A 46,999-nucleotide genomic window follows, 5' to 3' on the forward strand; every position below is an offset into this window, starting at 1 on the left:
CCCGACGCGACAGTCGGGCCCCACGGCTGACCCGCCACCGAAAGCCAAGAGTCGGTTGGGTCGCTCCGCGACCCAACCGACCTCACGAAAAATCGAGGTTAACGCGGCCAGGATCACGTCTTGGCTGGTTGTCGGCATGGCCTCATGGTGGCTTGCCTTTCCCGTGGCTTTCGCAATGGGTCTTGCTCTCGTTGGCCGCCCCTCTGCGAACGTCTTCGAAACCTCGACCGGTGTGGCACTGCTATGGGTCGGGATCGGTGGTGCCGGGCTTGCGCCGATCATCGGCTTTGCAACGGCACTGCTGGGACGACGACGCAGGGCGAGCGCCTACTTCGCCGGGATGGGCGCGCTGACCCTCTGCTGCATCGCGTTCCTTCTCTACGCCCTTCACCAAGCATGACCGAATCGCCGCGAAGGCCGTCAACGGGGTCGAGGGCAGGCGGGGCCGGGTCGATGTCGTACTGGGCATCGTCCGCTTCGGTTCGCTGTCCGAGAACAGAGCGGGTGCCCCGGCCGGAAGGGCCGGGCACCCGCGTGTGCGTTGTACCGCGTCTGGCGGGTCAGGCTGTGAGCTGTTCGCGCAGGGTTTCGGCGTCGTGGACGGCCGACATGTGCAGGAACTTCCCGTCGCGGATCCGGTAGATGGCGTACTCGACGATCTCGATCGGCTTGCCGGTGGGAGTGACCCCGAGCCACTCCTTGGTGGGGGGCGCCGGTGTTGATCGCACGGACGGCCACGCCTGCCCAGCGCCCACCTCCTACACCGGGTCGCCGTCACTGCGGGCATGGTCTCGGCGGAACGGTGCGCCACCTTCCAGCCCCGCCGTTGCAAGGCACGCGCGAGCCGGTTCGGCAGCCGCCGCGCGGTCAACGGCCGAGGCAGCGCGACGAGTGCATCCGGGGGGATAAGTACCCGCCGCGCAGCCTCAGCCTCCTCCAGGGCTGCCCCACCCGGCGCAGGAGCGGCCCCAGCCGGTGACGGCGGGGGAGCCCACGCCACCATCACCGGGCCCTTTTCGTTTCTGGACGCCCCGCGCGCTGCTGCTCCTGCACCAGCGCGTCACGCATCGCCACAGAGAGCCGTAGCGGCTCCGTGAACCCGAGCCGTGATCTGCCGTGTCTGGGCGTGAAGTTCATCGAGTTCGGCAGTGATCTCGGCGAGTTCCGCGAGATGGAACTGGCGTTCTTCCTCGCTCAGCCCGCCGACCCGCCCTGTGCCATTGCTGTGCAGACGGCCGGAACCGACACAGCCCTGAACTCGTCCTGCACCCGCCCTATGAGCAGCCCATACCTACTGACACACTGACTGACACACTGAGCCCCATGGCTGAACTCAACGGCGTACCTGTCAGCCCGGATGAGCTCAAAGCGCTAGCTCTGGTGAACTACGGTCATTTCACCTCGATGCGCATGGAAGACCAGCGCATCAGAGGCTTTTCGCACCATCTGGAGCGACTCGTCCGAGATTGCCGCGTACTCTTCGGCCAGGAGTTGGACCGCCAGCAGGTCCGGGAGTACGTCAGACAGGCCACCGCTGGACGAGACGGCGCGTTCGTCGTCCGTGTGACGATCTACGACCCCGACCTAGAGCTAGGCCACCCCGGAGCCCAGGCCGAACCGAAGGTTCTCGTCACAACCCGCCCGTCCGGGGCATGGCCGATGTCCCCGATGCGTGTGCAATCCGTCCCCTACGTGCGAGAGTTGCCCGAACAGAAGCACGTCGGCCTGCTCGGCGCCCTATGGCATCGCCGCAACGCCCAACTCGACGGATTCGACGACTGTGTTTTCACCGACCCGGACCGGTACGTCTCCGAGGGGGCGACATGGAACATCGGCTTCTTCGACGGACAGAAAGTCGTCTGGCCTAACGCCGAAGTTCTCCACGGCGTGACCATGCGCCTACTGCACCAAGTGCACGACGCGACATCCCTTGGTCCTGTCAACCTCTCCGACCTACCGCGCATGGAAGCCGCGTTCGCGACCAACACGGCCATTGGCGTAAGAGCGATTACGGCCATTAATGAAGTGGAATTCCCGGACGCGCACCCGATTTTGGAGACTCTTCGCAAGGAATACGAAGAGATCCCCGCCGAAGCCGTCTGAGCACCGCCCCGCTACAAACGCCGACTACGCCTAGTTCGTCGCAGCGACCGACTACAAGCCCCCGCAGCACTGGGAGAACGACGACGTCCCGAAGGACTCGACACCCACCCGGTCGTGGTCGTCACGTGGCACGGCGCCCACGCGTACGCCCAGCCTCCCCAGCGCCCAGCAATGCGAGAGGGCAGCCCGAGGGGCACGAGTCGAGATCTACCCATGGGGTAACCAGCGGACCCCCGCGAAGGTCAACTCCCGAGAGGGCGGAAAGCGCAACACGACCCCCGTTTGCTGCTATGCCAGTGGCGTCAGCCCGTACGGCGTCTACGACATGTGCGGCAGCATGTGGGACTGGTGCTCGACCGAGACCGAGCCCGGCCGCCACGAGCTGAAGGGGAGCGCGTCCACGAGCCCCTTCCTCCGATGCGCGCCATCCACGTTCAACGACGCCTCAGCAGACATGCTCGACGACGACATAGGTTTCGCTGCGCAACCCCAGTCGAAACCATGCGAGCCCTGCTCAACGTGAGGTCCGCTCAGTAGGGGAGCCCCATGGCAGAAGTCAGAGTCACCTACGACCACCAGGCCGACGCCGCTTACGTCTACTTCGTCGATCCCGCCCAGGTCGACGTCAAGTCGGCGCGCACCTACACCTGCGACGAGGACAGCGTGAACGGAATGATCAACCTCGACTTCGACGGAGACGGGCGCGTCATCGGCGTCGAAATCCTCGACGCCCGCTCCAAGCTGCCGCGATACCTGCTCGACACAGCCGAGCGCCTAGACGTCTGAACGGCCGGCGACAGCGGGGGAAACCCAGGCAGGCGGACAACCGAAGCGCAGACCAGCCCGTATGTCGGTTCTCAGGGGATGTCCGGAGTAACGGTGGTGCTAACAGCAGGATCGGATGACCTTGGACGAGTGTGGACCATCCGGAGGTCGCCGCGCTGGTCAGGAGTCACGTGGGGACATGCCTGGACGGTTCTGAATTTGCATGTAATTGGATGGGTTGGCTTGATGGCACCGAGAAAATTGAGCGTCCCGATCTGGTCACCGTGCCAGACTGACGCCGTGTCCGGTCCCGAGATGAGCGAATCCGAGTATCTGCGAGAAATCGAAGCTCGTAGTCGCGCCGTGGTTAACGCGGCCATCGGCGAGGGGTGGCTTGCCTACGACGACGAGCCCGAGGAGGCGGACTCACTTCGCGGGGCCGTGAACGAGTTGGCCCGAACGCTCCGGCACTACCACTACCAGGGCGACGGCTGTCTCGATGAGAAGGCCGATCGGCCGAGGATGCGCTTGCTAGGGGTCGTCCTGCTGAGGTCGGCGGCCATGCCGTTCGGAATGGACGACGATTACGAGACGGCATGTCAGCGGCTCAACGTGGACCCGCGACCCGAGGGGTGGGCGGTCTGGAACACCTGGGGTGAGGAGGGACAACCGGTGTCGCTCGTGATGACCGACCTCGACGGGACGGAAGGGCTGCTCATCAATTGGGCACAGGGGATCTCCACCTACCCGGTTGCACCCGTTCCGAGTCAGATCGCTCAAGTGCACCAGGGTTGGCTGGCTCCGATGACGGTCTCGCCCAGGGTGCGAAGTCATCTGGGCGTAGATGGTCTGCCCCTGGGGGTGAGTCGGTGCGAGACCTTCGAGCGCTGGCCGGTGACAACCCACGCGAGTTGGATGACTGACTGGAGCTGTACAGCAGCGGATACCGGAACAGAGGCTCACATGGGCTTATGCATGCACACGTCGGCGCACAGTGTGGTTCGCGTGGGCGGTGGTGGTCTGGGTGTGCCGGTGGTTCGCATCGAGGCGGCATCTAAACTGGACGGCATCGACTGGTCGAGGGACCCAGCCCCTCAGTCCCCGCTCGGAGGACACGGGCAAACTGCCCTGTCGTGACGTCTCGCTGTACGTGCGGGAGTACCGTACGGGACGGGCGTAAGTGCTAACGCGCTTGCTAACAACGGGATCGGATGACGTTGGACGGGCGGGGAGCTTGCCGCGCTGGTCAGGGGACCTGTGGGGAGTGCCTGGACAGTCTTGATCTGGTCGGAAATCCCCACCGTGACGTGGGCAGGTGGCGGTGCCCGGCGGGTGGTGTGGCCGGGTCGCGGCGATATGGGCTGTGTGCGGGTGGTCAGGCGGTGGTGGGGACGAGGGTGACTTTCATGCCGGAGTTGAGGCGTTCGAGGTCGCGGATTTTGGTGCGGGTCTGGCGTTGGGGGTTGAGGCGGGTGTAGTAGTCGGCGCCGAGGTCGTGGAAGCGCAGGCTGGGGTCGGCGATCAGTAGGTAGGCGATTTCCAGGATGTTGCGGGCGATGGCGACCATGGCCTTGTTCCTGCCGCGGCGGCGTCGGATCCGCCGGTACCGTTCGCCCAGGAAGGTGTCTTTGGTTTTGGCGCAGGTCATCGCGGCCGTTCCGAGTGCGCCGCGTAGCCACCGGTTGCCGTTGCCGGTCCGGCCGGGTTTGGTGGTGGCGCCGGACTGGTCGGCCAGCGGTACCAGGCGGGCCCAGGCGGCGGCGTGTCCGGCGGTGGGGAACTGGGTGGTGACTGCGGTGCCCAGTTCGGCGATGATGACGTGCGCGCAGGGCAGCCCGACGCCGGTGATCTCATCGAGTCGCTGAGCCAGCGACAGGATCGGCAGGGCCAGGTCCGGGCAGGTCGGGGCGTGCGCTGTCCCGGTGACTCCGCAGCTGGTGCAGACGCCGTGGGCGTCGGGCAGCTCGGTGATCAGTGCGGTGATCTGGGTGTCGAGCTGTTCGACCTTGGCGTGCAGGGTGTCGATCAGTTCCAGCAGCATTTTGATCTCGGTGGCGTGCACGTCGCGGAACCGGCCGGTGAGCGCGGCGGCCAGTTCGGCTCGGCTCGCCCGCACTCGTGGGTGGGCCAGCTCTGCCAGTACCTTCGGCGATCGTTGTCCGGCGACCAGCGCGTTCAGGATCTGGCGGCCGCTGAGCCCGAGCATGTCCGACAGCACTGAGGAGATCTTCAGCAGTGCGTCTTCCAGCACCTTTTCGATCCGGTTGCGGTGCCGGGAGGACTCGGCGACCAGCACTGCCCGCAACCGGGTCAGCTGCCGCAGGTCCCGGATGGCGGCCGGCGGCACGAACGACCGGCGCAGCATGCCCCGCTCGTTCAGCTTGCACAGCCACACCGAATCCAGCTTGTCGGTCTTGGGGCGTCCGGGGACGTTCTTGACGTCGCGGGCATTGACCAGCCACACCTGCAGGCCGGCGGCTTCCAGCAGATAGAACCAGATCCGCCAGTAGTCCGAGGTGCTCTCCACCACGACCCGCTCGATCCCCTGGCAGCGTAGATGGTCGGCGAGCGCGACGACATCGGCGTATCGGGCCGGCGCCGTCCACACCTTCTGCACCTTGCGGCCGGACCGGCTCTCGTGCGGCACCCGGGTGCACACCACCCCGGAATCCTTGGCCACATCGACCGCCGCGACCCGAGCCAGCAACTCGGTCGGCTCCTCCACCTGCTCGGCCTCGCTCACCGCAGCAGACCTCACCTTGGCCACCGGCCCGCACACCCCTTCAGGAACGTTCAGCGACAGGGCGGGGCCAGGCCGGGGAACAGGCAGGGACCGACGAATCTGGTCGGCGTGCTCGCAGCAACAGGATGCAACCCTCGTACCGCTCCCGGCTCCAGACTTGCTAACGCGCTGTGAACGCAAGATCAGACGGGCTCACAACCCGGCCCCGGCCGAAGATCATTTCACGCCGTCGCGGCGTCCCTCAGGTTCCGGGTGACTTGCTACGGATCAGCAGGTCACCGGCGGGAGGGGTTGCCGTAGAGGGAGACTCTGTCGTCGCGTTCGAAAGTGTGTCGTTGTCCGAGGAACATGGTGCTCTGAGGCGCTTCGTGGGCGATGCTGACTGTCCAGTCGCAGTACGTCCAGGACATTGAATAGCCAGAGAATCGGAAGTTGGCCCGGTACCGTGCGCTTTGGCCAGGTGCCAGGGTTCCCAGGTGGACCACCCGTCTGGTCACAGGGTAGGAGGCCCAGACCGGGCGGCGCTCAATGCGGATTGCGCCGCTCGGTTCGCGCTTCAGGCCTAGCCAGGCCACCCCAGAGAGGTTGCTGTGGGTACGGAGTTCTTCGGACGGGACATACCCATCGGCCTCCCGCATCCAGACCTCGTGCACGAGTACTTCCCCGCTGCCGTCACTGTCCGGGAGCGGGAATGCCTTGGGGAGCCGGCCGCGCACGGTCGCCTCAGCCGCGCCTCTGCCACGTCCGGTCCAGACGATGCGAACCCGTTGGATGACCAACACGACACCGATCATGCCCCAGTTGACGCCAAGCGCGCCCCGGCGAGAGTACAGGTCGGCGGGTGGGGCAGCGTGCAAATGGACATGGTGATCAAGGGGCGGTCACGGTCACTCCCGGGTGGACGTCGACGGAACCGGTCGTGACAGTCCGGCGCGTCAGGTGGCTCTGGCTCAGGGGGGCGCGGTGCGGGTGTTCTCGTGGTCCTGGAGTACGCGGCGCAGGACCTTGCCGGAGTGGTTGAACGGCAGGTCGTCTACGAACTCCCAGGTGCGTGGGACCTTGAACCCGGCGAGCGACGCTCGGCACCAGGCCTCCAGCTCGTCTGCGTCCGCCTGAGTGCCCTCGCGCAGCAGCACGTACGCCTTGGGCACCTCACCCCAGGTCGGGTGCGTGATCCGGACGATGCACGCGGCCTGGATCCCTGGGTGCTGGCCGAGTACACGCTCGATCTCGGCCATCGAGACGTTCTCGCCGCCGGACTTGATCACTTCCTTGGCCCGGCCGTGGTAGCCGAGGTACCCGTCGGAGTCGAGCGAACCGAGGTCGCCCGTGTCGAACCATCGTGCCGGGTCCGGTCGCACGGGCTCCAGCGTGCCCCAGTATCCGGGACTGAGTTTGGGACCGCGTGCCTGGACGAAGCCGGTCGTGCCGGCGGGTACCGGTTGCCCCTGCTCATCGACGATTCTGAGCTCGACGTTTCGCACGGCCCGGCCGGTGCGGCCGGCCTTCTCGACCATGTGCGCCTCGTCCAGCAAGGTCAGCGGGCCGGTGGCCTCGGTCATCGCGAAGACTTCGATCAGGCGTTTGCCCGGGAGCATTTCGGTGAACCTGCGCATCAGGGCGGGAGTGACGGCACCGGTGATGATCCAGCGCAATGCTCGCAGGTCCCGGTCGGGTGAGGCGGATAGAACCTCGTCGTAGAGCGGGGGAAGCAGGACGGTCAAGGTGATGCGCTCGCGCTCCAGAACGTCCAGCACCGTACCGGCGTCCCCTCCGTCAAGGAGGACGCAGGTGACGCCGGCGGAGAGAGCGGCGAACACTCCTGGCGCCTCCAGGCCGGACACGTGGAACATGGGGTAGGAGACGAGTAGCCGGTCGCCGGGGCGCAGGTCCGCGTCGGCCGCCATCGCGCGATGGTTCCATGCGCTGCAGCCGTGGGTGTGCAGCGCGCCTTTAGGGCGGCTGGTGGTGCCCGACGTGTAGAGGATGCGGTGGGGATCGTCGAGTTCGACATCGGCGTAGGGGAGCGGGGCTGCGGTGATGGCGGCGGCGCGCGCCGCCAGTGAGTCCCGGCCGGGCGGGGCGTGCAGGTCGAGCGCCGCCGGGGCGCCGGCCGCCCGGGCCGCGCCGGTGCCGGCGAGTTCCGAGTGCTCGGCGTCGATCAGCAGCAGGGCCGGGGTGACGTCGTCGAGTGCGTAGGCGATCTCGTCGGCGGCCCAGCGGACGTTCAGCGGGACGGCGATCGCGCCGAGCTTGGCGAGGGCGAACATGGCGATCACGTAGTGGTCGGAAGTGCCGGCCAGCAGGGCGGCGCGGTCACCGCGGCGGATCCCGGCCTGGCTCAGCGCATGCGCGGTGCGGTCCACGCAGCGTTCCAACTCGGCGAACGTGTACCGGCGGTCCTCGAATACCAGAGCCTCCTGGTCGGGACGAGGACCGAGGTGGTCGTGCAGCATGCGGGCGACGTTGGCGTAGTTCACATTGCGGACATTACAAACCAACTGGTCGGAATACAATGGCTGGCTGCTGTGTCTGAACCGTTGAAGGTGCAGGTCCAGAGGCTTTCGCGCCGATAAGGTTGGCTGCTTGTAGTCGAGGGTCGCCAAGGTGATAGATTCCTACTAGTCGGTATGAAAGGATGGCGGTAATGGATCATGGGAGAGCCGCCGGTGTGGACGCCGAACCGCCGTTCACCGATCTCAACCACGTCCTGACCACCACCCGTGCGGTCAGGCTCCGTCTCGACTACGACAGGCCCGTGCCCATCGAGGTGATCGGCGAGTGCCTCCAACTCGCTCTCCAGGCACCCACGGGAGGGGATGCGGAGGACTGGCGCTGGGTCGTGGTCAGCGACGCCGAACGCAAGGCGCGGCTCGCGGAGCACTACCTGGCGGCCTACGAGGAGTACATTCTCAAGCCGCTCCACAGCGCTGAAGGGACAGGGAGCCGCGAGGTCAAAGGCCGACTCGGCGGAGTCGGCGCGGACGGGCAGGTCGGCGACCGCATCAGGCGCGTCCTCCGCGGGGCCGACCACCTCGCCCGCACGATCGGCCGCGCGCCTCACCTCGTCATACCGTGCGCTACACGCCCGGATCCCGCCAAGGGCGGTCCAGGCACCACCTCGGCGCTCTACGGCTCGATATATCCGGCCGTCTGGCAGTTCAACCTGGCGCTGCGCGCCCGCGGACTCGGAACGGTGATCACCACACCGCACCTGTACCGCGCACGGCAGACGGCCGAGATCCTCGGGATCCCCGACGATGCCCTCCAGATCACCATGCTTCCGGTCGCCTACACGAAGGGCGCAGCTTTCAAGGTCGCGGAGCGCAAGCCCGTGAACCAGGTCGCCTATCTCGACCGGTGGGGACAACCGTTCCCTTATGAAGACAAGCCGTTCGGCCAGGCGGGCCCTGCGTGAGCGTCCGATGAGTTCCGTCGTCATCGAGCGCCGCGGGCCGGCGCTCTGGGCCCGTATCAATCGTCCCGAAGCCGGTAACGCCTGCGGCTCAGAGGTCGTGGCGATGCTCGAAGAGTGGCTCGACCGGGCCGCCGAGCCCGGGATCCGCGTCCTCGGCCTCACCGGCACGGGCAGGAGCTTCTGCGCCGGCGCCGATCTGGCCGAAGGCAGGAGCCTTCTCGGGGATCCGTCCGGGCTGCGGGCGTTCCTCAGCCGTGGGCGCGCTCTCGTCCAGCGGCTTCGAGCGGCGGAGTTGCCCACCATCGCCGCCGTCAACGGAGCTGCGTACGGGGGTGGGCTCGAACTCCTCCTTGCCTGCGACATCGCCATCGCCGCGCAGGCCGCGCGCATCGGCGACCGCCACGTGGCGGTAGGCCAGGTTCCCGGATGGGGGTCCAGCGTCATGCTGCCCTTGGCCGTGGGCCCGGTCCTGGCTCGCAGACTTCTGATCACCGGTGAGACCTGGTCCGCCGGCGAAGCCGCACGCCGTGGCCTCATCAGCGAGGTGGTGCCCGGTTCGCGGCTCGATGACCGCGCCGCCGAGATCGCGGGGGACATCGCGGCTCTCGACGCGTCCGCGGTCGCCCGGATACTGAAGGTCGCCCGGCCCCGCGGCGACGAAACGGCCTGGGCGCGCGAGGACGCCGTGCTCCAGGAACACATCGGCGAGCAGATCGCCGGTCACGACGCTCAGTGAATGCGCTGAAGCGCCGCAGCTCATAGAGTTACATTGCGACCAGTCGGAATGGAGTACCTACCATGCGGACACCCCGGCGAACCAGCGTTCGCGAGCCTCGCGAGCTGCTCGATCTGGTCGGCGAGGAGCTCGGGGCCAGCGAGGCACGGGTGGTGACGCAGGAAGAGGTCGACAGGTTCGCCGACGTCACCAAGGACCACCAGTGGATCCACGTCGATGTCGAGCGGGCCAAGACCGGCCCGTTCGGCGGTACGATCGTCCACGGCTTCTTGACTCTCGCGCTGGTTCCCCGGCTCCTGGAGGACGTGCTCGCGGTCGAAGACTTCTCGATGGGGATCAACTACGGACTCGACCGGGTGCGCTTTGTCAAGCCGCTACCGCCGGGTACCGAGATTCAGGGCGTGGCCACGCTCGCCTCGGCCGAGCGGATCCCCGCGGAGAACGGGCTCGAAGGAGTGCAGGCGAAGGCGTCCGTGGTCGTGGAGTTCGCGCACGACGGCACCACCTGCTGCGTGGCAGAGATCCTTTTCCGCTACTACCCGTGACCAGCACCACAGGGAGCGCGATGGCAGAGCAAGCCGCGGAACCGGCGCTGGAAGAGGGGCCGGACGCGGGCGAGAAGGGGGCGGCCTCCAGGGCTGACGAGGCCGGCTGGCGCTGGTCCGACGGCTATGATCCGCAGCGGACCCGCCGGGAGATCGTCGACAGCGCGCTCGACCTGTTCGAGCGGGAGGGCTTCGACCGCACCACGCTCAAGCAGATCGTCGTAGGCGCCAACCTCACCAAGGGCGCGTTCTACCACCATTTCCAGAGCAAGGAGGACCTGCTCTGGCACATCCAGAGCGAGTACCTCGACACCCAGATCGAGTCGGCTCGCGAGATCCTCGACGAGGACTCCGATCCCGTCGAGCAGCTGCGCGCTCTCATCGGGCTCAGCCTCTCCGGCGTCGCCACCTACCGGGCCCACGTCGCGATCTTCAACCAGGAGCGGCGACACCTCACCGGCGACCGGCTCCGGTCGGTCACCGAGAAGCGGGACCTGCTGGAGACCATGTTCCGCCAGGCCGTCCAGCGCGGCATCGACGCGGGCGCGTTCCGCAGGGAGATGAGCGGCCGCATCATCACCTTCGGCATCGTCGGCATGTGCGCCTCGGCCTTCCAGTGGTTCAATCCCAACGGCAGCCTCGGGATCGACGAGGTCGCGAACCAGTTCTGCGATCTGATCCTCATGGGGCTCCTCACCGAGTGAGGCGGGCACGGTGCCCCTGCGCACGGCACCGCCGACCGCTTCCCCCGTCTGGGCGTCACTCCGCCGTGGTGGCCGGTGTGGTGAAGCGCCCCTGGTAGAACGACAGTGCAGGGGTGTCGGACGGCTTCAGGTGCACGTGGTCCACCGCCACCAGGATGATCGCGTGGTCGCCGCTCGTGATGATCTCCCCGGGATGTCCGGCGAGGACGGCCGGGGTCTCGGGCAGCAGCGGGACGCCGTCGGGACCGGGCGTCCAGCCGACGCCCTCCAGCCTCCTCTCACCTGTCAGGCCCGACGTCGCGAACCGCCGGGCGACATCCTCCTGGTCACGGCTCAGAATGTGGATCGCGATGCGCTCTGCGTCCATCAAGGTCGGAAAGCTCGATGACGAGTTCGCGAGGCAGAACAGCACCTTCGCGGGGTCGAGCGAGACAGAGGTGAAGGAGTTCACCGTGAGCGCCGCCAGCCTCCCGCCGGGGGCCACCGCGGTCACCGCCGTCACGCCGGTGGGGAAATGGCCGCACACACGGCGGAACTGGTCGGAGTCGAACAACGGTTCGGTCATCATCGGTTCACCGCCGAGGGAGACGAGACATGGTCGGGTCGCAGCCCGTCTTGGAGCTGGATGAGGCAGACCGTGTGCCCACCGGGGTCCTTCACCAGGTGCAGGGGACCGTTCGGACTGTCGATCGGCCCGATGGTCGGGGTCCCGCCGAGTTCGGCTGTCCGGGCGACCGCCGCGTCCAGGGCGGTGACGCCGAAGTACGTGATCCATTTCGACGGGACGAGGTTCGGCCAGGCGTTGTCCATTTCCAGCACGCCCGCCACGGGAACGTCGTCGAGGGTCAGGACGCTGTAGGGGCGTCCGGTCGGTGAATCGCTGCGCGACTCGGTGCCGTAGCCGAACAGCGATCGGTAGTACGACACGGACTTGTGGGGCTCTCCCGTGTCCAGCTCGTTCCAGCAGAGTGCTCCGGGGAGGTTGGTCAGCTGAACGCCGGCGCGGGCTTCTCCCTGGTAGAGGCCGAAGGCGGCGCCGAACGGGTCTATCGCCGTCGCGCCGGTCCCCGCCGCCGGAAGGTGCCGCGGCGCCGTCACCAGTTCACCGCCCAGGGCGACGGCCTCGCGCGCCACCCCGTCGATGTCGTCGACGGCGAAGTAGGTGAGCCAGCCGCGCGGTCGTCCGCCGTGCAGTGCGTCGTCGGAGATCCCGGCGACGTCGCGCCCGTCGATGCTGCACATCCGGTATGTGGAGTCGCCGATTCGCTCGTGCCGCACCGACCAGCCGAGCAGCGCGCCGTAGAACTCCTCCGCCGCCTCGGGGGCGGGGGTGCACAGTTCCACCCAGACCGCTTCTCCCGGTCGGAACACGTGATCGTTCACGATCCGCCTCCCTTTCGTCCGGCTCTGACGATGGTTCGCGCGGACGTCTCGTACGCGCGGTCGGGGAGGCCGGTGTCCAGGCTCGACTCGACGACCTGGACGATCGAGCGGAGCGTGTCGCCCGGCACCGCCAGAAGTTCGCCGATCACCTCGTCGACGGCCGCGTCGAGATCCGCGGTGTCTTCGACGACCCGGGATACCAGCCCCCACGAGTGCAGTTCCCGGCCGCTTGCCGTCGTGAGCCCGGCCAGCAGCGCGTAGGCATGCGCGCGCGGCAGGGCCTGGGTCACGATGTGGCCGACGCCGGCCGGTGCGAATCCGAACCTGGCCTCGGGCAGGGACAGCCGGGTCTCCGCGGCGGCCACGGGAAGGTGCACGGCGCTCAGCAGGCCGGCGCCGAACCCGATCACCCGGCCGCGGACGCCCGCCACCACCGGTACGGGCAGTCTCCTGATCCGGTCGACCAGTGCGTCGCCGTCACGGAGGCGGTCGGCCACGGCCTCTTCGGGCTCGTCCGACAGGTCCGCGAACGATGCGGTGTCCCAGCCGCCGCAGAAGTGCCTCCCGGCCATCTCCAAGCGGATCACGGCGTGGGACGTGTCCTCCGCCGCGGCCTCCAGTGCCTCGGTCAGCTCCTGCAGCAGTGGGGTGTCGAAGCAGTTCCCACGCGCGGAGTTGTCGAACCTCACCCTGGCGACGCGCCCCTCGTGCTCGTTCGTCACTGTGATCGGCATGGACAAATCATACATGCCGGTCGGTATGAAATGCTGCTCTTCCAGAGCGCTTTGGGTGCTTGCTGGCCCGGAGCCACCTGGACGGACTCATTGACTTGATACCGGCTGGTCGGTACTTTGTGGCGAGTGTCACGGGTCACTGGCCGGTTGACACCTACTGTCACTTCGACGCTGCGGGCAGTCCGAGCGGTGGAGGATCCAAATGATCAGAAGAGGCTTGACCGTCTGGCGTCTGGCGGCCGTCGCCGTCGGGGCCGCGGTGGCGATCACCGCCGCCGGTTGCGGAGGGGACCCGGGCACCGGTGCGTCAGGCACCAAGATCCGAACGCTGCTCAATGCCCAGCCGGCCACGCTCGACCCGATCGCCGGCCCCCGCTCGGCGCAGGTCGTCTGGGGCACCATGGTCGAGCCGCTCGTCAACACCGACGCGAAGCTCGACCCCGACCGCACCGGCATCATCACCGACTGGAAGCGGTCGTCCCCCACCGAGTGGACCTTCACGATGCGCTCGGGCCTGAAGTTCAGCAACGGTGAGGCGGCGGACGCCTCCGCGGTCGTCAACACGATCGAGCTCACGCGGGACTCGGATACCTCGATCCTCAAGACGTACTTCGCGAACGTCGAGTCCGCTGAGGCCCCGGACGCCACCACGGTCGTGGTGAAGACCAAGCGTCCGCAGTACAACCTGCCGAACCTGCTCACCACCGTGTACCTCGTCCCGCCGAAGTACTACAAGGAGAAGGGCCCCGAGGGCTTCTCCGCCGCGCCCGTCGGCACCGGGCCGTACCTGTTCGAGGGCGCCAAGCCCGGCCGCGAGATCTCGGTCAAGGCGAACCCGGACTACTGGGGCGAGAAGCCGAGCAACACCGGTGTGACCTTCACCTGGGCGACCGAGGCCTCCCAGCGTCTCGCGCTGCTGCAGAGTGAGAGCGTCGACGTCGCGCTGGACCTGCCGCCCTCTCAGGCCGATCAGGCGAAGAAGGCCGGGCATGAGGTCGTCAGCACCGAGTCCGCCCTGAAGATCACCGCGTTCCTCGATTCGACGAGGCCGCCCTTCGACAAGCCCGAGCTGCGTGAGGCCGCCGCGCTCGCGATCAACCGCGACGAGATCGTCCAGGGCATCTTCGACGGCAAGGCCGTCGCCGACGGCGGTCTGCTCAACGTGAAGCCGGGAACCCAGCCCGTGGCCAAGGTCAGCGCCGACCCGGCCAAGGCCAAGCAGCTCGTGGGGTCGTCCGCCCCGCCCGTCAACGTCACCTACCCGGCCGCTCAGTACACCAACATGGAGGAGGTCGCCCAGGCCATCGGCGCGAGCCTCCAGAAGGCCGGATTCAAGGTGAAGTTCCGGCCGACCGACTACGGAACGCTGACCAAGGAGGTCGCCGGCCGCCAGGTCGACGGCCTGTACATGTTCGGCGCGGTCCCGAACGCGGCCGTGCCCGACTTCTACGCGAGCGGATTCATGAAGAAGGAGTCGATCACCGCCAACTGCCCGGACCCGAAGATCGAGGAACTGGTCGGCGAGGCGCTGGAGCAGGACGACACCGATGGGGCGCAGAAGATCTACGACGAGCTCAACACTCTCGGAGTCGTCGAGAAGCACTGCTACGTCCCCCTGTACAAGCAGATCTACAACTACGGTCTCGGCGACGGCGTGGAGGGTGTCCAGTACGGGGCGCTGAACAACTTCGACTTCACGAACGCGACTCGCTGACGATGTCCGAGACGCTGGAAGAGGTCCCGGCCGACGAAGGCCGGGGCCTCCCCGACCCAGAGAACGCGCCGGTCCTGGTCGTCGACGGGCTCGTGGTCGAGCACCACAACCGCACCACGGGTGAGGTCTTCCGGGCCGTCGACGGGGTCTCCCTGCGCATCGGCGCGGGTGAGAGCGCCGCCGTCGTCGGCGAGTCCGGATCCGGCAAGACCACGCTCGCGATGGCCGCGACGGGGCTCGGGCCCCGCAGCGGCGGCGACATCGAGCTCCTGGGGCATTCGCTGGCATCGCTCAGCCGGCGCCGGCTCCGGGAGCTGCGCCCCGAGGTCCAGATCGTGTTCCAGGATCCGCACGGGTCGCTGGACTCGCGCCAGTCCGTGCGCTCGGGGCTCCGGGAGCTTCGCGGGCTCCAGCGGAAGCGCACCTCGTGGATCGACGACGCCGGGCTCCTCGAAAGCGTCCGGCTCTCCCCGGACCTGCTCGACCGCTATCCGCACCAGCTCAGCGGCGGTCAGGCACAGCGGGTCTGTATCGCGCGCGCCCTGCTCATGCGTCCCCGGCTCATCGTCGCCGACGAACCCACGTCCGGGCTGGACGTCTCCGTCCAGGCCGACGTGCTCGGACTCCTCCGGGAGGTACGGGAGACGACCGGAGCCGCCCTGCTCATGATCAGCCATGACCTCGCGGTCGTCCGGTCCGTCTGCGAGACCGTGCACGTCATGCGGCACGGACGGGTCGTGGAGGGCGGTCCCTGCGAGACCGTCTTCACCCGCCCCGCCGACGACTACACGCGCGAGCTCCTCGCCGCGATGCCCGGAGCACGATGGAGGGCCCGCCGATGAAGACCGCTCGTCTCCGGCGTGTCGCCGTCCGCGTCGCGACCCTCTTCGCGTCACTGTTCATCGCCCTGACGATGGCGTTCGCGCTCGGCCGTCTCTCCGGAGACCCGACGGCGAACATCCTCGGGCCCACGGCCCCGCCCGAGCAGCGCGAAGCGCTCCGGCAGCAGCTCGGCCTCGACCGGCCGCTGATCACGCAGTACCTCGACTACATCACGGGCATCGTCACCGGGGATCTGGGCGAGTCGCTGCAGTTCTACCAGGCCAACACCACACTGATCTTCGACCGGCTGCCCTTCACGCTCCAGCTGGTCGGGGCCGGCATGGCGATCGCGGTCCTGATCGGCGTCCCGCTGGGCGTCCTCGCGGCGACCCGCGAGGGCACCTGGTGGGACCGGGCGGCGTCCACCGTCGCGCTTCTCGGCCAGTCCGTCCCGGTCTTCTGGCTCGGCATGATGCTCGTCGTGCTGTTCGCCGTGAAGCTGGGATGGCTTCCCGCCGGCCAGTCCGGGACGCCGCGTCACCTCATCCTGCCGAGCTTGACGATGTCGCTCTATCCGATGGCGCATATCGCGCGGCTGACACGGGCGTCCATGAGCGAGGCGCTCGCCGAGCCGTTCATCGACTCCGCCCGCGCACGCGGGCTCAGCCGCCCGCGCGTCGTGTGGCGGCACGCGTTCAAGAACGCGCTGATGCCGGTGCTGACCATCGTCGTTCTGCAGACCGGCATCCTGCTGTCCGGTGCCGTCGCGATCGAGTACGTCTTCTCGTGGCCGGGTCTCGGGCAGCTCGCCCTCCAGGCGGTCCAGTTCCGTGACTTCCCGCTGGTCCAGGCCATCGTCGTCTTCGGTGCCGTCGCGTTCGTCCTGTTGAACCTGCTTGTCGACGTGATCCACTCCGTCGTCGACCCGAGGGTGAGGTGAGACCGCGATGAGCCGGCTCGAAGTCGACGCACCCGCGTCCAAGGGAGAGGTGCCGGCGGGCCGCGGGGCATGGCGTTCCCGCAGCTCGGTGTTCTGGTTGTCCGTGCCGCTGGTGGCCGTCGCCGCCCTCGTCTTCGTCCTGCCGGTGACCGGCCTGCTGCCCGAGGGCGGGCAGGACCTCACGAAGACGCGGCTGCCCCCGGCGTTCCTGGACGGCGGCACCTGGGGGCATCCCCTCGGCACCGACAAGCGGGGCCAGGACATGCTCACGCAGCTGATGACCAGCGGCCGGCTGACGATCATGATCGGGCTGGTCGGGGCACTGGTCGCGATCGGGCCCGGTGTCCTGATCGGCCTGCTCGGCGGCTACTTCCGCGGCTGGGCCGACAAGGTGATCTCCATCCTCATCGACGCCCAGCTCGCGCTGCCGTTCATCCTCATCGCGCTGGCGATCATCTCCAACCGGGGGAGTTCGCTGCCGGTTCTGTTCCTGGTCCTGGCGCTCACCGGATGGGCGGCCTGCGCGCGCGTGACCCGCGCGACGACCCTGACCATCCGCGAACAGCAGTTCGTGCTCGGCCTGCGCGCCGTCGGCGCCTCGGAGGCCCGGATCATCTTCCGGCACGTGCTGCCGAACCTCGCCGGCACGATCGTCGCACTCGGAACGCTCCAGGTCGGTACCGCGATCCTCGTCGAGAGCGCGCTCAGCTTCCTCGGCCTCGGGGTAGTGCCGCCCAAGTCCAGCTGGGGCTCCATGCTCGCGTCGGGACAGGACGAACTGAGCCAGGCGTGGTGGATCGCGTTCTTCCCGGGGCTCGCCATCACCGTTCTCGTTCTGCTGGTGAACCTCCTCGGCGACGCGCTGCTCACCCACCATGACCCACGAAAGCGGCGCCGATGACCGAGCTCCTTAACGTCGAGGGCCTGTCCATCACGGCCCGTCTCTCCGGTGGTGACCTCCGGCTGCTGGACGACGTCGACCTTGCGATCGGGCGTGGTGAGATCGTCGGGGTCGTCGGTGAGTCCGGCAGCGGCAAGACCACCCTGGCCCGCGCCGTCGTCGGGCTCCTGGACAAGAACGTCCGGGTGGACGGCGGCTCGATCTCCCTCTCGGGCGAACGCATCGTCGCGCCGGACGCCGACCGTACGCACCGGGTCCGCGGCAGCGCCGTCGGAATGGTCTTCCAGGACGCGTCCCGGTCGCTCAACCCGCTCATGAAGGTACGGGCGCACCTCGCGGAGGTCCTTCGCAGGCACGTACGGGACATCGGCAAGGAGGACGTCGAACGGCGCTCCGCAGAGGTGCTGGAGCAGATGCGGATCACCGACGCCCAGCGCGTTCTCGACAGCTACCCGCACCAGCTGTCCGGTGGCCTTCGCCAGCGGGTCGCCATCGGCTTGGCGGTGGTCACGCGGCCGTCGATGGTCATCGCCGACGAATGCACCACGGCGCTCGACGTGACCACCCAGACCAAGGTCGTCGAACTGTTCAGGTCCCTCGTCGGCGAGCTCGGCATCGGACTGCTGTTCGTCACCCACGACCTGATGCTGGCCAGCGACCTGTGCGACCGCATCGCGGTCATGAACGGCGGCCGCGTGGTCGAGCAGGGCCCTGCGATGCAGGTCCTTGACCGGCCTGAGCAGGACTACACCCGGCGCCTGCTCGCGGCCATCCCGAACTGGACCTGAGGAGGCACGACCCTTTCATGCCCGAGCAGAACGGGATCGGCGCGTACGCGGCATACCTGCCCGCGTACGCGCTGACCAGCAACAGCCTTGAGGGCGCCGAGCCGCGTTCCGGCGGGCGGGCACGCAGTGTCGCCGCGTTCGACGAGGACACCGTGACGATGGCGGTCGAGGCGCTACGGGAGATCACAACCGGTTCGCCCGGGGGCGGCCAGCTGCTCCTCGCCACGACCAACGCGCCCTACGACGGCAAGACCTCGGCGGGAATCGTGCACGAGGCCCTGGGCCTGGACCCCGGCGTGGCAGCGGCCGACATGCGCGGCCACCGGTCGGGCGCGACGGTGCTCGACCTGGTCCTTCGGTCGGGCGCGACCGCCGCGCTCAGCGACGTCCGCACGACCCGGCCCCACGCGCCCGACGAGCTGGCACAGGGCGACGCCGCAGTTGCGTTCACCGCCGGTGACGCCGCGGCCGTCCTGCTGTCCCGCGCTGGACGGACCGCCGAGGTGCTGGACCGGTGGCGGCTCCCCGGCGAGCGCCACGATCACGTCTGGGATGAGCGGTTCACCGCCGAGATCCTGGTCGCGAGCGCCAAGGAGGCCGCACACCGCGCCCTGGCCGGCGCCGGACTGGACGCCGTCGACCACGTCGCCGTCGCGTCCTCCAACGCCCGCGCCGCCGCGATGCTCCGCCGCGCCCTCGGCGCCTCCGGTGCGGACGCCGAGATCGAGCGGCTCACCGGCTACACCGGTGCGGCCCACCCGGGCCTTCTCCTCGCCGCGGCCCTGGACACGGCCCAGCCGGGACAGACCATCCTGCTGCTCTCGGCGGCCGAAGGTGCCGACGCCTTCGTCTTCCGTGTCGGAGACAGGGTCCAATCCGTGCGCGGCGGACGTTCGGTACGAGAGCAGCTCGCCGACCGGGAGGCCATCGCCTATGGCCGGTACCTGCGCTGGCGTGGCCTGCTCGATGTCCAGGGTCCGGCACGTCCGGCCGCGCCGGCCCCGGCCGCTCCGCCGATGCATCGCCGGGCCGGCTGGAAGCACCGGCTCGAAGGCGGGCTCTGTGACGCCTGCGGCGGCATCACCACGCCGCCGAGCCGGGTCTGCGCGTCCTGCGGCATCGCCGGGGGCACCGGCGATCCGGGCAAGATCTCGCTGCGCGACCGGGTGGCCACCGTCGTCTCGGTCACCCGGGACCATCTCACGACCATGCCCGAGGACGAAGTCGCGATCGTCATTGCGGACTTCGACGTCGAGGGCACCCGCGGCGGCCGGCTGAACGCCTACGCGGCCGACGTCGCGCCCGAGGCCGTGGCCGTGGGCATGGAGATGCGCCCTACGTTCCGCCGCCTGTGGACCACCGACGCGATCCACAACTACTTCTGGAAGCTCCGTCCGTGGAAGGCCACGACCAGTGACGACTGAACCGAAGACGACCAGGCGCATGGCCCACGACGTCGCCATCGTGGCGATGGGGTGCACGCCTTTCCGTGACCACTGGAACTCCTCGGCCGACGACCTGATCGTCGACGCCGTTGGCGACTGCATGGAATCCCTGCCCGGGGTGTCGCTGAGCGACATCGACGCGTTCTGGGTCGGCACCCAGGGGACGGGCCTTTCCGGCCAGGTCCTGGCCCGCCCGCTGCGCCTGGCCGGAAAGCCCGTGACCCGTGTTGAGAACTACTGCGCGACCGGGTCGGAGTCCTTCCGCAACGCCGTGTTCGGCGTCGCGTCCGGCGCCTACGACATCGTCATGGCCACCGGTGTCGAGAAGCTCAAGGACAGTTCGCAGTCCGGCCTGTCCGCGGTCTTCCCCCCTGCGGACGGGACCGACGTCGACTGGACGGCTCCGGCCGGGTTCTCGCTGCTGGCCCCCGCCTACCAGGCGGCACATGGCGTCGGTGAGGGCGACATGCGCAGCGCGCTGACCCATGTCGCGGTGAAGAACCACGCCAACGGTGCCCTCAACAAGCGCGCCCAGTTCCAGAAGGCCGTCACGGCCGAGGTCGTCGAGAGGTCCCCGCGTGTGGCGGGCCAGCTCGGCGTGATGGACTGTTCCGGTGTGTCCGATGGAGCGGCGGCGGCCGTCATCGTCCGTGCCGAGGACGCCCACAAGTACACGGACAAGCCGGTGTACCTGAGGGGCATGAGCTTCGTCGCCGGATCCGGTGCCGGGCTCGCCGCCACCGGGTACGACTTCACGACGTTCCCCGAGGTCGTCACCGCCGCGGAGCAGGCCTACGAACAGGCGGGCGTGACCGACCCGGCGACGGAGATCTCGCTCGCCGAGGTGCACGACTGCTTCACCCCCACCGAGGTCGTCCTCATGGAGGACCTCGGCTTCTCCGAGCGCGGCAAGGCCTGGCGGGACATCCTCGACGGCAGGTACGACCTCGGCGGCGCCCTACCGGTCAACACCGACGGCGGCCTGAAGTCCTTCGGCCATCCGATCGGCGCCACCGGACTGCGCATGATGTTCGAGTGCTTCACCCAGCTTCGCGGTGAGGCCGGCGAGCGGCAGGTCCCGGACGCCAGGCTCGCCCTCGCGCAGAACCTGGGCGGCCAGCCCGGTTCCTCGGTCGCGTTCGTCGCCGTCTTCGGGAGCGAACTGTGACCGGGGCGGTCGGCTTCGACGGCCGGGTCGTGATCGTCACCGGCGCGGGCAACGGCATCGGACGCGCCCACGCCTTCATGCTGGCCGAGCACGGGGCACAGGTGGTCGTCAACGACCTCGGCGGAGCGGTGGACGGTTCGGGTTCCTCGGGCGCCGCCGAGCAGGTCGCCGCGGAGATCCGCGGGCTGGGCGGCGTCGCCGCCGCGTCCGCGGATTCGGTGGCGACCGTCGAGGGCGGCGCCGCCCTGGTGCGGCGGGCGATGGACGAGTTCGGCCGCGTGGACGCCGTCATCCACAACGCCGGCATCCTGCGGGACCGATCCTTCGGGAAGATGGCCGACGACGACGTCACCGACGTCCTCGACGTCCACCTCGGGGGCGCGTTCAACGTTCTGCGCCCGGCGTGGAAGCACATGGTCGAGCAGCGCTACGGGCGCATCGTGCTGACCACCTCGTCGTCCGGGCTGCTGGGCACCTTCGGCCAGGCCAACTACGCCGCCGCGAAGGCGGGTCTCATCGGCCTGATGAACGTGTTGTCGCTGGAGGGCACCCGCCGCGGAATCCTCGTCAACGCGGTGTCGCCGACCGCGGCCACGCGCATGACCGAGGGGCTCCTGGGTGATCTCGCCGACCGGTTCGACCCGCGGCATGTCGCGGCGGTCGCGACGTATCTGGCGTCCGAACAGTGCGAGCTCAACCGGCAGATCTTCACCGTCGGCGGCGGCCGCGTCGGGCGGATCTTCCTCGGCGTGACGCCCGGCTGGTATTCGGGGCCTGGACCGGCGTCGCCCGGTGACATCCACGAGGCGATCGAGGAGATCGGCTCGCTCGACGACTACATCGTCCCCCGGAGCGGAGAGGACGAGATCGCGCTCATCCAGAAGGTTCTCGGCGCGTAGCCCTTCGCCCCAAGCCCATCCAGGAGAGATCCATGCCCGTCAGCGAAGTCCATCACGTAGCCATGACCGTCTCGGACCTCGACCGTGCCGCGGACTTCTACGAGAAGGCCCTCGGCTACAAGAAGACGTTGCGTACCGACGTCGGCGGGCCGGGGATCGAAGAGTCCCTGGGGCTCCCGGAGGGGACCACCGGCAAGGTGCAGTACCTTCAGGGCCCGAGCCAGATCGGTCAGCTCGAGCTCATCGAGTGGAACGGTACAAAGAAGCGCACCGCGACCGCCGGGCATCTCGAGCTCGGCGTCTTCCTGCTGAGCTTCCAGGTCCCGCGCGACGAGATCGACGAGGTCTACGAGCGGATCTCGGGGCTCGGCGCCGAATGCGTCCGCCCGCCGCACCGGGTGCTCCTGGAGAACTACGGCTACATCACGGCGTTCGCCGCCCGTGACCTCGACGGCAACCTCCTGGAGTTCGTCAGCCTGCCGAGCCGGGAGGAGATCCGGGCATTCCGCGGAGGGGAAGCGACGAACTGATGGCCACGAGCAACTTCAGCGAGACGCTTCGCGTCCAGGCGCTCCGCCGTGCCGGACGCGAGGCGCTCGTCGGCGACGACAGGCGCTGGACGTACGCCGAGCTGGACGCCGACGTCGACCGGCACGCCGCCGCCCTGCTCGCCGCGGGCATCACGGCGGCGGACATGGTCGGCGTCCTCGGGCGCAACACCGCCACCTACGTCATCGAACTGCTGGCGGTCAGCCGCATCGGCGCCGTCGTCGTGCCGCTGAACTGGCGCCTGCACGCCGCCGAGCAGTCGTACGTCGTCGGCCAGGCCGGAATCACCTGCCTGCTGTACGACGACGACTTCCGGGACGACGCCGCCCACCTGAAGGCGAACACGGGGCTGCGGGTCGTCATCGCGAACGGGCAGGACGCCATTCCGGACGCCGCGCGCCTTGGAACGCTCCTCGACGCGCAGCCGCCGGGCGTCCGCGTCGACGACGCCGAGAAGGGCCCGGACGACATCCATCGGCTCCTTTACACGTCAGGCACCACCGCCCGGCCCAAGGGCGTCGTCCACACGTGCGGCAACCTGGTCGCCAACCACCGGGCTCAGATTCTGGAACTGGAGCTCACGCAGGACGACCGGATCCTCATCTCGGCCCCGCTGTTCCACGTCAGCGGCCTGGAGGCACCCGGGCTCGCGATCTTCGTCGCCGGGGCCACGATGGTCCTCACGCCGACGTTCCAGGCCGAGGACATCGCCCGCATCGCCGTCGAAGAGCGCATCACCGGGATGGTTCTGGCCGCCCAGATCCTCTTCGGCATCCTGGACCTCGACCCGCGTCCCGACCTCGGTGCCCTGCGCTACCTGCTCTTCGCCGGCGTGGCGCCGAGCGTGCGCCGCAGGGTGAAGAGCGTCCTCCCGCACGTGCGCACCGTCGACACGTTCGGCATGACCGAGCTCTGCAACGGCGTCTGCTACATGGACGCGGCCCACGAGGAGTCCAAGCTCGGTGCGCTCGGGGCCCCGTTCCCAGGGGTTCACATCCGCATCGTCGACGAGGGCTTCAAGGAGGTGCCGCCCGGCGTCGAAGGCGAGATCATCGTGCGCGGTGACAAGATCTCGCCCGGATACTGGAACGACGACGAGGCCAACGAGCGCTCCCGGCGCGACGGCTGGTTCCTCACCGGAGACGTCGGCCGGATGGACGAGGACGGCTACCTCTGGTTCGTCGACCGCCACGCCGATCTCATCAAGTCCGGCGGGGAGAACATCGCCGGGGCCGAGGTCGAGCGGGTCATCGCCCAGCACCCGCAGGTCGCGGAGGTCGCTGTCATCGGCGTCCCGGACGAGAAGTGGGACGAGGTCCCCAAGGCCTTCGTCATCCTGCACGAGTCCGCGGCGGTGACACCCGAGGACATCCAGCGGCACTGCCTGGACAATCTCGCCAAGTACAAGGTGCCCAAGTACGTCAGCGTCGTCGGCTCCCTTCCCCGCAACGACTCGGGGAAGGTCCTGAAGACGAAGCTGCGTGCACAGGAGGGCGCGTCATGAGCACGGCGAACCTCGCGCGGATACTCGGCGTCAACGCCGTCCGCTTCGCCGACCGGGACGCGCTCGTCTTCGAGGACCGGCGCTGGACGTACCGCGAACTCGACGCCGACGTGAACGCGCTCGCCGCCGGCATCGCGGCGGACGGTGTCGCCCAGGGCGGCCGTGTCGCGGTCGTCGCGAACAACGTCCCGGAATTCCTGATGCTGTCCCTGGCGCTGGCCAAGCTCGGCGCCGTGTGCGTGCCCCTGAACTATCGGCTCGCACCGGGCGAACTGGAGCACTTGATGGAGCGCGCCGAGGTCGAGGCGGTCGCGACCGTCCCCGAGTTCGCGGAGCTGACCGCGCGGGCGGTCGCCCGGCTCCCACTGGTGCGCCGGCTCGCGCTCGAACCCATCGACGGCACCTGGACGGACCTGCGTGCGCTCACCGCGGCCCACCGGGGCGAGAGGGTCCGGGACGTCGAACTGGACGACGCGGCACTCCAGCGCATCGTGTACACGTCCGGGACGACGAGCCTGCCGAAGGGCGTGATGCTCACCCACGGGAACGTGAACGCCAACATGCACGCCCAGATAGTCGAACTGGGTCTTCGACCGACCGACCGGATCCTGAACTTCGCGCCGCTGTACCACGTCGGCGGAACCGACCTTCCCGGATACGCGATCTGGCATGCCGGCGGCTGCATGGTCGTCCAGCGGCGGTTCGAGCCGGCCGGCATCCTGACCGCGATCGAGGCCGAGGGCATCACCGGCATGGTGGTCGCCGCGACCATGCTCGACATGATCCGCCGAGCGGCGGACACGACCGGCGCGGACCTGTCGTCGGTGCGCTGGCTGATCTTCTCCCAGGTCACGTCCGCACTGTTCAAGGTCGCCCGCGGGCTCTTCCCCAACGCGCGCCTGATCGAGGGCTACGGCCTCACCGAGACATGCAGCGGGCTCACGTACCTGGACGAAGCCCACATGGAGAGCAAGCAGGGCTCGGTGGGCCTGCCCGTTCCCTGGGTGGACGTCAGGGTCGTCGACGCCGAAGGGAACGACGCCGGAGTGGGGGAGGACGGCGAAGTGATCGCTCGCGGCCCCAAGGTGAGTCCGGGCTACCTCGACGACCCGGCGGCCACCGCCGAGGCGTTCCGCGGCGGCTGGTTCCACACGGGGGATGTCGGCTGCTTCGACGACGACGGCTACCTCTACATCCGGGACCGCCTGAAGGACATGATCCGCAGCGGCGGCGAGAACATGTCCAGCGCCGAGATCGAGAACGTCCTCGCCGATCACCCGCTGGTCCTGGCGGCCTCGGTGGTGGGGGCTCCGCATCCCCGGTGGGTCGAGGTGCCGGTCGCCTTCGTCGTCGGCAAGCCGGGACTGGTGGCCGACGACCTCATCGAGCATGTGCGCCGGCGGCTCGGGAAGTTCAAGGTGCCCAAAGAGGTCTACGTCGTCGAGGAACTCCCCACCAACCCCTCGGGCAAGGTCCTCAAGCGGGCCCTGCGGGAGCTCCGCCCGGCCATGACTCCGGATTGGGCCTATCCGGAGCAGTCCCGGCGCTGGTCACCGGGTGACGCCGAGGATGAGTGACAGCGTATGAATCAGGGCGAAGCGCTTGGTCCCGGTGCCGAGTTCCTCCCACGGCTTGGTCCGCTTGAGGTGCGGCACGATCTCCCACGCGGAGTCGTGAGTCCGCAGGAGCCTCTCCACGGTGTCGAGTTCGGCTTGGTGGAAGGCTTTCAGTTCGTCGGCGCGCGCGGCGATGTCCCGGTACGGGAACTGGTGCGCCGGGCAGGCGATCTCGACCTCGAGGTCCCGTATGCGATCCAGGGACCTGAGCAGGTCGCCGGCGGGATCGTCCCCGGGCAGGCTGGGGATGGCGAGCTGGGTCGGTCCTTCGGCCATCATCGTGTCGCCGGTGAACACGACGCCGCGCGAGGTGTCGACATAGACGGTGTGCCCGTAGGTGTGCCCGGGTGTGTGGAGCCCGAGGATCGTGACGTCGCCGAGAACGTGCTCGCTGTCGCGCTCGGGGGCCAGATCGAGGTCCAGGCTCTCCGAATGCCTGGCGACCCCGATCGCGTCGCCGTACATGCCGTCGATCACTTCACGCGGCGCTCCGGTCTGCTCCAGGGCCCTGCCCAGCTGGACCAGGAACCCACCGCCGCGCACACGGTTCTGATGGGAGAAGTCGTCGTCGCGCCCCATGACGACCCTCGCGCCGGACGCCGCCCGGACCCGGTCGGCGAAGCCCACGTGGTCGGGGTGGTTGTGGGTGAGCAGCACCAGCTGCACGGCCGCGAGGTCGTGCCCGATCTCGGCGACGGACCTGGTGAACGACTCCCAGCAGGAGGGGTGTTCGTAGCCGGCGTCGATGAGGACGAGCCCTTCCGGCGTCTCGATGAGGAAGACGGTGATGAAGCCGAGGGGGCTGCCGCGGAGTGGCACCGGAACGGCCCAGACACCATCCGTGACCTGCAGCGGGGCAGGAACGTCACGGGCCCGGTAAGCCGAGGCATGTCGTGCGTTGACAGGTATGGACATGGTGGTTGATCCCATCTACTCTGACGAAAAAGATACCGAATGGTCGGAATGTAGTTCAAGGAGCGAGATGAGCGAGCAGACGCGGGAACAGGTCGGCTTCCGCCTATGGGCCGTGTCCGACCCGGACCTGTGCGCGATCATCACCGCCGACGACGAGCGCATCGCCTACGGCGAGCTGTTCGCCGAGGTGAACCGGATCTGTCACGGACTGCGCGCCCGCGGGGTGAACGAGGGCGACACGGTCGCCGTGGTCATGAGCAACAGCGCCGCCATGGCGGCGGCGTACCTGGCGGCGATGCAGTCCGGCGTCTACCTCGTCACGATCAACTACCACCTGACCACTCCGGAGATCGCCTACATCCTTGCGGACAGCGACACCAAGGTCGTCCTGTGCTCGGAGCGCGTCGAGGACACGGTGCTCGCGGCGGTTCGTCCCGGTGTCGAGGTCTTCGTCGATGGCAGGGCATCGCGCGCCCGTCCGATGTCGGAACTGACCGGCGGCATGCCGGCGACCGACCCGGAGCAGACCCCGAACGGGTCCCTGATGATGTACACGTCGGGCACCACCGGCCGTCCGAAGGGCGTCAAGCGTCCCCTCAGCGGTGTCAGCGCCGACCAGGGCGCCCTCACGTACGTGTGGCTCTTCAACGAGTTCGGCATGCATCGCGAGGCGTTCGCCTCCTGGCTCGTCTCGGCGCCGATGTACCACTCGGCCAACATCACGCCGGCGATCGGCGCGCTGAACTGGGGCGGCACCCTGGTCCTGATGGACGGCTGGACGCCTGAGGGCTTCCTCCGGCGCGTCCAGGAGCACGGGGTCACCGGCACGAGCATGGTCCCCACGCACTTCCACCGGCTGCTGCGGCTTCCGGGGGAGGTCCGTGACGGCTTCGACGTCTCGTCCCTGCGGTACGTGCTGCACGGCGCGGCGCCGTGCCCGATGGAGGTCAAGCAGCGGATCATGGACTGGTTCGGCCCGGTGGTCTACGAGTACTACGGCTCGACCGAGGTCGGTACCACGGTCGCGCGGCCGCAGGAGTGGCTCGACCACCCCGGCACCGTCGGCAGGCCCGCGTCGATCTCGACCCTGAAGATCCTCGATCGCGAGGGGAACGAGGTCGCGGCCGGCGAGACCGGCATCGTCTACATGCGCCAAGGCGAGGACAAGGTCGAATACCACAACGACCCCGGCAAGACCGACGGCTCGCGGCGCGGCGGCCTGATGACCGTCTGGGACGTCGGGCACGTGGACGAGGACGGCTTCCTCTACATCACCGGCCGTGCCGCCGAACTCATCCTGGTGGGGGGCGTGAACGTGTACCCGGCCGAGATCGAGAGTGCCCTCATCGGGCACGAGTGGGTCGCGGACGCGGGTGTCGTCGGCGTCCCGGATCCCGACTACGGCGAGGTCCCGGCCGCGCACATCGTCCTGAGCGATGCCGCACCGGCTGCCTCGGCCGCCGTGGCGGCCATCCGCGAGCACCTCACCGGCCGGCTGGCCAAGCCCAAGCTCCCCAAGGAGTACTTCGTGCACGCAACGCTGCCGCGCGACCCGAACGGGAAGCTCTACAAGGCCCGGCTGGCCGATGCCGAGGAGGTATCCGCGTGACGGTGCCGGACGGGGTGCGGGCCCAAGAAGACAGCGAGCGGACGGGGGACCATGGACTTCGATGACAACGCCGGCGAGCGGGCGTTCCGCCGGGAGGTCGGCGCCTGGCTCGACGAGGCGCTCAAGGGCGTCCCGGACCAGGAGAGCCTTTCCGAGGAGGAGCGGACCCACTGGTCCCGGGTGTGGCAGGACCGCATCTGCGAGGCGAACTGGGCCGGGCTCTCATGGCCGGTCGAGCACGGCGGCCGTGGCATGGACGCGATCTCGCAGGCCATCTTCAACGAGGAGGCCGAGCTGCGCGGCGCGCCGTACGCCCTCAACGGCGTCGGCATGTACCTCGCCGGGCCGACCATCATCACGCACGGCACCGCCGAGCAGCAGGCCCGCCACCTTCCGGGCATCCTGAACGGCACCGACTACTGGTGCCAGGGGTTCAGCGAGCCCGGTTCCGGCTCGGACCTGGCGAGCCTGCAGACCGCGGCGGTCAAGGTCGACGGCGGCTGGCGCGTCACCGGCTCGAAGATCTGGACGTCGAACGCCCACAACGCGTCCAAGTGCCTCCTGCTGGCGCGCACCGACCCGGACGCGCCCAAGCACGAGGGCATCACCTACCTCCTCGCGCCGATGGACAGGTTCGAGGTTCGGTCGCTCGTCATGATCAACGGCGACACCGAGTTCAACGAGATGTTCCTCGACGACGTGTTCGTGCCCGACGAGGATGTCCTCGGCGGCACGGGGAACGGCTGGCGGGTCGCGCTGACGACCCTGGCTTTCGAGCGCGGAAGCATGGCGCTCAGCCTCTGGGTCTGGGCGCGCCAGGCCGTCGACCGCCTCACCGACCTCGCTCTGGAGAAGGGCATGGCGGACGACTCCGGGTTCCTCGACGCGATCGGCGCGCTGCGCTGCGACGCCGAAGCCGTCCGTATCGGCTCCCTGCGCATGGTCGGGGAGACCCGGGCCGGTGGCGCGCCCGGCGCGGAGACCTCGGCGCTGAAGAGCCTGTGGGCCGGCGTCGTCCAGGACGCGAACCGCCTGGCCGTGCAACTCGACGAGGCCGGCGGAGTGCTGCTCGACGGCGCGGGAGCCGAGGCCCGGATGCGTCACTACCTCCGCTCGCGCGCCCACACCATCGAGGGCGGCACGGAGGAGGTCCAGAAATCGATCCTTGCGGAGCGGGTGCTGAGCCTGCCCCGTTCACGTTGAGCGGAGTGGCGGAATGAAAGCGACGTTCACGCAGGAGCAGCTGGACATCCAGGAGTCCATCCGCTCGATCGCCAAGGAGGAGAAGGTCACCGCCCGCGACGCGCTCGCGGGGGAATGGCGGCCGCCCGGCGGCGACGCCGTCCTGCTCACCGACTTCGGCCTGCTCGGTGTGCCTGAATCGGCGGGCGGTGTGGGGTCGTCCCTGGTCGACCTCCTCGTGGCGGTCGAGGTCCTCGGCGAGCACCTGGTACCAAGCCGGTTCCCGGCACATGCCGCGGCGGTGCAACTGGCCACGGGGCTCGGCGAGCTCCCCGGCGATGTGCTGGCGGGCCGCACGGTCCTCACGCCCGCGGTCGACGTTCCCGGTGCCACCGGATGGCCCGGCGGCGGCGTGGACCCGCTCGTCCGCACGCTGGTGCCGTACGCGGCCCAGGCGGGCGGGGTCGTGGTGCTCGGCACCGGCGGCGCCTGGACGGCGGTCCCGTCGGGCATCACCCTGCGGGAGTCGTTCGATCCGTCGCTCCCGCTGTCCGACGTGACCTTCTCCGCGCCGCGAGACGCCGGGCCGGTCGGCTCGGGCGCGGGGCGCGCCGCGCTCGTCGCCGCCGCGCAATTGTGCGGTGTCGCCGCGGGCGCCATCGGACTCGCGGCCGGGCACGCCCGTACCCGCGAGCAGTTCGGCCGGGTCATCGGCTCGTTCCAGGGCGTGGCGTTCCAGTTGGCGGACGCGGTCAAGTACCGCAAGGCGGCGTGGGATCTGACCCTGTACGCCGCCTGGGCCGTGGACACGGGACGGCCCGAGGCGGAGAGCCTCGTCCACGCCGCGAAGGCGGCGGCGGGCAAGGCCGCGGTCTTCGCCGCGGAACGCTGCGTCCAGGTGCACGGCGGCATGGGCATCACGATGGAGGCCGATCCGCACCTGTTCCTGCGCCGCGCGCACGTGCTCGACGCGTGGCTCGGCCGGGGCTCGTGGCACCGGCGCCGCGTCGGTGAGCTGCAGGTTCAGCGGCGGCGGGGCGCCTAGGGGCGGGCAGGCGCGGAGAAGGCCGGTTCCTTGCCGGCTTTTCACTCGACAGATAACATACCGACTGGTCGGAATATAGGAGCGACAGTGAAGTTCGGGATCATGAACCTGTTCCCCGTGAGCGACGGGGCATCGGACCACCAGGTGCTGAGGGAGACCCTGGAGGAGATCGGGCTCGCCGACGAGCTCGGCTTCGACTCGGTGTGGCTGGCCGAGCACCATTTCTCCAAGTACGGGATCCTCGGCAGCCCGGTGAGCTTCGCCATGGCGATCGCCGAACGCACCAGGTCGATCACTATCGGCACCGCTGTCCTGGTCCTCCCGCTGCACAACCCGCTCCGGCTGGCCGAGGACATCGCGGCTCTCGACGTGCTCTCCGGTGGCCGGGTCACGATCGGTGTCGGTCGCGGCTACCAGCCCGCCGAGTTCGCCGGCTTCGGGATCCCGCTAGAGGAGTCAAAGGTCCGGTACAAGGAGACCCTCGATGTCCTCCGGCTGGCGTTGACGCAGGAGAACTTCAGCTACCACGGTGAAGTGCTGCATTACGACAACGTCACCACGTACCCACGGCCGTTCACGCCGGGTGGGCCGCCGATCCTGCAGGGCACCGTGTCGCCGGAGAGCTTCCGTGATCGCGGTGCGATCGGCGAACCCATCATCACCTCACCGAACTTCACGCCGCTCGGCATCATGCAGAAGAACTTCTCTCTGTACCGAACAGCGATGGAGGAGAACGGGTTCGACATCGCCTCCTACGACCTGCCGTTCATGCAGCAGGTCTGGTGCGGCGACGGCGAGGAAGGCCTCAGGGAGGCTGCTCAGGCCGCGTTGAACTACTACCGGTCCGTGGGGAAGGTCATCCCGGGTTCGGAACAGGCCATGGAGAAGGAGCGGGCCTACTACGAGGCGGTCGCCAAGAACATCAACCTGCTCACCCTTGAGCAGACCCTGACCCACGGCGGCAACTTCGGCTCGGCCCAGCAGGTCATCGACACCATCGAGATGCTGCGCGAACAACTCGGCATCAACCACTACATCGGCTGGCTCCGCATTCCCAGCCTCGACCGCAAGGCCGCCCTGAGGTCGATGGAGGAGTTCGCCGACAAGGTCATCCCGCACTTCCGTGCGCAGGACGCGGCCACATCGTCCGCCAAGGCGGTCGCGGGGTGAAGATCAGCGCCTTCCTGAGCGCCCAGTTCGACCCATCGGCATCGGCGGTCGAAGGGCTGGACGACGTCCTCCGGCAGGCCGTCGCCGCCGAGGAGGCCGGCTTCCACGCCGTCTACCTCGGACACCACTACCTTGCGAAGTCGGCGTTCCTTCAGCCGGTTCCGCTCGCCGGATACCTGGCCGGTGCGACCACGAGGATCCGTATCGGGTTCGGCGTCCTTCTGGCGCCGCTGCTGAACCCGATCGCGCTCTCCGAAGACCTCGCGACCCTCGACGTGATCACGGGCGGCCGCCTGACCGTCGGAATCGGCGCGGGGTACCGCAAGCGCGAGACCGCGGCGTTCGGCGTCGCCTGGGACGACCGCCTGCGGCGCCTGCGCGAGTACGTGCCGGCACTCCGGTCGCTGTGGAGAGGCGAGACCACCGATCTCGCGGGCAGTTGGGGAGAGGTGCCGGGGGCGTCCCTGCCGCTGAGACCGGTCCAGCCGGGTGGCCCGCCGATCTGGATCGGCGCCTTCGCCGAGCCCGCCCTCCGGCGCGCGGCCGGTCTGGACGCACCGTGGCTCATCGGCCCGAAGGGCGACGACGAGGAACTCGCGGCGATGCTGACGATCTACCGAGACACCCTGACCGAACACGGGTTCCCGCTCGAACGCGAGTACCCGATGGCACGCGAGGCGTTCATCGCCGAGACCCGTGCGGCGGCGATCGCGGCGGTGCGGCCTCATATGGAACGCCAGTACGCCGGTTACAAGTCGTGGAAGGACGCCCAGAGCATCGACATCGACCGGTACATGGCCGAGGACTGCCTGATCGGCACCGCGGACGACATCGTCGCCAAGCTGCGCCGCTGGGAGACGGAACTCGGCATCACCGAGGTGTCCCTGCGGCTCCAGTTCGTGGGCGGCGGCCAGGAGGAGACGATGGACCAGATCCGACGGTTCGGCGCCGAGGTCGTCCCGCGATTCGGCGAGCAGGGGGCGGCACCGATGGACGGGGCGTCGCGATGAGCGGCACGAACCTCGCCGGGATCCTCGAAGCGCGCGCCCGCGACCGCGGCCAGAGCATCGGCCTGCACGGCGAGGACGGCCGGTCCTGGACCTTCGACCAGATCGACCTCCTCGCCGGCGGCGTGGCGGAGTCGCTCGCGGCGGAGGGCATCGGCGCGGGCGACCGGATCGCGTTCTACCTGACCAACGGCCCGGAGATCGTGTTCTTCCTGTTCGGCGCGTGGAAGCTCGGCGCCGTTCCGGTCACGATCAGCAGCCTTTACAACGCCTCAGAGCTGGCGGAGTCCGTCGCGAAGACGGATCCGAAGCTCCTCCTGGTCGATGTCCGCCGCGTCGATGTCCTGAACGATTTCGACGCCGCCCAAGTGATCGTCCGGTCGGTGGGGCCGACGGCGGCTCCGGGGACGCCGGTGGCCGGCGTCCGGCCGCTGGAGTGGGGCGGCGAGGCCCGGGTCGGCGCGGTCGAGGTCGAGGGAGACCGCGAGTCGTGCATCCTGTTCACCGGCGGGACCACCGGGCGCCCGAAGGCGGTGAGCGTCACGCACGGCGGGACCCTCGGCTCGCTGCAGCGGCTCACCCGGGTCTCGACCGGCAGTGAGGAGCAAGGGACGGCGGCACCGGACGCCAGGCCCAACCTGATCGCCCTGCCGCTGTTCCACTCCGGTGGCCAGCACTCGCTGCTGTTCGCCTACTTCGTCGGGCGCGGCGCGGTCGTCTGGGAGCGATTCGGGGTGGAGCGCCTCGCCGTCCTCATGGAGCGGTTCGCGTTCGACAACTTCTTCTTCCTGCCCACGATGGTCTTCGACATCCTGCACGCCGAGCGCGACCTCCCGTTCGAGGGGGTGAAGCACATCCTCGTCGCGGGCCAGGCGATCTCGTGGACGGTGCGCCGCGACTTCGAGCTGCGCTACGGCGTCCCGATCCTGATGAACTACGGCTCGACCGAGTCGGGGCACATCGCAGGCTGGAACAGCAGGGACATGAAGGCCGGACTGTGGAAGCCGGGCTCGGCCGGCCGGGTGTACCCGGGCGTGGAGCTGGAGATTCGCAGCGACGAAGGCATCGCCCTCCCGGCCGGATCCGAGGGCGAGATCGTCGTGCGGTCCGAGCTGACGAAGGGCTACGTGGACGATGCGGAGGCGTCGGCCGCGCTGGTCCGCGACGGCTGGGTGCACACCGGCGACATCGGGCACGTCGACGAGGACGGCGTGCTGTGGCTCTCGGGCCGCAAGCGAGACATGATCAAATGTGGCGGCTTCCAGGTGTGGCCGGAGGAGATCGAGGACGTCCTGCGCGAGCACACGCTCGTGCGAGACGTCCGCGTTCTCGGCAGGCCCGACGACCGGCTGGGCGAGATCCCGGTCGCGACCGTCGTCCGCCGGACCGACGCCGAGTTCCCCGACCGCGACCTCGCCGACGCCCTGACCGCGCTCGCGCGTGAGCGGCTCGCCCACTTCAAGACCCCGCGGCTGGTGGAGTTCGTCCCCGAGCTGGAGCGAAGCGCGACCGGCAAGGTCAGCCGCGCGTCAGTGCCCGACCCCGGGAAGGAATCGCACAAATGAAGTTCGGCATCATGGCGTCGCACCAGTACCCGCACGGCGACGACCTCGGAAAGCACCTGAACGACCTGTTCGGGACCGTCGAGCTGGCCGCCGAACTGGGCTACGACTCGGTGTGGACGATCAACCACTTCCAGTCGAACCTGGCCACGCCGCAGCCCATTTCGATGATGGCGAGCCTCATCCCGAGATCCGGCGACATGACGCTCGGGACCGGGATCCTGCTCCTGCCGCTGTTCCATCCGGTGCATGTGGCCGAGGAGTTCGCCACTCTCGACCATCTGTCCGGTGGGCGGGTCGTCCTCGGGGTCGGTGCCGGCTACCGCGAGAACGAGTTCGCCGCGTTCGGCGTCGACCCCGAGACCAGGTTCCGCCGGTTCGACGAGAGCATCCGTCTCGTCCGGACCCTGTGGTCCGGTGAGACGGTCGACCACGAGGGCGAGTTCTACCCGCTCTCTGATGCCTCGATCGGGATCCGCCCGCTGACACCGGGCGGCCCGCCAATCTGGGTGGGCGCCGGTGGCAAGAAGGCGGTGCGGCGGGCCGCGCGCCTGGGCGATGCCTGGTACGCGCCAGGCAACTCGCCCAGCCGCAAGTACCTGCCCGAGCACCTGGGCGTCTACAACGAGGCACTCGCCGAGTTCGGCAAGGACACGGCCTCGATCGAGCGGCCGATCGGCGTGGAGCTGTACTGCGCGCCGAGTGTGGACGAGGCCGTGGAGACGGCGCTGCCCCACGCACGGGTCGAGTACTCGACGTACGCCGAGTATCCCGCGCTGCGATGGCAGCGCGACCGGTTCGACGACCTGGTGCGGAACACGCTGCTGCTGGGGTCCCCGGAGTTCCTCATCGAGCGGATCAGCGCCTTGCGGGACATGGGCTTCAACCACGTCATCTTTCGTCCGGGCTGGCTGGGGATGCCGGCCGAGAAGATCCACGACTCCCTGCGGCTGTTCGCCGCGGAGGTCTTCCCCGCGTTTCGCTGACATCGGCCCAGCGGGCCACCGACCCATCCATGAGCAGTTGAGGAGAGCCGTGAAGAAGACCGAATCAGAGTTGCTGGAGAACCAGTGGGACGTCGCGAACATGGAGGTCGACCCGGAGGTCCTCGCGTCGTACGTGAAGTACCACGTGGACGAGAAGCGCGCGGTCGCCACCATCACCTTCGACCGTCCCGACCGGCTCAACGCCATCCCGGTGGCCGCCTTCGAGCGCGTCGGCGACCTGGTCCGTGAGGCGGAGACCGACGACCGCGTCAAGGTCATCGTCTTCAAGGGCGAGGGCGACCACTTCGGCACCGGCGCGGACGCCGCCGAACTGGGCCACTACATCGGCTACAAGTCGGGAACCGACAAGGCGTCGCGCCGCCGGCCGGCCCAGCGCCAGCGCATCCTCCCGGACCGCAACGTGCTGAGCTCGGGCTTCACCCGCCCGATCATCGAGTCGCTGAAGGCGACGATCTGCCAGGTGCAGGGCTACTGCTACGGCGGTCACTTCCAGATCGCGCTGTCCGCCGACATCGTCATCGCGACCCCGAACGCCCGGTTCACCCACCCGGCGTTCCGGTATCTCGGCCCCGGGCCACAGGACATGTACCACTGGATCGAGAAGGTGGGCCTGACGACCATGAAGGACGTCATGCTCACCATGCGCGCGATCGGCGCCGAGGAGGGCGAGCGCAAGGGCCTGGTCACCAAGGTCGTCGAGCCGGACGAGCTGGAGAGGTGGGTCGACGACTACGCCGACGCGATCGCGGTCATGCCGCTCGACTCGCTGATGATGGGCAAGTCGATGATGCAGATCGTCATGGAGGCCCGCGGCAAGGGACTGGGCGCGATGACCGGCTGGGTCGGACACGGCTGGGCCACCAACGTCAGCTTCGAGGAGGGCGACTGGAACTTCCTCAGGCAGCGGCGTGAGAAGGGGGTCGCGAAGGCCCTGGAGGAGCGCGACAACATGGTCGCGCCGTACTTCCGCCTCAGCGAGAGCCGTTCGTCCCAGTCGGAGGAGGAGTAGGAACCGCCGTGAAGTTTGGAGTCCTCCTCGACCACCAGTACGAGTTCGGCGACGACATCAACCGCCGCACGGGCGAACTGGTGGAGTTCACCCAGCACATCCGGGACCTCGGCTACGACTCGGTGTTCGGTATCCACCACTACCTCTCGTCCCTGAGCACGCCGCAGCCGCTGCCGCTGCTGTCGCGGCTCATCGACCACTCGGGCGACATGCAGATCGGGACGGGCATCCTCATCCTCCCGATGGGGCACCCGGTGCACTGGGCGGAGGAGATCGCGACCATCGACCAGATGTCGGGCGGCAGGTTCGTCCTGGGCATCGGGTCGGGATACCGCGAGGACGAGTTCAACGCGTTCGGTATCGAACGCCGTACGCGAGTCTCGCGGATGAACGAGTCCCTTGAATGCATGCAGAAGCTGTGGACCGGTGAAAAGGTCTCGCACCAGGGCAAGCATTTCGAGTTCCAAGACGTGCGGTGCAGCGTCCTGCCGGCACAGAAACCCGGACCTCCGGTGTGGGTCGGCGCGAACGGCCCGATCGGCATCCAACGCATCGCCCGTCAGGGGCTTCCCTGGATCGCGCCGTCGAACGTCCGCCGCAACTGGGCGGTCGGCAATCTCGCCGACTACCGGGCCGAACGGAAGGCGGCCGGTTACGGCGAGGACGATGCGGTCTTCCCGATTCATCGCGACCTGTGCCTCGCTGACTCGTTCGATGACGCGTATGAGGTCGCCGGCGCCGCTGTCCGTGCCTCCTACGGCGAGTACGTCCAGTACGGCATGGACTACTTCGACACGCAGTGGGACGGCATCAAGCAGAAGGCTCTGTTCTTCGGGTCGCCCGACGACATCACGGCCATGATCCAGGATTTCGCGCAGGCCGGCTACAACCACTTCGTCTTCCGGGCGCAGTGGCTCGGCCTGCCGATCGAGAGGTCCTTCGAAATCGTGGAGAGGTTCGCACGCGAAGTGATGCCGAGGTTCCGCAAATGAAGATCGGTCATGTGATCGTGCCGGCCACCGACCTGGAGGCACAGCTCGGGTTCTACAACTCCCTCGGGCTGACGATGAGGTTCCGCGATGGCGACCGGTACGCCGCCCTTACCGACGGAGAGACCACCATCGGGCTGGCGGATGAGTCGCAGCAGCCCGTCGCGGGCCGGACGGTGATCAGCGTCGAGGTCGACGACCTGGACACGCATGCCGCACGCCTGTCAGCCGGGGAGCCGGTGAGAGGCCCGCACGAACGCCGGGTGGTGGTCGCCGACCCGGGCGGCAACCCCGTGGTCCTCTACGAGCGACTGCCATGAACGACATCGTCCTCAGCATCACGACGCCCGAGCCCGTGATCGCGGCCGCCAAGGGAAGGAATTACGGAAACGGCCGTTTCCTATACTGACAACCATGAGCAACAACGGGAGGCGGGGGCGCCCTCGCGACCCCGCCGTTGACCGGGCGATTCTGCGCGAGACGCTGGCCCTGCTGGACAGTGGCGGCTACGAACGGCTGCGCATGGCCGACGTCGGAAACAGGGCCGGGGTCGGGCTGGGCTCGCTGTACCGGCGCTGGCCGACCAAATACGCCCTGGTCGTCGACGCATTGCGCGCCGCTGCACCCGCCCCCGAGGTGGAGCCCACCGATGACCCGGTCGAAGACCTGGTCTCGTGCCTCATCAGGCTCGCCGAAGAACTCGGCAATCGCGGCGCGCTTCTGGCGGTGTTGCTGACCGACCCGACCTCGGAGGTGGCCGCCGCAGTACGCGAGGCAGAGCTCCACCCCGCTCGTGAGGCCACCCTCGAGCACCTACGCCGGGTGATAGGCCCGGTCCCCGACCTGCGAACCCGGGCTGACAGCGGCCCGGCCCTGATAATCCATCACCTGCTCCTCCAGGGCGTTTCTCCCGAGGAGGCACAAATCCGAGAGCACATCCTCCCCCTCATGACAGCCCTGGACACGAAGTCCCTCCCACCACGTCGCTGACCCGGGAGGGGCCGGTGAGATGCCCGTATGGAGACTCGAAATCTCATCGACGGCGAGTAGCGGGGCCCCGCCATGGGCAGGCGCCCGTTGTGGGCGTCGTCGGTGATGACCTGGTGTCCGCGCAGATCTCGGGCCACCCTCAGGGGCGGCTCGCATGGCGCGTCCCGCTGGACGCCGTGACGGGCTGGGCGTGTCGCTGCGATCGGGTGCGGGTAGGCAGTAGCGCGGCGAAGGCGAGGGCTGCGAAGGCGATGACCGCGGCCGTCGTACGGACGGCATGGGCGATCTGCCAGCGGTCCCGCGTGTCGGCCCAGTCGGCGGGTGGGGACTGGGGGTTCCAGTCGAGCTGATCGGAGTTGATCGGGACGCTGACCACGAGCGTGAGGCCGAAGGTGACGACCAGCAGGGCCAGTGCGGTGACGGTCAGCCATCGCGTGTTCGTTCGGAAGGTCCGGTAGGCCAGCACCGCCGTGGTGATCAACGCGGGCAGGAGGGTGGCGGCGGCGAGCTTGTCGAGGGCGTCGAGCTCGACAAGCCGGACGTGGGTGTAGACCGTGCTGTCGAAACTTCGCAGCGAGAGCTCCAGGACGAGGACTCCGGTGAGGAATCCGGCGAAGAGCCCTGCGAACACCAGGCTGATGAATCGTGCGTACGTCGTCATGAACATGATCCTTTGGTGATCGGTGACCTCGGGTGGCGAAGGTGCGGGGCGGCGTCCGCGCGCGGGCTTCCCGGGCCGGGCGCGGACACTACGGCGTCGGCTCCGCGTACCGCCGAGGCGAGTGGACGCCGGCCGCCGCCCGCTCGACCGGGTGCCGTCCGATGCCGCCGGTGGCGGCCGCGATAGTGAGGTTCATCGGTGTTCTCCCCCGGTGAAGGCGGCGTGGTGGTCGCTCGCCCAGGTGGCGTACGTGCGTGCCGGACGGCCCAGCAACCGCCGTACGTCGTCGGTGGTGGGTCCGGCTTCGCGGGCGTAGTCGGCCAGCGAGCCGAGCAGCCGGTCGGGTACCTCGTCGGCCAGGCCGGCGGCGAGCATGCCCCGGCGGATCTCGTCCGGGGTGGCCTCGACGAACGGCAGGGGCCGGCCGAGCGCTTCGCCGATCGCGGCGACCTTCTCCGGCTGGCTCAGCGACTGCTCGCCGGTGAGCAGGTACGTCCGGGCGGCGTGGTGCGGCCGGGTCAGGGCGAGGGTGGCCACCGCGGCGATGTCGCGCTCGTCGATGGTCGAGGTTCTCGCCCGCGGGTACGCTCCCCGCACGGCCCCGGTCGCCTGGATCTGCCCGGCCCAGGCGAGGGTGTTGGCGGCGAAGTCGGCGCAGCGCAGGATCGTCCAGTCCAGGCCGCAGCCCTTGGCGAGGTCTTCGACCGCCTGGAACTGCCGCCGGAAGCGTGCGTGTCCGGCCGGGTACCGCACCGTCACGGCGGACAGCAGGACGACGCGGCTGGTGCCCGTTGCGCGGGCGCGGGCCAGCAGGTCGGCGGCGGCGGCTCCGGTGGCGCGCGGGCTGAGCAGGATGGCCTCCACGCCGTCGAGGGCGGCGACCTCGGCGGGGTGGACGAGTTGAGTGCCCGCGGGGAGGTCGGCATGCCGGTTGCGGGTGACTGCGGCGGTCTTCGTCCCCGTCTCGGCCAGAAGGCGGACGGTTTCCCTGCCGACGACGCCGGTGGCGCCGGTGATCAGGATCATGACTGGACCCTCTCGGTGTCGTATTATATGAGTTTCAAACTAACAAAGATTTCGAGGACCAAACAATATGAGCTACGTAACATCCGGAAGTCGAAGCAACCGGCGACAGCTGACCGCTCAGGTCAAGGAGAGCCTGCGCGACCTGCACAACCAGCTGTCGACGCTCAACCGGCAGGTCGGTGGCCAGCTGGCCATCAAGGACATCGACATGGACTGCCTCGACCTCATCAGCCGGCACGGACCGCTGAGTCCGAGCGCCTTGTCCCGCCGGGCCCGGTTGCACGCCGCCACCGTGACCGGAATCCTCGACCGGCTGGAACGCGCCGGCTGGGTCGCCCGGGAACGCGACCCCGCGGACCGGCGCGCCGTCACCGTCCGGGCGCTACCCGACCGCGGCAAGGAGGTGTACCGGCTGTTCGCCGGCATGAACTCGGCGATGGAATCGATCTGCGCCGACTACGACGAGCAGCAGCTCACGGTGCTCGCCGACTTCCTCCGGAAGACCACCGACGCCGGACTCGCCGCAACCCTCGACCTCGCGGACGGCAGCGACGGCTGACCGCGTCGGCGGCCAGGAGGGATCTCGGGTGCGCCGGGGCGGCGTTCCCACGCACCGGGGACGCGGGCGGGTCTCCGGGCGCTCCCTCCATCACCTCGGCTGGACCGCGTGTGAGCTTGGCTGACACGGCGGCGTCCAAGACCTGCGATCGTCCGCGCCGCGACTGCAGGCGCCGAGCACCCGCCAACCAGCCCCGGCATCAGACGGGCTGATCAACTGCTCCCATGCCGTCGAGGGCTGCCGTCCCCGCCCTCGTTGTCGAGTGCTGCGTCCGACGTGTACCGCGGCGGCGTTCTGGGGGGCCTCAACGGCCTGGACGTGAAGCTGATGGTGGACGGAAGCGTGGTCGAGGCGGGCTCTACCGCCGCGATTCTGGGAGACCCCCTCGCCGCGCTCGCGGCCGGAGCGCGGCTCGCCGCCAGGTATGGCCGGCCGCTGACCGCAGGCGACCTCGTGCTGGCCGGAGCCGCGACCGCGGCTGTGCCACTGCGAGCGGGAACGCTCGTCGAGGCCCAGGTCGACGGGCTGGGCACGGTGCGGTTCCGAGTGGCCGAGGAGGACGCGGCGTGACGGAACATCGCCCCCCCGGCCTGGTCCAAGGCAAGGCGGCCCCACGCGGACGCTTCCCGCATGTCCGTGTGGTCGGCAACCTGGTGTTCGTCTCCGGCACGAGCAGCCGTCGCCCGGACAACTCCATCGAGGGCGCGGTAGCCGACGAATTCGGCACGACCGAGCTCGACATCCGGGCGCAGACCTACGCCGTGATCGGCAACGTCCGGGACATCCTGCAAGCCGCCGGCGCCGATCTCGCCGACCTGGTGCAGGTGACCACCTACCTGGTCAACATGAACGACTTCGGTGGCTACAACGAGGTATACGGCGAGTACTTCGACGAGACGGGCCCGACCCGCACGACGGTCGCCGTCCATCAACTCCCCCACCCCCACCTCCTTCTGGAAATCCAGGGAATCGCCGCCCTGCCGTAGGTGGGCACCCCCTCCCAGGTACTCGGTTCCCGAACAGAACGGGCGCCCCGGCCGGAGGACCGGGGCACCCGCGTCACGCCCGGTCAGAGTCCGAGTTCTTCGAGCAGCCGCAGCCACACCTCGTTCATCGAGGGGAAGACCGGTACGGCGTGCCAGAGGCGCTGAAGAGGGACTTCGCCGACGATGGCGACCGTGGCGGCGTGCACCATCTCGGCGACGTCCTGGCCGACGAACGTCGCACCGACCAGTACGTCACGTTCGCCGTCCACGACGATCCGTACCCGGCCCGTGTAGCCGTCCGCGTGGAGCGCCGAGCCCGCGACGGCTAGGTCGATCTCCACCTCCCGGTGCTCCGGCCGCCGCGCACCGGTGACTCCGACGGCGGCGACCTCAGGGTCGGTGAACACCACCTGCGGTACGGCATGGTGGTCGGCGGTGGCCGCATACGCGGTCCACGGCCCTGCCGGGACATCGGCGCCCGCCGCGCGGGCGGCGATCACGTCGCCGACCACGCGGGCGGCGTACTTGCCCTGATGGGTCAGCGGTGCGCGCCCGGTGACGTCGCCGGCCGCGTAGAGCCAGCCGCCGGGGACGGCGTGCACCAGCCCGGAATCGTCCACGTCGAGCCGATCGCCGGGACGCAGCCCGAACGTCTCCATCCCGAGCTCGTCGGTGGCGGGCCTGCGCCCGGTGGCCACCAGCAGCTCGTCGGCGACCACGCGCCGCCCGTCCGCCAGGCCGACCCGCACCTCACCGTCCACGCGCGACACTTCCGTGGCGTCCGCTCCCTGATGGACGGTCACCCCGTCGGCCCGCAGCCCGGCGGCGACCGCGTCCCCGGCGAACTCGGGAAAGGCGGGCAGCGGGCGGTCGCCGCGAATGATCAGCTCGACGCGGGAGCCGAGCCGCGCCCACGCCTGTGCCATCTCCACCCCGACCACGCCGCCGCCGAGCACGGCCAGCCGGCCGGGCACCGTGCTCGCGGATGCCGCTTCCCGCGACGTCCAGACGCGCGCGTCCGCCAGCCCCGGCAGTTCGGGCAGCCTGGCCACGCTGCCGGTGCACACCACGACGGCATGCTCGGCCCCCAGCACCCGGTCACCTACCGTGACCACGCCTTTTCCGGTGATGCTGCCGTGCCCCCGCACAGGGTGGATCCCGGTCTCCCGGACCCACCGCTCCTGCTCGCCGTCGTCCCAGTGCGCGGCGAACGAGTCACGCCGCTGGAAAACCGGGCCGGGGTCCAGGCGATCACCGACCGGCACCCCGGGGACCCTGCGGGCCGCGGCGAGCGCGTTGCCCGGTCGCAGCAGAGCCTTGCTCGGCATGCACGCCCAGTACGAGCATTCGCCGCCGTACCGCTCGTGCTCCACCAGAGCCACGCTCAGCCCGCCGCGAACCGCGCGCGCGGCCGCGTTCTCCCCAACCGGGCCACCACCGATGACCACAACATCAAATGTCTCCTGAGTCACGCATTGAGAGCACACCACGGAGCCGCATAACGCAACCTCACGCGCCCGGCGCGGCCCGGCCGGCCTGCGTGCCGGCGCGGCGGCGGCGGCGAGCGGCGGCCACCGCCTTCCGGTCCCAGAGCCCTGTCGAGCCTGGGGTGTGACAGGGCCCCCTCTACCGGCTTCACGGCGATTTAGGCTGGTCGCATGAGCGAGAAGACCAACGCGCTCGGTGCGTACCTGCGCGCTCGGCGCGAGCTGGTGACGCCTGAGCAGGCAGGCATCCCCGATCTCGGCGTGCGGCGTGTGCCCGGTCAACGACACCGACGATCCCCGCTTCGCCGAGCTCGTCGGAGAGCTCGCACTGGCAAGCCGCCTGTTTCGCCGGCTCTGGGCCCGGCATGAAGTACGCGGGCAGCGCGGGACGCCGATCCGGCTCGCTCACCCGCAGGTCGGAGAACTCACCCTCAACAGAGAGCGGCTGAGCGTGGGCGGGGCCGAGAACCTGAAACTCGTCGTCTACCACCCGGACCCCGAATCCGACGACGCGGACAAGCTGGCCCTCCTGGCATCGGCGGACCTGCCCGCACGGACACCGGAGAGGCACCTGTGACAACCATCGGCATCATCGGCGCGGGCGAGGTCGGAAGCCAGATCGCGCGCGCGGCGACAGCGAACGGCTACCGGGTCGTCATCGCCAATTCGCGGGGGCCCGAGACCCTGAAAGACCTCATCGACGAACTCGGCCCGCCGGCGCGTGCCGCCCATGCCGCGGACGCCGCCGCCGCGGGTGATTTCGTGGTCATCGCCGTGCCCCTCAAACTCGTCAACGACATGCCCGTCGAGGAACTCGCGGGCAAGGTCGTGCTGGACACGAACAACTACATGGCCTGGCGCGACGGCCACTTCCCGGTAGTCGACTCCGGCGAGAAGACGGTCCACGAACTTCGCCAGGAACAACTCCCGACGTCGAAGGTCGCCAAAGCCTTCACCCATATCCAGGCCCCGAGCCTGTTCAGCGCCGCCCGCCCGGCAGGCGACCCGAAGCGGCTGGCGCTGTCGGTGTCGAGCGACTACCCCGAGGCCGTGGAAATCGTCACACGGCTGTACGACCAGTTCGGTTTCGACACCGTGGACAACAGCCCGCTGAGCGAATCCTGGCGTACCGCCCCCGGCCAGCCCGCCTGGGTCCGCCACGCGCAGCAGAACCGCGAGGAGTTGGAACTCAACCTGAAACGAGCCAAGCCCATCACCCCGAGGTGAACCCGTCTCAGTGAAGAATAAGGTCGGATTGTGGCAGTCAACAACGTTCAGGCACGCTCAAAGCGGCTGAGGGAACCGGTAGCTCCAAAACTTCCCAAGTCCTTGGCTGCAGCGGGTGACTCGGAGACCGAACTGGCCGATGATGGCGTGTACTTGTCCATGGCGTATGGCGGTCTCGACCTGTCGGAACAAGACGCCGAAGATGTTGAGTTTGAGCGCTGCCGCTTCCAGGAAACGCGGTTTGCCGGGACGACCATGCGGCGAGCCAGCCTTACGGACGTCGAGTTCGCATCGTGCGACCTGGCGAACCTCAGGCTCTTTGACTCGCGGGTCTTCAACGCGGTGATCGACGGCAGCCGCATGACCGGTACGACCTTGACCGAGTGCGGGATCCGGGACGTCCTGTTCAGCAATTGCCGCGCGGACCTGTCATCCTTCCGCTTCGCCCGGTTCAAGAGCGTTGTGTTCCGGGACTGCAACCTCACCGATGCGAACTTCCAGGGCGCGGAACTCGGCGGCGTGCGTTTTGAACGCTGCAAGCTCACCGGAGCGCAGTTCAGCAACGCCAACATGAAGGGCACCCGGATTTCCGAGTGTGACCTCTACGGTGTCAACGGCATTCAGAGCTTCCAGGGCGCGATCGTGCCCACCGCCGACGCACAGGGGCTGTTGTTCGCCCTGGCGTCGGCGATGGGCATCACAATCGAGGACTAGCCCGCGATGTCCGTGCGGGCGAACGCCGGCGGGACGGAGGGGCGGCGCCCACGCCGGATCCGCTGACCGTCCCGCGCGCGGGCCGACGGGCCCGTCCTGCCCCGGGCCTTCCTGAACCGGTGCGTGTTGGCCTGTGACCTCGTCCCCGGGCCTGGACCGTGAGAGGTGGGGTTAGTCGCTAACAAATGTTAGTCTGTAACAGTGGGTTTGCGGGAGACGAAGCGCGACCGGACGCGGCAGACGGTTCAGGAGCAGGCGATGCGGTTGTTCCTGGATCGGGGGTTCGACGGGACCACGGTCGCCGAGGTGGCCGAGGCCGCCGACGTCTCCGTCATGACCGTGTTCCGGCACTTCCCCACCAAGGAGCACCTCGTGCTCAAGGACGACTACGACCCGGTGATCGCCGCCCGGGTCCGCGACCGCCCGGCCGGTGAACCGCTCCTGCGCCGGATCGCCCTGAGCATCCTGGACGGGCTGGAGGAACTGCCGCCCGACGCGCGGCTCCTGCTGGCCCGCACCCGGCTGATCCTGCACACCCCCGCTCTGCGGGCCCGGCTGTGGGAGAACAACCACGCGACCCAGCAGGTCATCGTCGAGGCGCTGCCGGACGAAGATCCCTTCGAGGCGCGGGTCGCCGCCGGGGCGTGCCTCGCCGCCGCGACCGTCGCGATGGAGCGCTGGGCCGGGGACGACGGCCGTACCGATCTGCGGGGCGTGATGGCCGAGGCGCTGGAGGTGGTCATCAGATGATGGAGACGCATGGGCTGACCAAACGCTACGGACGCACGACGGCCGTGGAGGCGCTCTCCCTGCGGGTCGATCCCGGCGAGGTGTACGGCTTCCTCGGACTCAATGGCGCGGGCAAGTCCACCGCCATCCGGATGATGCTCGGCATGACCCGTCCCACCGGGGGTTCGGTGCGCCTGCTGGGCCGCGCCGAGCCGGACTGGAGCCGGGTGGGCCATCTCGTCGACGGCGCACACGCCTACCCGGGCCTCACCGTCCGGGAGAACCTGGAGATCAGCCGCCGTCTGCGCCGGGTGCGCGATCGCCACGCGGTCGACGAGGCCATGACCCTGTTCGGTCTGGTCCCCTACCGCGACAAGCGAGCCGGGACGCTGTCCATGGGCAACGCCCAGCGGCTCGGACTGGCCAAGGCCGTCCTGCACCGCCCCGCCCTTCTCGTGCTGGACGAACCGGCCAACGGGCTCGACCCCGCCGGGATCGTGGAACTGCGCGGCATCCTGCGCCGCCTGGCCCACGAGGAGGGGACGGCGATCCTCGTCTCCAGCCACATCCTCGCGGAGGTCGCGCGTACGGCCGACCGCATCGGCGTCATCGACCAGGGCCGCATGCTGACCGAGTTCCCCGCGTCCGACCTGCCCCGCTGCACCTGCGGCGTCGAGGATCTGGAGGACGTGTTCCTGCGCCTGCTGACCGAGCGCCGTCGAGAGGCGGCGGCGTGAACGCCGCGCTCCGGACCGAGGCCGTCAAGTTCCTCCGGTCCCGTGCACCGTTGGCCACGGCTGCGGCCTTCCTGCTGCCCGTCCTGCTGGCCTGCCTCTTCGTGACCTCCGACAGCGCGGCCCTGAGTGACAAGTCCGAGGCGCTCGGGATCTCACCGGACTGGACCGGCTACCGCGCCGCACTCATGCAGGTGGACGCCGCCGGCGGGTTCCTGCTGTTCGGCGTCCTGGTCACCTGGATGTTCGGCCGCGAGTTCAGTGACCGCACCGCTCTGGACCTGCTCGCACTCCCGACCTCCCGGACGGCGATCGTCCTGGCCAAGTTCGCGGTCAGCACGGTCTGGCTGTTCCTGCTCGGCGTCCTCCAGACGGCCGTCTGGCTCGCGGCGGGGACCCTGCTCGATCTGCCCGGTGGCCACGGAGCCACCCCGGCGGCTCTGGCGGACCTGTTCCTGCTGCTGACCCTCAACATCGCCCTCACCCTGCCGGTCGCGATCATCGCGAGCGCGGGGCGCGGCTACCTGCCCGGCGTCGGAGCGACCGTCGCGCTCCTGGTCGCGGGCGTCGGCGTCGCCGCCGTCGGGAGAGCCGGCTGGTTCCCCTGGGCGGTCCCGGCCGCGCTCGGCGGACTCACCGGCACATCGTCCGTGCCCGCCATCGGTCTGACGGTCGTCGCCGCCACGGCCGCGGCGGGCATTGCCGCCACGGCGCTCTGGTGGCGACTGGCCGACCACTAGCCGCGTCATGCCGAGGCGGTCCGAAGCGGCAGGAGTCCGCCGCGCAGCGGCCGGACGGTTTGTCGGTGCAGCCGGTTATCGTGATGATCATGGTGCGGATCCGCTATCTCCGGGGCGACGCGACCTCGCCGCAGGGCAAGGGGCCCAAGGTCGTGGCGCACATCTGCAACAACC

General features: G+C 69.0%; 50 protein-coding genes. 40 read left to right on the forward strand and 10 right to left on the reverse strand.

Going from position 1 to position 46,999, the window contains the following annotated elements; all coding sequences use genetic code 11:
- On the forward strand, nucleotides 1-400 hold a 400-nt coding region (locus tag E1285_RS46550; RefSeq protein WP_207946542.1), incomplete at its 5' end, for a hypothetical protein.
- 160 nt (nucleotides 401-560) lie between these two features.
- Here E1285_RS46550 and E1285_RS45495 read toward each other — a convergent pair.
- Nucleotides 561-728 (reverse strand): hypothetical protein, encoded by a 168-nt coding sequence (locus E1285_RS45495; RefSeq protein ID WP_207946543.1) that lies wholly within the window; start codon nucleotides 726-728, stop codon nucleotides 561-563.
- A gap of 398 nt (nucleotides 729-1,126) precedes the next feature.
- Between E1285_RS45495 and E1285_RS11605 the strand changes: the two genes are divergently transcribed.
- The 4 genes from E1285_RS11605 (at nucleotide 1,127) to E1285_RS11625 (ending at nucleotide 4,005) form a co-directional block, all read left to right on the forward strand.
- Entirely contained in the window at nucleotides 1,127-1,306 is a 180-nt protein-coding gene (locus E1285_RS11605) for a hypothetical protein (RefSeq protein ID WP_132151040.1), read from the forward strand.
- Nucleotides 1,307-1,323: 17 nt separating this feature from the next.
- A complete protein-coding gene (locus E1285_RS11610; RefSeq protein ID WP_132151042.1) occupies nucleotides 1,324-2,103 on the forward strand; it encodes an aminotransferase class IV family protein in 780 nt (259 codons plus the stop codon).
- Nucleotides 2,104-2,649: 546 nt separating this feature from the next.
- Complete coding sequence (locus tag E1285_RS11620; RefSeq protein ID WP_132151044.1) at nucleotides 2,650-2,889, forward strand: DUF2283 domain-containing protein; 240 nt, start codon at nucleotides 2,650-2,652, stop codon at nucleotides 2,887-2,889.
- A 294-nt stretch (nucleotides 2,890-3,183) separates the two neighbouring features.
- Nucleotides 3,184-4,005, forward strand: coding sequence for a hypothetical protein (locus E1285_RS11625; protein WP_132151046.1), 822 nt, complete (start codon nucleotides 3,184-3,186; stop codon nucleotides 4,003-4,005).
- Nucleotides 4,006-4,243: 238 nt separating this feature from the next.
- On the opposite strand, the gene E1285_RS11630 is transcribed toward E1285_RS11625, so the two are convergent.
- Both E1285_RS11630 and E1285_RS11635 read right to left on the reverse strand, forming a co-directional pair.
- On the reverse strand, nucleotides 4,244-5,611 hold the full coding sequence (locus E1285_RS11630) for an IS110 family transposase (protein ID WP_132151048.1): 1,368 nt from the start codon (nucleotides 5,609-5,611) through the stop codon (nucleotides 4,244-4,246).
- Nucleotides 5,612-6,561: 950 nt separating this feature from the next.
- Nucleotides 6,562-8,091 (reverse strand): AMP-binding protein, encoded by a 1,530-nt coding sequence (locus E1285_RS11635; RefSeq protein WP_132151050.1) that lies wholly within the window; start codon nucleotides 8,089-8,091, stop codon nucleotides 6,562-6,564.
- Between the two features lie 167 nt (nucleotides 8,092-8,258).
- Here E1285_RS11635 and E1285_RS11640 point away from each other — a divergent pair, with 167 nt between their 5' ends.
- The 4 genes from E1285_RS11640 to E1285_RS11655 all read left to right on the forward strand — a co-directional run bounded on the left by E1285_RS11640 (nucleotide 8,259) and on the right by E1285_RS11655 (nucleotide 11,014).
- Nucleotides 8,259-9,029 (forward strand): nitroreductase family protein, encoded by a 771-nt coding sequence (locus E1285_RS11640; protein ID WP_132151052.1) that lies wholly within the window; start codon nucleotides 8,259-8,261, stop codon nucleotides 9,027-9,029.
- A 7-nt stretch (nucleotides 9,030-9,036) separates the two neighbouring features.
- A complete protein-coding gene (locus tag E1285_RS11645; protein WP_165966560.1) occupies nucleotides 9,037-9,765 on the forward strand; it encodes an enoyl-CoA hydratase/isomerase family protein in 729 nt (242 codons plus the stop codon).
- 62 nt (nucleotides 9,766-9,827) lie between these two features.
- A complete protein-coding gene (locus E1285_RS11650) occupies nucleotides 9,828-10,310 on the forward strand; it encodes a MaoC family dehydratase (RefSeq protein WP_132151056.1) in 483 nt (160 codons plus the stop codon).
- 20 nt (nucleotides 10,311-10,330) lie between these two features.
- Nucleotides 10,331-11,014 carry a TetR/AcrR family transcriptional regulator gene (locus E1285_RS11655; RefSeq protein ID WP_132151058.1) on the forward strand — a complete coding sequence of 228 codons (684 nt, stop codon included), beginning with the start codon at nucleotides 10,331-10,333 and terminating at the stop codon, nucleotides 11,012-11,014.
- Nucleotides 11,015-11,069: 55 nt separating this feature from the next.
- Here E1285_RS11655 and E1285_RS11660 read toward each other — a convergent pair whose 3' ends face one another.
- From E1285_RS11660 to E1285_RS11665, 3 genes are read right to left on the reverse strand one after another with little or no spacing between them, the layout of a single operon-like run.
- On the reverse strand, nucleotides 11,070-11,582 hold the full coding sequence (locus E1285_RS11660; protein WP_165966561.1) for a flavin reductase family protein: 513 nt from the start codon (nucleotides 11,580-11,582) through the stop codon (nucleotides 11,070-11,072).
- The gene (locus tag E1285_RS45500; protein WP_165966562.1) at nucleotides 11,579-12,397 is read right to left on the reverse strand and encodes a VOC family protein; all 819 of its coding nucleotides are present in this window, start codon (nucleotides 12,395-12,397) and stop codon (nucleotides 11,579-11,581) included. Before E1285_RS45500 ends, E1285_RS11660 begins: the two co-directional genes overlap by 4 nt.
- Nucleotides 12,394-13,131, reverse strand: coding sequence for an enoyl-CoA hydratase/isomerase family protein (locus tag E1285_RS11665; protein ID WP_165966563.1), 738 nt, complete (start codon nucleotides 13,129-13,131; stop codon nucleotides 12,394-12,396). Before E1285_RS11665 ends, E1285_RS45500 begins: the two co-directional genes overlap by 4 nt.
- Nucleotides 13,132-13,348: 217 nt before the next feature.
- Here E1285_RS11665 and E1285_RS11670 point away from each other — a divergent pair, with 217 nt between their 5' ends.
- From E1285_RS11670 to E1285_RS11720, 11 genes are read left to right on the forward strand one after another with little or no spacing between them, the layout of a single operon-like run.
- Nucleotides 13,349-14,845: an ABC transporter substrate-binding protein gene (locus E1285_RS11670; RefSeq protein WP_165966564.1), complete on the forward strand. Its 1,497-nt coding sequence runs from the start codon at nucleotides 13,349-13,351 to the stop codon at nucleotides 14,843-14,845.
- A gap of 2 nt (nucleotides 14,846-14,847) precedes the next feature.
- Nucleotides 14,848-15,687: an ATP-binding cassette domain-containing protein gene (locus E1285_RS11675; RefSeq protein WP_132151066.1), complete on the forward strand. Its 840-nt coding sequence runs from the start codon at nucleotides 14,848-14,850 to the stop codon at nucleotides 15,685-15,687.
- Nucleotides 15,684-16,607 (forward strand): ABC transporter permease, encoded by a 924-nt coding sequence (locus E1285_RS11680; RefSeq protein WP_165966565.1) that lies wholly within the window; start codon nucleotides 15,684-15,686, stop codon nucleotides 16,605-16,607. Before E1285_RS11675 ends, E1285_RS11680 begins: the two co-directional genes overlap by 4 nt.
- A 7-nt stretch (nucleotides 16,608-16,614) precedes the next feature.
- Complete coding sequence (locus tag E1285_RS11685) at nucleotides 16,615-17,508, forward strand: ABC transporter permease (protein WP_132151070.1); 894 nt, start codon at nucleotides 16,615-16,617, stop codon at nucleotides 17,506-17,508.
- Nucleotides 17,505-18,296: an ABC transporter ATP-binding protein gene (locus E1285_RS11690; protein ID WP_132151072.1), complete on the forward strand. Its 792-nt coding sequence runs from the start codon at nucleotides 17,505-17,507 to the stop codon at nucleotides 18,294-18,296. The genes E1285_RS11685 and E1285_RS11690 overlap by 4 nt, the downstream gene beginning before the upstream one ends.
- A gap of 17 nt (nucleotides 18,297-18,313) precedes the next feature.
- Nucleotides 18,314-19,720, forward strand: a complete 1,407-nt coding sequence (locus tag E1285_RS45505; RefSeq protein WP_165966566.1) for a hydroxymethylglutaryl-CoA synthase — start codon at nucleotides 18,314-18,316, stop codon at nucleotides 19,718-19,720.
- On the forward strand, nucleotides 19,710-20,909 hold the full coding sequence (locus E1285_RS11700) for an acetyl-CoA acetyltransferase (protein WP_243722723.1): 1,200 nt from the start codon (nucleotides 19,710-19,712) through the stop codon (nucleotides 20,907-20,909). The genes E1285_RS45505 and E1285_RS11700 overlap by 11 nt, the downstream gene beginning before the upstream one ends.
- Nucleotides 20,906-21,808, forward strand: a complete 903-nt coding sequence (locus tag E1285_RS11705; RefSeq protein WP_132151074.1) for an SDR family NAD(P)-dependent oxidoreductase — start codon at nucleotides 20,906-20,908, stop codon at nucleotides 21,806-21,808. The genes E1285_RS11700 and E1285_RS11705 overlap by 4 nt, the downstream gene beginning before the upstream one ends.
- A 32-nt stretch (nucleotides 21,809-21,840) precedes the next feature.
- Complete coding sequence (locus tag E1285_RS11710; protein WP_132151076.1) at nucleotides 21,841-22,338, forward strand: VOC family protein; 498 nt, start codon at nucleotides 21,841-21,843, stop codon at nucleotides 22,336-22,338.
- On the forward strand, nucleotides 22,338-23,861 hold the full coding sequence (locus E1285_RS11715) for an AMP-binding protein (protein WP_132151078.1): 1,524 nt from the start codon (nucleotides 22,338-22,340) through the stop codon (nucleotides 23,859-23,861). The genes E1285_RS11710 and E1285_RS11715 overlap by 1 nt, the downstream gene beginning before the upstream one ends.
- Complete coding sequence (locus E1285_RS11720; protein WP_132151080.1) at nucleotides 23,858-25,438, forward strand: AMP-binding protein; 1,581 nt, start codon at nucleotides 23,858-23,860, stop codon at nucleotides 25,436-25,438. The genes E1285_RS11715 and E1285_RS11720 overlap by 4 nt, the downstream gene beginning before the upstream one ends.
- On the opposite strand, the gene E1285_RS11725 is transcribed toward E1285_RS11720, so the two are convergent.
- On the reverse strand, nucleotides 25,412-26,296 hold the full coding sequence (locus E1285_RS11725; protein WP_165966567.1) for an MBL fold metallo-hydrolase: 885 nt from the start codon (nucleotides 26,294-26,296) through the stop codon (nucleotides 25,412-25,414). The two genes, E1285_RS11720 and E1285_RS11725, sit on opposite strands and share 27 nt — an antisense overlap.
- Nucleotides 26,297-26,459: 163 nt before the next feature.
- On the opposite strand from E1285_RS11725, the gene E1285_RS11730 reads away from it, so the two are divergent.
- The 11 genes from E1285_RS11730 to E1285_RS46560 all read left to right on the forward strand — a co-directional run bounded on the left by E1285_RS11730 (nucleotide 26,460) and on the right by E1285_RS46560 (nucleotide 37,962).
- The gene (locus tag E1285_RS11730; protein WP_165966568.1) at nucleotides 26,460-28,001 is read left to right on the forward strand and encodes an AMP-binding protein; all 1,542 of its coding nucleotides are present in this window, start codon (nucleotides 26,460-26,462) and stop codon (nucleotides 27,999-28,001) included.
- 51 nt (nucleotides 28,002-28,052) lie between these two features.
- Nucleotides 28,053-29,204: an acyl-CoA dehydrogenase family protein gene (locus E1285_RS11735; protein WP_132151086.1), complete on the forward strand. Its 1,152-nt coding sequence runs from the start codon at nucleotides 28,053-28,055 to the stop codon at nucleotides 29,202-29,204.
- Between the two features lie 13 nt (nucleotides 29,205-29,217).
- Entirely contained in the window at nucleotides 29,218-30,228 is a 1,011-nt protein-coding gene (locus tag E1285_RS11740) for an acyl-CoA dehydrogenase family protein (protein WP_132151088.1), read from the forward strand.
- A gap of 87 nt (nucleotides 30,229-30,315) precedes the next feature.
- On the forward strand, nucleotides 30,316-31,398 hold the full coding sequence (locus tag E1285_RS11745) for an LLM class flavin-dependent oxidoreductase (protein WP_132151090.1): 1,083 nt from the start codon (nucleotides 30,316-30,318) through the stop codon (nucleotides 31,396-31,398).
- The gene (locus tag E1285_RS11750) at nucleotides 31,395-32,408 is read left to right on the forward strand and encodes an LLM class flavin-dependent oxidoreductase (protein WP_165966569.1); all 1,014 of its coding nucleotides are present in this window, start codon (nucleotides 31,395-31,397) and stop codon (nucleotides 32,406-32,408) included. Before E1285_RS11745 ends, E1285_RS11750 begins: the two co-directional genes overlap by 4 nt.
- Nucleotides 32,405-33,970 carry a class I adenylate-forming enzyme family protein gene (locus E1285_RS11755; RefSeq protein ID WP_132151094.1) on the forward strand — a complete coding sequence of 522 codons (1,566 nt, stop codon included), beginning with the start codon at nucleotides 32,405-32,407 and terminating at the stop codon, nucleotides 33,968-33,970. Before E1285_RS11750 ends, E1285_RS11755 begins: the two co-directional genes overlap by 4 nt.
- The gene (locus E1285_RS11760) at nucleotides 33,967-34,953 is read left to right on the forward strand and encodes an LLM class flavin-dependent oxidoreductase (RefSeq protein WP_132151096.1); all 987 of its coding nucleotides are present in this window, start codon (nucleotides 33,967-33,969) and stop codon (nucleotides 34,951-34,953) included. The genes E1285_RS11755 and E1285_RS11760 overlap by 4 nt, the downstream gene beginning before the upstream one ends.
- Nucleotides 34,954-35,002: 49 nt before the next feature.
- Complete coding sequence (locus tag E1285_RS11765; RefSeq protein ID WP_132151098.1) at nucleotides 35,003-35,983, forward strand: enoyl-CoA hydratase/isomerase family protein; 981 nt, start codon at nucleotides 35,003-35,005, stop codon at nucleotides 35,981-35,983.
- Nucleotides 35,984-35,991: 8 nt separating this feature from the next.
- Entirely contained in the window at nucleotides 35,992-36,975 is a 984-nt protein-coding gene (locus E1285_RS11770; protein WP_132151100.1) for an LLM class flavin-dependent oxidoreductase, read from the forward strand.
- The gene (locus E1285_RS11775) at nucleotides 36,972-37,292 is read left to right on the forward strand and encodes a VOC family protein (protein WP_132151102.1); all 321 of its coding nucleotides are present in this window, start codon (nucleotides 36,972-36,974) and stop codon (nucleotides 37,290-37,292) included. The genes E1285_RS11770 and E1285_RS11775 overlap by 4 nt, the downstream gene beginning before the upstream one ends.
- Before the next feature lie 94 nt (nucleotides 37,293-37,386).
- The gene (locus E1285_RS46560; RefSeq protein ID WP_132151104.1) at nucleotides 37,387-37,962 is read left to right on the forward strand and encodes a TetR/AcrR family transcriptional regulator; all 576 of its coding nucleotides are present in this window, start codon (nucleotides 37,387-37,389) and stop codon (nucleotides 37,960-37,962) included.
- Nucleotides 37,963-38,101: 139 nt separating this feature from the next.
- Here E1285_RS46560 and E1285_RS46565 read toward each other — a convergent pair whose 3' ends face one another.
- A complete protein-coding gene (locus tag E1285_RS46565; protein WP_207946544.1) occupies nucleotides 38,102-38,623 on the reverse strand; it encodes a DUF1772 domain-containing protein in 522 nt (173 codons plus the stop codon).
- 192 nt (nucleotides 38,624-38,815) lie between these two features.
- On the reverse strand, nucleotides 38,816-39,649 hold the full coding sequence (locus E1285_RS11790; RefSeq protein WP_132151106.1) for an NAD(P)H-binding protein: 834 nt from the start codon (nucleotides 39,647-39,649) through the stop codon (nucleotides 38,816-38,818).
- 67 nt (nucleotides 39,650-39,716) lie between these two features.
- On the opposite strand from E1285_RS11790, the gene E1285_RS11795 reads away from it, so the two are divergent.
- The 3 genes from E1285_RS11795 to E1285_RS11805 all read left to right on the forward strand — a co-directional run bounded on the left by E1285_RS11795 (nucleotide 39,717) and on the right by E1285_RS11805 (nucleotide 41,194).
- Nucleotides 39,717-40,208 carry a MarR family transcriptional regulator gene (locus E1285_RS11795; RefSeq protein ID WP_132151108.1) on the forward strand — a complete coding sequence of 164 codons (492 nt, stop codon included), beginning with the start codon at nucleotides 39,717-39,719 and terminating at the stop codon, nucleotides 40,206-40,208.
- 255 nt (nucleotides 40,209-40,463) lie between these two features.
- A complete protein-coding gene (locus E1285_RS11800; protein WP_243722724.1) occupies nucleotides 40,464-40,778 on the forward strand; it encodes a fumarylacetoacetate hydrolase family protein in 315 nt (104 codons plus the stop codon).
- Nucleotides 40,775-41,194 carry a RidA family protein gene (locus tag E1285_RS11805; RefSeq protein WP_207946545.1) on the forward strand — a complete coding sequence of 140 codons (420 nt, stop codon included), beginning with the start codon at nucleotides 40,775-40,777 and terminating at the stop codon, nucleotides 41,192-41,194. The genes E1285_RS11800 and E1285_RS11805 overlap by 4 nt, the downstream gene beginning before the upstream one ends.
- 83 nt (nucleotides 41,195-41,277) lie before the next feature.
- Here E1285_RS11805 and E1285_RS11810 read toward each other — a convergent pair whose 3' ends face one another.
- The gene (locus E1285_RS11810; protein ID WP_347814073.1) at nucleotides 41,278-42,684 is read right to left on the reverse strand and encodes an NAD(P)/FAD-dependent oxidoreductase; all 1,407 of its coding nucleotides are present in this window, start codon (nucleotides 42,682-42,684) and stop codon (nucleotides 41,278-41,280) included.
- Between the two features lie 265 nt (nucleotides 42,685-42,949).
- Between E1285_RS11810 and E1285_RS11815 the strand changes: the two genes are divergently transcribed.
- The 6 genes from E1285_RS11815 to E1285_RS11840 all read left to right on the forward strand — a co-directional run bounded on the left by E1285_RS11815 (nucleotide 42,950) and on the right by E1285_RS11840 (nucleotide 46,825).
- A complete protein-coding gene (locus E1285_RS11815) occupies nucleotides 42,950-43,258 on the forward strand; it encodes a hypothetical protein (protein ID WP_243722725.1) in 309 nt (102 codons plus the stop codon).
- The gene (locus tag E1285_RS11820) at nucleotides 43,255-43,908 is read left to right on the forward strand and encodes an NAD(P)-binding domain-containing protein (protein ID WP_132151114.1); all 654 of its coding nucleotides are present in this window, start codon (nucleotides 43,255-43,257) and stop codon (nucleotides 43,906-43,908) included. The genes E1285_RS11815 and E1285_RS11820 overlap by 4 nt, the downstream gene beginning before the upstream one ends.
- 30 nt (nucleotides 43,909-43,938) lie before the next feature.
- Nucleotides 43,939-44,622, forward strand: coding sequence for a pentapeptide repeat-containing protein (locus tag E1285_RS11825; RefSeq protein WP_132151116.1), 684 nt, complete (start codon nucleotides 43,939-43,941; stop codon nucleotides 44,620-44,622).
- 201 nt (nucleotides 44,623-44,823) lie between these two features.
- Complete coding sequence (locus E1285_RS11830; RefSeq protein ID WP_243722726.1) at nucleotides 44,824-45,372, forward strand: TetR/AcrR family transcriptional regulator; 549 nt, start codon at nucleotides 44,824-44,826, stop codon at nucleotides 45,370-45,372.
- The gene (locus E1285_RS11835; RefSeq protein WP_132151118.1) at nucleotides 45,369-46,088 is read left to right on the forward strand and encodes an ABC transporter ATP-binding protein; all 720 of its coding nucleotides are present in this window, start codon (nucleotides 45,369-45,371) and stop codon (nucleotides 46,086-46,088) included. The genes E1285_RS11830 and E1285_RS11835 overlap by 4 nt, the downstream gene beginning before the upstream one ends.
- The gene (locus E1285_RS11840; RefSeq protein WP_165966570.1) at nucleotides 46,085-46,825 is read left to right on the forward strand and encodes an ABC transporter permease; all 741 of its coding nucleotides are present in this window, start codon (nucleotides 46,085-46,087) and stop codon (nucleotides 46,823-46,825) included. Before E1285_RS11835 ends, E1285_RS11840 begins: the two co-directional genes overlap by 4 nt.
- Nucleotides 46,826-46,999: the final 174 nt, after the last annotated feature.

Origin of the sequence: Actinomadura sp. 7K507, assembly GCF_004348425.1 — a bacterium.
GTDB lineage: Bacteria > Actinomycetota > Actinomycetes > Streptosporangiales > Streptosporangiaceae > Spirillospora.

What these genes read in the sequence shown, in the direction of transcription:
- E1285_RS11610 (WP_132151042.1), top strand. Translation starts at nt 1,324, where the DNA reads ATGGCTGAACTCAACGGCGTACCTGTCAGCCCGGATGAGCTCAAAGCG.
- E1285_RS11620 (WP_132151044.1), top strand. Translation starts at nt 2,650, where the DNA reads ATGGCAGAAGTCAGAGTCACCTACGACCACCAGGCCGACGCCGCTTAC.
- E1285_RS11625 (WP_132151046.1), top strand. Translation starts at nt 3,184, where the DNA reads ATGAGCGAATCCGAGTATCTGCGAGAAATCGAAGCTCGTAGTCGCGCC.
- E1285_RS11640 (WP_132151052.1), top strand. Translation starts at nt 8,259, where the DNA reads ATGGATCATGGGAGAGCCGCCGGTGTGGACGCCGAACCGCCGTTCACC.
- E1285_RS11645 (WP_165966560.1), top strand. Translation starts at nt 9,037, where the DNA reads ATGAGTTCCGTCGTCATCGAGCGCCGCGGGCCGGCGCTCTGGGCCCGT.
- E1285_RS11650 (WP_132151056.1), top strand. Translation starts at nt 9,828, where the DNA reads ATGCGGACACCCCGGCGAACCAGCGTTCGCGAGCCTCGCGAGCTGCTC.
- E1285_RS11655 (WP_132151058.1), top strand. Translation starts at nt 10,331, where the DNA reads ATGGCAGAGCAAGCCGCGGAACCGGCGCTGGAAGAGGGGCCGGACGCG.
- E1285_RS11660 (WP_165966561.1), bottom strand. Translation starts at nt 11,582, where the DNA reads ATGATGACCGAACCGTTGTTCGACTCCGACCAGTTCCGCCGTGTGTGC.
- E1285_RS11665 (WP_165966563.1), bottom strand. Translation starts at nt 13,131, where the DNA reads ATGCCGATCACAGTGACGAACGAGCACGAGGGGCGCGTCGCCAGGGTG.
- E1285_RS11675 (WP_132151066.1), top strand. Translation starts at nt 14,848, where the DNA reads ATGTCCGAGACGCTGGAAGAGGTCCCGGCCGACGAAGGCCGGGGCCTC.
- E1285_RS11680 (WP_165966565.1), top strand. Translation starts at nt 15,684, where the DNA reads ATGAAGACCGCTCGTCTCCGGCGTGTCGCCGTCCGCGTCGCGACCCTC.
- E1285_RS11685 (WP_132151070.1), top strand. Translation starts at nt 16,615, where the DNA reads ATGAGCCGGCTCGAAGTCGACGCACCCGCGTCCAAGGGAGAGGTGCCG.
- E1285_RS11690 (WP_132151072.1), top strand. Translation starts at nt 17,505, where the DNA reads ATGACCGAGCTCCTTAACGTCGAGGGCCTGTCCATCACGGCCCGTCTC.
- E1285_RS45505 (WP_165966566.1), top strand. Translation starts at nt 18,314, where the DNA reads ATGCCCGAGCAGAACGGGATCGGCGCGTACGCGGCATACCTGCCCGCG.
- E1285_RS11710 (WP_132151076.1), top strand. Translation starts at nt 21,841, where the DNA reads ATGCCCGTCAGCGAAGTCCATCACGTAGCCATGACCGTCTCGGACCTC.
- E1285_RS11715 (WP_132151078.1), top strand. Translation starts at nt 22,338, where the DNA reads ATGGCCACGAGCAACTTCAGCGAGACGCTTCGCGTCCAGGCGCTCCGC.
- E1285_RS11720 (WP_132151080.1), top strand. Translation starts at nt 23,858, where the DNA reads ATGAGCACGGCGAACCTCGCGCGGATACTCGGCGTCAACGCCGTCCGC.
- E1285_RS11730 (WP_165966568.1), top strand. Translation starts at nt 26,460, where the DNA reads ATGAGCGAGCAGACGCGGGAACAGGTCGGCTTCCGCCTATGGGCCGTG.
- E1285_RS11735 (WP_132151086.1), top strand. Translation starts at nt 28,053, where the DNA reads ATGGACTTCGATGACAACGCCGGCGAGCGGGCGTTCCGCCGGGAGGTC.
- E1285_RS11740 (WP_132151088.1), top strand. Translation starts at nt 29,218, where the DNA reads ATGAAAGCGACGTTCACGCAGGAGCAGCTGGACATCCAGGAGTCCATC.
- E1285_RS11755 (WP_132151094.1), top strand. Translation starts at nt 32,405, where the DNA reads ATGAGCGGCACGAACCTCGCCGGGATCCTCGAAGCGCGCGCCCGCGAC.
- E1285_RS11760 (WP_132151096.1), top strand. Translation starts at nt 33,967, where the DNA reads ATGAAGTTCGGCATCATGGCGTCGCACCAGTACCCGCACGGCGACGAC.
- E1285_RS11775 (WP_132151102.1), top strand. Translation starts at nt 36,972, where the DNA reads ATGAAGATCGGTCATGTGATCGTGCCGGCCACCGACCTGGAGGCACAG.
- E1285_RS46560 (WP_132151104.1), top strand. Translation starts at nt 37,387, where the DNA reads ATGAGCAACAACGGGAGGCGGGGGCGCCCTCGCGACCCCGCCGTTGAC.
- E1285_RS46565 (WP_207946544.1), bottom strand. Translation starts at nt 38,623, where the DNA reads ATGACGACGTACGCACGATTCATCAGCCTGGTGTTCGCAGGGCTCTTC.
- E1285_RS11790 (WP_132151106.1), bottom strand. Translation starts at nt 39,649, where the DNA reads ATGATCCTGATCACCGGCGCCACCGGCGTCGTCGGCAGGGAAACCGTC.
- E1285_RS11795 (WP_132151108.1), top strand. Translation starts at nt 39,717, where the DNA reads ATGAGCTACGTAACATCCGGAAGTCGAAGCAACCGGCGACAGCTGACC.
- E1285_RS11835 (WP_132151118.1), top strand. Translation starts at nt 45,369, where the DNA reads ATGATGGAGACGCATGGGCTGACCAAACGCTACGGACGCACGACGGCC.